Source organism: Amycolatopsis pittospori (genome assembly GCF_013870525.1).
Taxonomy (GTDB): Bacteria; Actinomycetota; Actinomycetes; order Mycobacteriales; family Pseudonocardiaceae; genus Amycolatopsis; species Amycolatopsis pittospori.
In genome coordinates, this window is the sequence record NZ_JACBXD010000012.1 from 1 (window position 1) to 57671 (window position 57671).

The 57671-nt window shown below is 69.7% G+C and carries 43 protein-coding genes and 1 pseudogene (1 of these 44 running past the window's edge); 24 read left to right on the forward strand and 20 right to left on the reverse strand.

Annotation, left to right across the window (positions count from 1 at the left end; all coding sequences use genetic code 11):
• Positions 1-949: MFS transporter (locus tag H5J31_RS39820; protein WP_181772041.1), on the forward strand; the 949-nt coding region annotated here is incomplete at its 5' end.
• Here the strand turns inward: H5J31_RS39820 and H5J31_RS09125 are convergent.
• From H5J31_RS09125 to H5J31_RS09140, 4 genes and pseudogenes are all read right to left on the reverse strand, one after another.
• Complete coding sequence (locus H5J31_RS09125; RefSeq protein WP_181772042.1) at positions 859-1506, reverse strand: class I SAM-dependent methyltransferase; 648 nt, start codon at positions 1504-1506, stop codon at positions 859-861. The two genes, H5J31_RS39820 and H5J31_RS09125, sit on opposite strands and share 91 nt — an antisense overlap.
• Positions 1507-1706: 200 nt before the next feature.
• On the reverse strand, positions 1707-4670 hold the full coding sequence (locus H5J31_RS09130; RefSeq protein WP_181772043.1) for a family 16 glycoside hydrolase: 2964 nt from the start codon (positions 4668-4670) through the stop codon (positions 1707-1709).
• Positions 4671-5182: 512 nt separating this feature from the next.
• Positions 5183-10903 (reverse strand): annotated as a pseudogene (locus H5J31_RS09135) (SDR family NAD(P)-dependent oxidoreductase); the annotation flags it as partial.
• A gap of 91 nt (positions 10904-10994) precedes the next feature.
• The gene (locus tag H5J31_RS09140) at positions 10995-17789 is read right to left on the reverse strand and encodes a type I polyketide synthase (protein WP_181772045.1); all 6795 of its coding nucleotides are present in this window, start codon (positions 17787-17789) and stop codon (positions 10995-10997) included.
• 274 nt (positions 17790-18063) lie between these two features.
• On the opposite strand from H5J31_RS09140, the gene H5J31_RS09145 reads away from it, so the two are divergent.
• From H5J31_RS09145 to H5J31_RS09185, 9 genes are all read left to right on the forward strand, one after another.
• A complete protein-coding gene (locus H5J31_RS09145; protein ID WP_207897757.1) occupies positions 18064-19764 on the forward strand; it encodes an AMP-binding protein in 1701 nt (566 codons plus the stop codon).
• On the forward strand, positions 19761-20630 hold the full coding sequence (locus H5J31_RS09150) for a ferritin-like domain-containing protein (RefSeq protein WP_181772046.1): 870 nt from the start codon (positions 19761-19763) through the stop codon (positions 20628-20630). Before H5J31_RS09145 ends, H5J31_RS09150 begins: the two co-directional genes overlap by 4 nt.
• Complete coding sequence (locus tag H5J31_RS09155) at positions 20627-21157, forward strand: PaaI family thioesterase (protein ID WP_181772047.1); 531 nt, start codon at positions 20627-20629, stop codon at positions 21155-21157. Before H5J31_RS09150 ends, H5J31_RS09155 begins: the two co-directional genes overlap by 4 nt.
• On the forward strand, positions 21154-21429 hold the full coding sequence (locus tag H5J31_RS09160; protein WP_181772048.1) for an acyl carrier protein: 276 nt from the start codon (positions 21154-21156) through the stop codon (positions 21427-21429). The genes H5J31_RS09155 and H5J31_RS09160 overlap by 4 nt, the downstream gene beginning before the upstream one ends.
• Complete coding sequence (locus H5J31_RS09165) at positions 21426-22295, forward strand: SAM-dependent methyltransferase (RefSeq protein ID WP_181772049.1); 870 nt, start codon at positions 21426-21428, stop codon at positions 22293-22295. The genes H5J31_RS09160 and H5J31_RS09165 overlap by 4 nt, the downstream gene beginning before the upstream one ends.
• Positions 22292-23161: an acyl-ACP desaturase gene (locus H5J31_RS09170; protein ID WP_207897758.1), complete on the forward strand. Its 870-nt coding sequence runs from the start codon at positions 22292-22294 to the stop codon at positions 23159-23161. The genes H5J31_RS09165 and H5J31_RS09170 overlap by 4 nt, the downstream gene beginning before the upstream one ends.
• 34 nt (positions 23162-23195) lie before the next feature.
• Entirely contained in the window at positions 23196-24479 is a 1284-nt protein-coding gene (locus H5J31_RS09175; protein WP_181772050.1) for a cytochrome P450 family protein, read from the forward strand.
• Positions 24480-24518: 39 nt separating this feature from the next.
• Positions 24519-25715 (forward strand): cytochrome P450, encoded by a 1197-nt coding sequence (locus tag H5J31_RS09180; RefSeq protein WP_181772051.1) that lies wholly within the window; start codon positions 24519-24521, stop codon positions 25713-25715.
• Between the two features lie 62 nt (positions 25716-25777).
• On the forward strand, positions 25778-27016 hold the full coding sequence (locus H5J31_RS09185; RefSeq protein WP_181772052.1) for an epoxide hydrolase family protein: 1239 nt from the start codon (positions 25778-25780) through the stop codon (positions 27014-27016).
• A 36-nt stretch (positions 27017-27052) separates the two neighbouring features.
• Here the strand turns inward: H5J31_RS09185 and H5J31_RS09190 are convergent, their stop codons facing one another.
• Positions 27053-27832: an SDR family NAD(P)-dependent oxidoreductase gene (locus H5J31_RS09190; protein ID WP_181772053.1), complete on the reverse strand. Its 780-nt coding sequence runs from the start codon at positions 27830-27832 to the stop codon at positions 27053-27055.
• Between the two features lie 85 nt (positions 27833-27917).
• On the opposite strand from H5J31_RS09190, the gene H5J31_RS09195 reads away from it, so the two are divergent.
• Positions 27918-28769, forward strand: a complete 852-nt coding sequence (locus H5J31_RS09195) for a helix-turn-helix transcriptional regulator (RefSeq protein WP_181772054.1) — start codon at positions 27918-27920, stop codon at positions 28767-28769.
• On the opposite strand, the gene H5J31_RS09200 is transcribed toward H5J31_RS09195, so the two are convergent.
• The gene (locus tag H5J31_RS09200; protein WP_181772055.1) at positions 28719-29972 is read right to left on the reverse strand and encodes a helix-turn-helix domain-containing protein; all 1254 of its coding nucleotides are present in this window, start codon (positions 29970-29972) and stop codon (positions 28719-28721) included. The two genes, H5J31_RS09195 and H5J31_RS09200, sit on opposite strands and share 51 nt — an antisense overlap.
• Positions 29973-30137: 165 nt before the next feature.
• On the opposite strand from H5J31_RS09200, the gene H5J31_RS09205 reads away from it, so the two are divergent.
• The gene (locus H5J31_RS09205) at positions 30138-30965 is read left to right on the forward strand and encodes an SGNH/GDSL hydrolase family protein (RefSeq protein WP_181772056.1); all 828 of its coding nucleotides are present in this window, start codon (positions 30138-30140) and stop codon (positions 30963-30965) included.
• Between the two features lie 444 nt (positions 30966-31409).
• Here the strand turns inward: H5J31_RS09205 and H5J31_RS09210 are convergent, their stop codons facing one another.
• Positions 31410-32591, reverse strand: a complete 1182-nt coding sequence (locus H5J31_RS09210; RefSeq protein ID WP_181772057.1) for a S8 family peptidase — start codon at positions 32589-32591, stop codon at positions 31410-31412.
• Between the two features lie 270 nt (positions 32592-32861).
• On the opposite strand from H5J31_RS09210, the gene H5J31_RS09215 reads away from it, so the two are divergent.
• Positions 32862-33665: a pentapeptide repeat-containing protein gene (locus tag H5J31_RS09215; protein ID WP_181772058.1), complete on the forward strand. Its 804-nt coding sequence runs from the start codon at positions 32862-32864 to the stop codon at positions 33663-33665.
• 5 nt (positions 33666-33670) lie between these two features.
• Here the strand turns inward: H5J31_RS09215 and H5J31_RS09220 are convergent, their stop codons facing one another.
• Positions 33671-34309: an SDR family NAD(P)-dependent oxidoreductase gene (locus H5J31_RS09220; protein ID WP_181772059.1), complete on the reverse strand. Its 639-nt coding sequence runs from the start codon at positions 34307-34309 to the stop codon at positions 33671-33673.
• A gap of 180 nt (positions 34310-34489) precedes the next feature.
• Here H5J31_RS09220 and H5J31_RS09225 point away from each other — a divergent pair, with 180 nt between their 5' ends.
• Positions 34490-35443 (forward strand): helix-turn-helix transcriptional regulator, encoded by a 954-nt coding sequence (locus H5J31_RS09225; RefSeq protein ID WP_181772060.1) that lies wholly within the window; start codon positions 34490-34492, stop codon positions 35441-35443.
• A gap of 9 nt (positions 35444-35452) precedes the next feature.
• On the opposite strand, the gene H5J31_RS09230 is transcribed toward H5J31_RS09225, so the two are convergent.
• On the reverse strand, positions 35453-36055 hold the full coding sequence (locus H5J31_RS09230; protein ID WP_181772061.1) for a TetR/AcrR family transcriptional regulator: 603 nt from the start codon (positions 36053-36055) through the stop codon (positions 35453-35455).
• 92 nt (positions 36056-36147) lie between these two features.
• Between H5J31_RS09230 and H5J31_RS09235 the strand changes: the two genes are divergently transcribed.
• Complete coding sequence (locus H5J31_RS09235; RefSeq protein WP_181772062.1) at positions 36148-36957, forward strand: MBL fold metallo-hydrolase; 810 nt, start codon at positions 36148-36150, stop codon at positions 36955-36957.
• On the opposite strand, the gene H5J31_RS09240 is transcribed toward H5J31_RS09235, so the two are convergent.
• Entirely contained in the window at positions 36936-37874 is a 939-nt protein-coding gene (locus tag H5J31_RS09240) for an AraC family transcriptional regulator (protein ID WP_181772063.1), read from the reverse strand. The genes H5J31_RS09235 and H5J31_RS09240 overlap by 22 nt on opposite strands.
• Positions 37875-37955: 81 nt before the next feature.
• Here H5J31_RS09240 and H5J31_RS09245 point away from each other — a divergent pair, with 81 nt between their 5' ends.
• Entirely contained in the window at positions 37956-38783 is an 828-nt protein-coding gene (locus H5J31_RS09245; RefSeq protein WP_181772064.1) for a Rossmann-fold NAD(P)-binding domain-containing protein, read from the forward strand.
• A 32-nt stretch (positions 38784-38815) separates the two neighbouring features.
• Positions 38816-39307 (forward strand): anthrone oxygenase family protein, encoded by a 492-nt coding sequence (locus tag H5J31_RS09250; RefSeq protein ID WP_181772065.1) that lies wholly within the window; start codon positions 38816-38818, stop codon positions 39305-39307.
• Positions 39308-39381: 74 nt separating this feature from the next.
• Here the strand turns inward: H5J31_RS09250 and H5J31_RS09255 are convergent, their stop codons facing one another.
• From H5J31_RS09255 to H5J31_RS09265, 3 genes are all read right to left on the reverse strand, one after another.
• A complete protein-coding gene (locus tag H5J31_RS09255) occupies positions 39382-40155 on the reverse strand; it encodes an alpha/beta fold hydrolase (RefSeq protein ID WP_181772066.1) in 774 nt (257 codons plus the stop codon).
• A 70-nt stretch (positions 40156-40225) separates the two neighbouring features.
• A complete protein-coding gene (locus tag H5J31_RS09260) occupies positions 40226-41458 on the reverse strand; it encodes an RNA polymerase sigma factor (RefSeq protein ID WP_181772067.1) in 1233 nt (410 codons plus the stop codon).
• Positions 41455-42588: a glycosyltransferase gene (locus H5J31_RS09265; RefSeq protein WP_181772068.1), complete on the reverse strand. Its 1134-nt coding sequence runs from the start codon at positions 42586-42588 to the stop codon at positions 41455-41457. The genes H5J31_RS09260 and H5J31_RS09265 overlap by 4 nt, the downstream gene beginning before the upstream one ends.
• A gap of 83 nt (positions 42589-42671) precedes the next feature.
• On the opposite strand from H5J31_RS09265, the gene H5J31_RS09270 reads away from it, so the two are divergent.
• On the forward strand, positions 42672-43712 hold the full coding sequence (locus tag H5J31_RS09270) for a coiled-coil domain-containing protein (RefSeq protein WP_181772069.1): 1041 nt from the start codon (positions 42672-42674) through the stop codon (positions 43710-43712).
• 407 nt (positions 43713-44119) lie between these two features.
• Here H5J31_RS09270 and lanKC read toward each other — a convergent pair whose 3' ends face one another.
• Entirely contained in the window at positions 44120-46654 is a 2535-nt protein-coding gene (lanKC, locus tag H5J31_RS09275) for a class III lanthionine synthetase LanKC (protein WP_181772070.1), read from the reverse strand.
• Positions 46655-47800 carry a cytochrome P450 gene (locus H5J31_RS40400; RefSeq protein WP_181772071.1) on the reverse strand — a complete coding sequence of 382 codons (1146 nt, stop codon included), beginning with the start codon at positions 47798-47800 and terminating at the stop codon, positions 46655-46657.
• Between the two features lie 298 nt (positions 47801-48098).
• On the opposite strand from H5J31_RS40400, the gene H5J31_RS09285 reads away from it, so the two are divergent.
• Complete coding sequence (locus H5J31_RS09285) at positions 48099-48770, forward strand: response regulator transcription factor (RefSeq protein WP_181772072.1); 672 nt, start codon at positions 48099-48101, stop codon at positions 48768-48770.
• Here the strand turns inward: H5J31_RS09285 and H5J31_RS09290 are convergent.
• From H5J31_RS09290 to H5J31_RS09305, 4 genes are all read right to left on the reverse strand, one after another.
• The gene (locus tag H5J31_RS09290; RefSeq protein ID WP_181772073.1) at positions 48753-51245 is read right to left on the reverse strand and encodes an FtsX-like permease family protein; all 2493 of its coding nucleotides are present in this window, start codon (positions 51243-51245) and stop codon (positions 48753-48755) included. The two genes, H5J31_RS09285 and H5J31_RS09290, sit on opposite strands and share 18 nt — an antisense overlap.
• A gap of 1 nt (position 51246) precedes the next feature.
• Entirely contained in the window at positions 51247-51894 is a 648-nt protein-coding gene (locus tag H5J31_RS09295) for an ABC transporter ATP-binding protein (protein ID WP_328701440.1), read from the reverse strand.
• A gap of 269 nt (positions 51895-52163) precedes the next feature.
• Positions 52164-52889, reverse strand: coding sequence for a response regulator (locus H5J31_RS09300; RefSeq protein WP_181772075.1), 726 nt, complete (start codon positions 52887-52889; stop codon positions 52164-52166).
• Positions 52886-54022, reverse strand: coding sequence for a sensor histidine kinase (locus tag H5J31_RS09305; RefSeq protein WP_181772076.1), 1137 nt, complete (start codon positions 54020-54022; stop codon positions 52886-52888). Before H5J31_RS09305 ends, H5J31_RS09300 begins: the two co-directional genes overlap by 4 nt.
• Before the next feature lie 237 nt (positions 54023-54259).
• Here H5J31_RS09305 and H5J31_RS09310 point away from each other — a divergent pair, with 237 nt between their 5' ends.
• The 4 genes from H5J31_RS09310 to H5J31_RS09325 are packed head-to-tail and all read left to right on the forward strand — an operon-like array spanning position 54260 to position 56745.
• Entirely contained in the window at positions 54260-54547 is a 288-nt protein-coding gene (locus H5J31_RS09310) for a hypothetical protein (protein WP_181772077.1), read from the forward strand.
• Positions 54544-55944, forward strand: a complete 1401-nt coding sequence (locus H5J31_RS09315; RefSeq protein WP_181772078.1) for a hypothetical protein — start codon at positions 54544-54546, stop codon at positions 55942-55944. The genes H5J31_RS09310 and H5J31_RS09315 overlap by 4 nt, the downstream gene beginning before the upstream one ends.
• A complete protein-coding gene (locus H5J31_RS09320; RefSeq protein ID WP_181772079.1) occupies positions 55928-56485 on the forward strand; it encodes a hypothetical protein in 558 nt (185 codons plus the stop codon). The genes H5J31_RS09315 and H5J31_RS09320 overlap by 17 nt, the downstream gene beginning before the upstream one ends.
• 23 nt (positions 56486-56508) lie before the next feature.
• The gene (locus H5J31_RS09325; protein WP_181772080.1) at positions 56509-56745 is read left to right on the forward strand and encodes a hypothetical protein; all 237 of its coding nucleotides are present in this window, start codon (positions 56509-56511) and stop codon (positions 56743-56745) included.
• A gap of 11 nt (positions 56746-56756) precedes the next feature.
• Here the strand turns inward: H5J31_RS09325 and H5J31_RS09330 are convergent, their stop codons facing one another.
• Positions 56757-57551 carry a TetR/AcrR family transcriptional regulator gene (locus tag H5J31_RS09330; RefSeq protein ID WP_181772081.1) on the reverse strand — a complete coding sequence of 265 codons (795 nt, stop codon included), beginning with the start codon at positions 57549-57551 and terminating at the stop codon, positions 56757-56759.
• A gap of 68 nt (positions 57552-57619) precedes the next feature.
• On the opposite strand from H5J31_RS09330, the gene H5J31_RS09335 reads away from it, so the two are divergent.
• Positions 57620-57671 carry the beginning of an SNF2-related protein gene (locus H5J31_RS09335; protein WP_181772082.1) on the forward strand. 2663 nt of this gene lie beyond the right edge of the window, so only the first 52 of its 2715 coding nucleotides appear in the window; its start codon is at positions 57620-57622; the stop codon falls past the right edge of the window.

Sequence of the window (57671 nt, forward strand, 5' to 3'; positions counted from 1 at the left end):
CGCCGGGATCATCGCCGGCGCCGTCCTGGACAACACGGTCCTCACGGTCGTCGCGCTGATCCTGTACGGCGCCGGAGCCGCGGCCAACCTTCAAGCCCGCTACGCCGGGGCGGACCTCGCCACCCCGGCACGTCGCGCCCGCGCGGTGTCCACCGTCCTGGTCGCCACGACACTCGGCGGCGTGGCCGGAGCCAACCTCACCGCCCCGACCGGAGTCCTCGCCGCGGCACTGGGACTTCCGCCCCTGACCGGACTCTTCCTCGTCTCCGGAGCCGCCTACGCCCTGGCCGCCGTCGTCCTCGTCGTCTGGCTGCGCCCCGACCCGTTCCTGCTCGCCCGCACCCTCCCGCCGGACGGGCAGGCGCGCCCCGTCGCAGCAGGGTCCGAGCACGGTCTCGGTGTGCCGCAAGGGATCCTGGTCATGCTCCTGACTCAGATCGTGATGATCGCGATCATGACCATGACCCCGATCCACATGCTCGGGCACGGTCACGGCACCGGTGCGGCCGGGCTGGTCATCGCGCTCCACGTCGGCGCGATGTTCCTGCCGTCGCCACTGTCCGGAATCCTCGTGGACCGCTACGGCCGCCGGGCGATCGCCGTCGCGGCCGCCGTCACCCTGGCCGTGGCGGCCGTCCTCGCCGCTTCGGCACCGGAGGACTCGGTCGTACTCCTCGCGCTGGCGCTCATCCTGCTCGGACTGGGCTGGAACTTCGGCATGGTCAGCGGCACCGCGATCATCACCGACGCCGCACCCGTCGCCACCCGCGCGAAGACCCAGGGGACGGCCGACGTCGCCATCGCGATCGGCGGCGCGGTCGGCGGAATGTCGTCGGGCTTCATCGTGGTGGGCATCGGCTACCCAGCGCTCGCGCTGCTCGGCGGGCTCATCGCGCTCGCGATCGTTCCCGCGGTCCTCCGGCGGGTCGCGCGAACGACGACGTCATGAAGGGGACGACCGGACAGGGTCCGGTGCTGCTCCTCGGCGGTGACGACCTCCCAGGCCGCCCCGTCCAACCGCGCCGTGACGGCCGCCGCGGTCGCCGACGCCTCGTCCGGCGGCTGATGCCCGTGACCGTGACCATGGAGATGACCCACGATCAGCAATGTTCCGCCCGGCGCCACCCAGCCGGCAAGGCGGTCGTAGAACTCCAGCTGCGGCATCGCCGGATGGGCGTAGTGGGTCGTGACCAGGTCGAACCGGGCGTCCGGGGTCCAGCTGCCCAAATCCGCCTCGACCCACTCCACCTTCCCGGGTACCTCGATCGCCGCCGCCCGCTCGGCCGCACGCGACAGAACCGCGGACGAGATGTCGGCGGCGGTCACCCGCCACCCGCGTGAGGCGAGCCAGATCGCCTCGGCGCCCTCGCCGCATCCCGCGTCCAACGCGCTACCCGGCGCGAGCTCGCCGATCTCGCGGGCGAGGTACGGATTCGGCGGGCTGCCTCCAGCCTCGGTCCGCAGCCAATGCTCTTCCCAGTACTGCTTGTCGAAACCGTGCGTCATCGGTCGTTCTCTCCGTTCGTCCCCCGCGATGGTGACGACGAAAAGGCAGGATGGCAAAGTATCTTGCCAAAACAGCACACGCTGGAGCGTGAGCAGTGGGCTAGTGGCAAGTCCGTGAAGGCCTCCTTGAGGGACCCAGGGTCCCTCAAGGAGGCCTTCACGGACTCGGAACAAGCGCCGGAAGCCAGGGCGTCGGGCCGCTAGATCCGCTCGACCCAGACGTTGCGGAACCTCGGGTTGGCCCCGGGATCACCGTGGTCCTGCAACCGGATCTGCCCCGGTGACGGGTCCTCCGCTCGGCCGTTCCCGGTCTTGCCGTCGATCGCCACGTCGTCGTGCACCAGCTTCCCGTTCCACCACAGGCTCACGCGCGCGTTCGCGATCTTGGTGCCGTTGCCGTCGAACCGCGCCGCCCGGAACACGATGTCGTAGGTCTGCCACTGGCCGGAAGCGCGCGCCGCGTTCACGTCCGGGGCCTTCTTCGTGTAGATCGCGCCGGCGTCGTCCGTCTTCGGCGCGGTGACGCCGAAGGACTCCAGGACCTGGATCTCGTAGCGCTCCTGGAGATAGACCCCGCTGTTCCCGCGAGTCTGTCCGGTCTGCTCCGGCGGATATCGCGGCTGGTACCACTCAGCGTGCAGCCGGAAATCGCCGAACTTCTCCTTCGTGCGGATGTCCCCGCCCAGCGACTCCATCGAACCGCCGGCCACCGGCCAGGTCGCCGGACCGCCGTTGGCCGACTCCCAAGCGTCGAGGTTCTTCCCGTCGAACAGGACCGTGCGCCGGGACGGGGTGACGGTGAGCTTGTCGAGGTTCACATGCCCGGTGTCCGCGGCCTCGTAGACGAACGCGATCGTGTTCGCGCCGGGGCGCAGCATCGCGGTCTCGACCTGGTTCGCCCACTGGTTCCAAGCACCGGTGGCGGCGAGCCAGATCTGCTTCTGCTTCGTCCCGTTGACGTACAGGCTCATCGACTTCGACACGGGTTCCGGACTGGGATTCGGCCCGTTCGCGTACCGCAGGGCGATGTCGTGCCTGCCTCCCTTCGCGACGTCGATCGCGAAGGTGGTGCTGGAGCCAGGCTCCCAGTTGCGGTCGACGAACCCGGAACCCGAGAAACCAGTGTGGTCGGTGTTGAACCCGGTCCCGCCCGCCAGTTTGGCGGATTCCGCCTCGTACTCCGGCGGCCGCACCGAACCGTTCGGCAGCGTGTTCATCGTGTACCACGCCTCCGTGCTCCACAGCTCCGCGCCGGACGCCGCGGCGAACGGGCGAGGGGAGTGCAGGTGCACCACGCGGCCCGGCTTCAGGCCGTCCACCTTCAGCGTCACCTTCTTGCGGTCCGGGGACAACGCCGCCGAAGACACCTTCAAGGTCTCCTCGTCCACCTTCGGGCCCCCGTACTGCGGCGTCGCCACATACCGCCACTGCGCGGCCTTATACTTCGACGCCAGATTCCGCGCCGTCTCGTCGGACAGCGGCTGGGTGTACTCGACCTCGAATCCACCGTCGATCGCCCGCATCGCGAACATGTCGAACGCGTCCTTGCCGGTGGCGGACAGCTTCTGCAGGCCGTACTTGAGCTTGCCCTCCTGGCCCCAGTTGCCCTGCCAGCCGATGCCGCCGGTGTAGATCGAACCGTCCGGGCCCAAGCTGATCCGGCTCACACCGGACTCCAGGCCCTGCGTCATCCTGAACACCGCGCCCTGGTATTCGCCGCCGACCTTCTCCAGGTACGCGCGCTGCAGCCCGCCGTAGGTCACGTCGCCGAAGACCATCTGCCCGGCGAACACACCGTTCGGCAGGATCAGGGGATTGCTCGGCGAGTTCGAGATCTCGCCGTGCGGCAGCCACAGCACGGGTTCGGTCACCGGCCGGTCGTCATACGGGCCGTCGGGATTGGTGTGGTGGTTGAAGAACCGGCCCTGCTTGATACGCACCAGCTTCGACGTCGGCACGTAGGCGCCCTGGTTGTCGGTGACGAACACGTCGCCGTCCGGACCCCAGCCGAGGCCGTTCGGCGTCCGCAGCCCACCGGCCATATAGGACACCGTGCCGGTCGCCTTGTGGATCTTGAGGGTCGAGCCCCGGTTGGCCACGGGCTGCGGATCGGCGGTCGCGCCGCCGGGGATCATCGCGATACCCGTGGTGACGTAGAAATACCCGTCCCGGTAAAGCAGTCCGAACGCGAACTCGTGGTAGTTGCCGCCGAACGGCCAGGTCGCGATCCGGCGATGCTCGTCCGCGACCTCGTCACCGGTCTTGTCGACGAGCGCGGTCAGCTGATGCTTCTCCGAGACGTAGATGGTGCCGTCGACGTACTTGAGACCCATCGGTTCCTGGAGACCACTGGCGATCTTCTTGGTGGTCACCCGGGACGGATCGGTCGCGCCCGTGACGCCGTCGATCAGATACACCTCGCCGAGCACGGTCTCCCGGCCGCCGCCCCACGTCGAGACGGCGAGCCTGCCGTCGGGCAACCAGTCCATCCCGGTCACCTGCGGCTCGAAACCCTTGGGGCGCAAGTCGGTCAGCGTGTAGTTCGGGTGCACACCGGTCAACGGCAGGCCGTCGCCGGGGGACTCGTCGACGCCCTCGCACAGCTTGCGGCCGGGGGAGGTGACCCGGGTGACGTCGGCGTCCGTGCTCAACGCGGAGGTCGGCACGAGGACGAATTCGCTCGCACCCGGCGGTTTCCACTCGAGTTTGAGCCGCTGGTCGAAGTCCGCGTCGAAATGGTCGATGCGCAGCGTGTGATCGCCCGCGCCCAACTGGATCGAGCCGTCCTTCGGTGTCGCCCCGTGCTTGCCGCCATGGTCGATGACCTGAGTACCGCCGACGAGCAGCCTCGCGCCGTCGTCGCTGGTGAGCCGGAAGTCGTACGTGCCGGCGGCACCGATCTTGAGATAGCCGGTGACCTCGGTGACGAACCGGTCGGCGAACCCGAAATGCTCACTGGTGGACCAGTCGATCGCCGGCATGAGCTTGTCGACGTTGGGAGTCTGGCTGGGCTTGAGCGTGCAGTACCTGTCCAAGGGGACCTGCACGTCGAACACGCGCATCGTGACCCCCGGTTCCTGCGGGGGAATGTCGGGCCGCGCGAAGGCCGGGGCGGGGAACCCGACGGCCAGGACAAGGGTGAGCAGGGCGACGGGCAGCCGCATGGGCTTCCTCCTCGGCAGGGACACGGTTCCACGCTCCGCTGCGCGACCACCGCGTCACATCAAGCTACCGAGACCTTTTGCACGAGGTCAACGAAAGTTGGTTGGAATTTTGCGAAAGTGTTCGGTTTTGGTCGATTGAGGGAGTGCTCGCACGAGCCTCCTTCTTTTCACTCCGGATCCGACCAGGCAAAACGCTCTCAGATCGCCGCTGAGCGACGATCTCGATCCTCCCGGTCTCTCCGGACCCCGGCGATCACCCCTCAAGGTGCCCATTTTCGGCATGCTCAGTCATAAGGGGCATTATCACGGTGCCTCGCTCTGACTTAAGTTACGCGTTGGCAAGACGCGAAACAGGTATCGCGTATCGCGTTTGGCGTCGAAAATGGGATAATTCGCGAAGATGGAGGAGCAAACCGGGAAGTTGCAGCGCAAGAGAACACCCGGTGGGGTTGGCGAGATCGCCTATCCGCACACCGGGGAGGGCTGGTTGCAGCGGCCGCCCGAACCCGGCGTCAGCCGAAGGTGCCGCGCATCCAGTCGCTCATCAGCGACGCCGTATGCGGGGCGTGCTCCTCCATCATGGTGAAGTGGTTGCCCCGGGTGACGGCGGCGGTGTGCTCGAAGGGCCACACCGGTTCCCAGTCAGGAGGCCAGTCCTGCACCGGGTCGCCCGCGCGCACGAACAGCACCGGGATCGGCAGGTAGGCCGGTGTCCAGTCGAAGGTCCCGTAGTGCAGCATCGCGGTGATCCAGCCGTCGTCGGCGGGCACCGCATGGTTCGGGTCGGCCAGCCGGAGCTGCATTTCGTCACCGAGACCCGGCAGCAGACGGACCAGCCGCTCGTACTCGCTGGGGAAATAACTGTCCAGCACCACCACCCCGGCCGGCGGTGTGCCCTGTTCGTGCAGGTGCTGTGCGAGCAGGTGGGCGACGAGCCCACCGGAGGACAAACCGGTCAGGACGAAAGGCCGGTCTCCCAGCTCGGCACGCAGGCTGGCGGCGTGTGCCGCCAGCACCAGATCCCGGGTCCTGGGCAGTGCCTCGTCGCCGCGGTATCCCGGGTGCCGGAGCGACCAGACCTCCCGTTCGCCTTGGAAGGCCCTGGCCAGCCGCGAATACTGCACCGGATCGGCCTGGCCGGTGACGGAGGGGACGCACACCAGCACCGGTTGCCCGGAGCCACTGGCCAGCCGGACCGGCCGAGGCGGGTGCGGCAACTGCTCCAACGAGCCGAAAAAGGTGCGTGTCCTCTCCCAGCCCGAGGCCCTGGTGCGCACGAGCCGCTGCCGGAAGTCTTCCCGGTCCTTCTCCAGGACCACATCGTCCTCGTCCTTGTCCAGCAGCTCCGCCAGGAACCTGGCCAGCGCCGCCGGGGTCGGGTGGTCGAAGGTGACGGTCGCCCGCAGCCGACGTCCCAGCGCCTCGGCCAGGTGGTTGCGGATGCGGACCGCGGCCAGCGAGTCCACCCCCATCTCCAGAAACCCGGCGTGCCGGTCGAGTTCCGCGGTATCGGCGTGACCGAGGGCCAGCGCGACCTTGGCCAGCACCAGGTCGAGGAGCGCCTGCTCCCGGTCCGGTCCGCTGAGCAGGTCGAGCAGCGGACGCGGCCGGTCCGGGGTGTCCGGCCGGTCCTTGAGTTCCCGTAGCAGGGGCCGGTCCTCGGCGTCGTCCAGCGTGAGGCGGGCGGGCACCAGCACCGGGTCGGTGAGGGACACCGCGGCGTCGAACAGCGCGAGCGCCTCCTTGGTGGAGAGCATGTCGGCCGACGCACCGAGGTGGCTGGTCAGTTCGCTGCGCTCGGCCCACAGGCCCCACGCGAGCGAGATCGCCGGCAGGCCCCGGCTTCGGCGGTGGTGCGCCAGCCCGTCGAGTACGGCGTTGGCCGCGGCGTAGTTCGACTGGCCCGCGCTGCCCGCGGTAGCGGCGGCGGAGGAGAACAGCACGAACGCCTTGAGTGGCAGCTCTTTCGTCAGCTCGTGCAGGGCGATGGCCGCCTCCGCTTTCGGCCGCATGACGGCGTCCAGTCGGTCCCCGGTCATGGTCAGCACCACGCCGTCGTCCAGTGCCCCGGCCGCGTGCACCACGATCGTCGGCCGGTGGTCGGCGACCACGCGGGCCAGTCGCGCCCGGTCGGTCACGTCGCAGGCGACCGCGGTCGCGGTGGCACCGAGCTCGGCGAGTTCGGCCACCAGTTCCGGTGCGCGCCCACCACGGCTGAGCAGGACGAGCCGCCGCACCCCGTGCGCGGTGACCAGATGCCGGGCGAGCAGCCCGCCGAGGGTGCCGGTGCCGCCGGTGATCAGCACCACGTCCTCGGCACCGGCGAACCGTGCCGGGGCGGGTGGGACGACCCGCACCAGCCTGCGCGCCAGCACCCGGCCGCCGCGCAGGGCGAGCTCGGGCTCATCGGTGGCCAACGCGGCCGAGACCGTCAACGGGGTGATCTCGTCGGCGTCCAGCAGCACGAACCGGCCGGGCTCCTCGGTCTGGGCGGAGCGCACCAGACCGGTGACGCCCGCGGCCGCCAGGTCGCTGACGTCGTCGCCGGCCCCGGCCGCAACGGCGCCCGAGGTGAGGAACACCAGCCTGGACGCGGCGAACTCCGGACGCATCGCCCACCATTGAGCCAGCGTCAGCGCGCGATGCGCCGACTCCCGAATCGAACCACCGGTACCGGCGATGAGCACCGCTCCCGGCACGGGCAGGCCGCCGTGGACCGCGCTTTCGAGCGCGTCCAGGTCAGGGAAGTCCGGGAACTGTCCGGTCTCGGATCCGACGGTGACGACGTGGTCCGACGCCGTGCTGACCGCGGCGCTCACCTCGACCCACTTGCTCCGGAACAGTGCGTCCCGTGGGGCGTCACGGTGTGAGGTGGCCGGGCGCAGCACCAGCGAATCCACCGACAGCACCGGTGCGCCCGCTCCATCGGTCACGCTCAACCGGACCGAGTCGTCCGCCGAACCCTGGAGCCGTACGCGCAGAATCGCCGGCTCGGTGGCGTGCGCGCTCACCCCGGCCCAGACGAACGGCAACACCGGTCCGTCCGTCGCCGGTGCCGAACCGGCGAACCCGAGGGCGTGCAGGGCGGAGTCCAGCGTCGCCGGGTGGATCACGACCCCTCGCTCGTCCACCGGGCAGTCCACTTCGGCGAAGACTTCCTTGTCACGCCGCCAAACCGCGCGCAACCCTTGGAACGTGGGGCCGTAGCGCAGCCCTCGCTCGACCATGGCAGGGTAAACACCTTGGTGCGCAACCGGTTCCGCGCCCGCGGGTGGCCACTGGCCGATCGCGGCCGGTTCGATCCGTTCAGGGCTCAGCGTCCCGCCGCCGTGGTGCACCCAACCGCCACCGTCCACTTTGGCGTGCAGCCCCAGGCCGCGCCGTCCGGTGCCGTCGGGCGCGCCTACCCGCAGCTGGACGGTGACCGTCGCGTCGTCCGGCACCACCAGCGGCCGTTCCAGGGTCAATTCCTCGACCGTGGGGCAGTGCGCGGCCGCCCCGGCACGCAAGGCGAACTCCAGCCAGGCGGTGCCGGGCAGGACCACCTCGTCCAGTACGCGGTGATCGGCCAGCCATGGCGACGAAGTCACCGACAGGCGGCCGGTCAGCACCAGTTCGTCGGTGCCTGCCAGCTCGACCGGTGTGTCCAGGACAGGGTGCCCACCCTCGCGCGTCTCTCCCGGCGTGACCCAGAACCGTTTGCGCTCGAACGGATAGGTCGGCAGCTCGGTGAAACCGGGAGCCTCCTGGCCCGCCAACGCGGTCCACTTCGGGCGAAGACCGCGGACGTGGAGTTCGGCGAGTGCGGCGGGGAAGGTGTCGCGGCCGTTCTCGCCGCGGCGCAGCGTCCCGGTGACCACGGCCCGGTCGCCGACGGCCGCCAGCACCGAGTGGACGAGTACGGGGTGCGGGCTGACCTCGACGAAGAAAGTGTGCTCCGGTACCGGAAGCCCGGCGACGGCCTCCTCGAAGCGCACCGGCATCCGCAGGTTGCGGTACCAGTACCCGGCGTCCAGTTCAGGGCCGGCGAGCACGGTCGCGGTCACGGCGGAGTGGAACGGGATGCCGGTGGGCCGGGGTGAGATCGGGGCCAGCTCGGTGAGAACCCGGTCGCGGACAGACTCGACCTGAGGGGAGTGGGACGCGTAGTCGACCGCGAGCCGCCGCACCTGGACCCCGGAGCCGGCCAGGTCCGACAGCAGCCGGTCGAGTGCCTCGACGTCCCCGGCGACCACCGAGGACTCCGGTCCGTTCACCGTGGCGATCGCCAGCCGCTCGTCCAACCCGGGCCGCAGCCGATCGGCGGGCAGCTCCACCGAGGCCATACCGCCGCGGCCGGACAGCGTGGTCAGCGCTTTCGCCCGCCGCGCCACCACCAGCGCGGCGTCCTCCAGCGACAGCGCACCCGCGACGTGCGCGGCGGCGATCTCGCCCTGACTGTGCCCCACCACCGCGTCCGGTTCGATTCCGGCGGAGCGCCAGAGCGCGGTCAGGGAGACCATCACCGCGAACAACGCGGGCTGCACCACGTCCACCCGGTCCAGTGACGGCGCGTCCGGCTGCTGCCGCAGCACCGCCGACAGGTCCCAGTCGAGGTGCGGTGCCAGCGCGCGAGCGCAGCGCTCGACGTGCTCCCTGAACACCGGCGAGGTGTCCAGCAGGTCCCCGGCCATACCTGCCCACTGGCCGCCTTGGCCGGGGAAGACGAACACCACCTTCCCGGTCAGGTCGGCCGTGCCCGTCACCAGGCCCGGTACCGCGGTGCCCCGGTTCAACGCGGTCAGCGCCGTTCGCGGATCGGCGTCGAGCACCACGGCACGCCGGTCGAACGTGCTGCGCGAGGTGACCAGCGCGTGTGACACCGCCACCGGGTCTCTGCCGTCCACATGCGACCGCAGCTGCCCGGCCCTTGCCCGCAAAGCGGATTCGGTGCGCGCCGAAAGCACCCATGGCAACTGCTCCGCGGCGGAGGTTCCGGCCGCTGCCCGCGGCGGAGCCTCTTCGATGATCACGTGCGCGTTGGTGCCGCTGATACCGAAGGAGGACACGGCCGCGCGCCGGGGACGGCCGTCGGCCGTCGGCCAGGGGCGGCTCTCGGTGAGCAGCTCGACCCCGCCCCCGCGCCAGTCCACTTGGGTCGTCGCGCGGTCCACATGCAGCGTCTTGGGCAGGGTCCGGTTGCGCAGTGCGAGCACGACCTTGAGCACCCCGGCGACCCCGGCGGCGGCCTGGGTGTGCCCGATGTTGGACTTGATCGAGCCGAGGGTCAGCGGGGTGTCCCGGTCGCGGCCGTACGCGGCCTGCAGAGCGGATGCCTCGATCGGATCGCCGAGCCGGGTACCCGTTCCGTGCGCTTCGACGGTGTCCACGTCCTGGCCGCGCAGCCCCGCGTCGGCCAGGGCGTCGCGGATCACCCGCTGCTGTGCGAGTCCGTTGGGCGCGGTCAACCCGTTGGAGGCGCCGTCGGAGTTGACCGCGCTGCCCCGCACCACGGCGAGCACCGGGTGGCCGTGTGCGAGGGCGTCGGTGAGCCGTTCCACGACCACCACGCCCGCGCCCTCACCCCAGCCGACCCCGTCGGCGGTGTCGGCGAACGCCTTGCACCGGCCGTCCGCCGCGAGCGCGCCCTGATGCTGGAAGGCACTGAACACGCCGGGCGTGGACATCACCACCACGCCGCCTGCCAGTGCGAGGTCGCATTCCCTGGCGCGCAGTGACCGCACCGCCTGGTGCAGGGCCACCAGCGAAGACGAGCACGCGGTGTCGATCGAGACCGACGGCCCTTCCAGCCCGAGCAGGTAGGCGACGCGCCCGGACAGCACGCTCGCCGCGGTGGCGGTCGCCAGGTGGTCGGCGTATTCGTCGGCGTTCGCCCCGATCAGCCGTCGGTAGTCCTGGTCGCTGGTCCCGGTGAACACCCCGGTCCGGGAGCCACGCAGGGTGGCCGGGTCGATCCCGGCCCGTTCCAGCGATTCCCAGGAGATCTCCAGCATCAGCCGCTGCTGCGGGTCCATGGACAGTGCCTCGTGCGGGCCGATACCGAAGAACCCGGCGTCGAACCAGGCCGCGTCGGCCAGGAACCCGCCGGCGCCGGTGAGCCCGCGCGGCCAGCCACGGTCGGCGGGAAACGAGGTGGTGGCGTCTCGTCCGCCGTCGATCAGCCGCCAGAGCGCGTCCGGATCGTTCGCCCCGCCGGGAAACCGGCAACCCAGCCCCACGATGGCGATCGGTTCACGGGTACCGGCCTCGGCCGACCGCAGGCGTTCCCTGGTGTCCCGCAGCGCCGTGGTCAGGCGGTGCAGGGTGTCGAGAACCTTGCTGTCGTCAGCCATCGAGGAGACCCTCCGCCGCCAAGGAGATTTCCCGTTCGGCCCGGCCGAGCACGTCGTCGAGGTCGGTGGCCGCGGGCTCGGCCACCGGTTCGGGCCGGGATGGTGCCGGTGGCGCGCTCGGCGTGAGCTCGGTGTTCAGATACCCGGCCAGTGCGGTGGGCGTCGAATGGTCGAATACGGCGGTGGCGGGCACCCGTAACCCCGTTCGCGTGCTCAGCTGGTTGCGCAGCTCGATCACACCCAAGGAGCTGAGCCCCTGCTCGTGGAAGGGTTTGCTCGGCAGAACCTGGGTAGCCGAGTCGTGCCCGAGGATCGTGGCGACCTGCCGGCTCACCAGTTCGCGCAGTACCCGGACGCGCTCGGACTGGGACATCCCGGCCAAGCGCTCCACGAGTGTGGACGCCTCCGGTTGCCGCTCGACGGCTTTGCTCTGGCGCGCTTCCGGCAGCTCCGCGAGCAGTGGGCTGTGCCGGGTGGTGGCGAAGACCGAGAGGAACCGGTCCCAGTCCACATCGGCGATCACCAGGCCTGACTCCTCGCGACCGAACGCCGTGGCCAGTGCGGCGATGCCGAGGTCCGGGTCGAGTACGGTCATGCCGTTGCGCCGCAGCCTGGTGCCCACGGCCCGCGCGTCCGCCCCCTCCACGGCCATCCCGCCGGCGCCCCACGGTCCCCAGGCGAGCGAGGTGGCGGTGAGCCCGTCGGCACGCCGTTGGTCGGCCAGCGCGTCGAGATAGGTGTTGGCCGCGGCGTAGTTGGCCTGGCCGGCGTTGCCTACCGCGCCCGTGGCGGAGGAGAACAGCACGAACGCCTCCAGCCCGCTGGTCAGCTCGTGGAGGTTGCGGGCACCTTCGACCTTGGCGTGCAGGGCCACGGCCAGTCGCCGCGGGTCCAGCGCGTCGAGCACACCGTCGTCGAGGACCCCGGCCGTATGCGCGACTCCCGTCAGGGGCCGGTCCGCCGGGATCGCCGCGAGCAGCCCGGCCATGGCCTGGCGGTCGGCCACGTCGCACGCGACCGCCACGACCTCGGCACCGAGCACGCTCAGCTCGGCGAGGAACTCGGGATCGTCGACATGCCTGCCGGTCAGCAGCAGCCGTTCCACGCCCTCGGCGGCGAGCCAGCGCGCCAGTTTCCTTCCCAGCGCGCCGAAAGCGCCGGTGATCAGGGTGGTGCCGTGACGTGGCCAGCGGCGCGGTGTCGCCTTCGCGCGGGGGCCGGCGGGTGCGTGCAGCAGGCGCCGGGCGAAGACGCCCGAGGAGCGTACGGCGACCTGATCCTCCGTCGCCGAGAGCACTCCGGCCAGCTGTTCGACCGTGGCAGGGTCCACTGTGGACGGAAGATCCACCAGTCCGCCCCACCGCCCCGGGTGTTCCAGGGCCGCGACCCGGCCGAGGCCCCACACCATCGCCTGTACCGGGGAGCCGAGGCGATCACCGTGCCCGGTGGAGACCGCCGACTGGGTCACGCACCACAACGGCACGTCGAATTCGAGGTCCCCCATGGCCTGGATGAGTGCCGTGGTCGAGGCGAGCCCGGCGGGCACCCCGGCGACGACAGGATGCGGTCGTTCGTCCAGTGCCAGCAGCGACAGCACTCCGTCGACCGGTTCGCCGTCCCGGACGGGTGCGAGCAGCTCGGCGATCTCCGCACGGCCGGCATCGGCGCTGACGCCGCGCACCACGGCCCCGAGCGCCGCGCGGACGGGTTCCGGGACGGGCAGGTCCGCGGCGTGCACCACGACCCAGTTCCGCTTGCGGGCGACTTGGCTCGCCACAGGCTGCCAGGAGATGCGGTACCGCAACCGGTCCAACTCGGCGGACCGGTCGTGGTCACGCCGCCACCGCGCCATCGCGGGCAGCAGTTCGGTGACCTTCGGCTCGGCGCCGGTGCCCAGCAGGTCGCCGAGACGCTGAAGGTCTTCGCTCGCCACGGCTTCCCAGAACGCCGAATCCGGCTGTGGCGAGCGGGATTCCGACGGTGCCTCCGGCAGCAGCCAGAACCTCTTACGCTGGAAGGTGTACGTCGGCAGGTCCACCCGCCGCGCCCCGCTGCCCGCGTACCACCTCGACCAGTCCGGCCCGTGTCCCCGCACGTGCAGCGCCGCCACGGCGGCGAGTACGTCCTCGTCCCGCAGACCGGGGAACACGGCCGTGTCCACGGCTTCACCGAGGCAGTCCGTGGCCATCTCGGTCAGTGTGGTCCCCGGCCCCAGCTCCAGGAACGTGCTCATCCCTCGGTCGTGGAGGGTCCGCACCCCGTCGGCGAACCTGACCGTGCGACGCACGTGGTCCGCCCAGTACTCCGGAGAGCGCAGCTGTTCTTCGGTGGCCATCTGGCCGGTCAAGCCGGACACGATCGGGATCCGGGGCGGTCGATAGCTCAGATCCCTCGCCACGGAGAGGAATTCGTCGAGCATCGGGACCATCAGCTCGGAGTGGAACGCGTGACTGACACGCAGGCGTGTGGTCCTGCGCCCTCGTGCGCGGAAGGTCTGGGCCACCGCGGTGACGGCGTCGTCGGCTCCCGAGAGCACCACTGAACGCGGGCCGTTGACCGCCGCCAGCGAAACCTCCGGTGGCAGGTGCTCGATCTCGTCCGCCGAGGCCGCCACCGCGTACATCGCACCGTGCGGTGGCAACGCCTGCATGAGCGAACCTCGCGCCGCGACCAGCAGGCAGGCGTCCGGCAGCGACAGCACCCCGGCCACGTGGGCCGCGGCCAGTTCACCGACGGAGTGCCCCAGCAGCAGGTCCGGACGGATGCCCCAGCTCTCCAGCAAGCGGAACAGCGCGACCTCGAACGCGAACAACCCGCTCTGCGCGAACTCCGTCCGGTTCAGGGTCTCCTGGTCCGTACCGAATACGGCGGCCCGTACTCGCGGCCGCAACGCCGCGCAAACCTCGTCGAAGGCCGTGGCGAACACCGGGTACCGCTCATGCAGCAGACGGCCCATGCCCGCGCGCTGACTGCCCTGCCCGGCGAACAGGAAGGCCAGACCGCCCTCGGCCACCACCCCCGTGGTGAGACCGGGATCGGTTCTGTCGGCGGCCAGCGCGACCAGCGCGCGGCCGAGCTGTTCGCGGTCGCCGCCGGTGAGCACGGCCCGGTGGGCCAGCGCGGAACGGGTCGTGGCCAAGGAGAAGCCCAGATCGTGCGCATCGGACCCGGGGTCGGTGTCGCAGTGCTCGGCCAGCCGGGCCGCCTGCGCGCGCAGCGCGGTCTCCGAACCGCCCGATACGGTCCACAGCAGCGGAAGCTCGCTCGGCGGGGCCGCCGGTCCGTCCGGTTCGGCCGGGGGCTGTTGCAGGATCACGTGGGCGTTCGTGCCGCCGATGCCGAAGGAGGAGACACCGGCCCGCCGGATCGGTCCCTGGTCCGGCCACGGAGTGGGTTCGGTGACCAGGTGCAGCCCCTCCGCCCAGTCCACCTGCGAGCTGGGCGCTGCGACGTTGATGGTGGCCGGGACCGTGCGATGCCGCATGGCCAGCACCATCTTGATCATTCCGGCGGCCCCGGCGGCGGCCTGGGTGTGGCCCAGGTTGGACTTCACCGAGCCCACCAGCAGCGGCCGGTCCGGCGGCCGGTGCGCGCCGTAGGCCGCCAGCAGCGCGCCCGCCTCGATCGGGTCGCCCAGTTTCGTCCCGGTGCCGTGTGCCTCCACGACGTCCACATCGGACGGTCGCAGCCCGGCGTCCGCGAGCGCGGCGGACAGCAGTTGCTGCTGAGCGGCACCGTTGGGCGCGGTGAGCCCGTTGCTGGCGCCGTCGGAGTTGACCGCGGACCCGGTGATCAGCGCCAGCACCGGATGGCCGTTCCGGCGCGCGTCGGAGTACCGCTCCAGTGCGAACATGCCGCCGCCTTCGGCCCAGGCCGTGCCGTCGGCGTGTTCGGCGAACGGCTTCGCCCGCGCGTCCGGCGCCAGCCCGCCCTGCCTGCTGAACTCCACGAACACCAAGGGCGACGACAGCACGGTCACCGCTCCGGCCAGCGCGAGCGAGCACTCACCCCGGCGCAGCGCCGCGGCGGCCAGATGCACGCCGACCAGGGAAGAGGAGCACGCCGTGTCGATCGACACGTTGGGGCCCTGCAGACCGAAGGTGAACGAGATCCGGCCGGAGGCCACGCTGGACACGGTCCCGATCGCCAGGCTCGGCCGCTCGGCGGCCCCGGCGTGCCCGGGACCGACGCCGTACTCGCTGTGGGACAGACCCGCGTAGACCCCGGTGTCGCTGCCTCGCAACGTGGCCGGGTCGATGCCCGCCCGCTCGAAGGCCTCCCAGGACAGTTCGAGCAGCAATCGCTGTTGAGGGTCCATTTCCAGGGCCTCGTGGCCGCCGATGCCGAAGAACGCGGCGTCGAACTCGGCGGCCTCGTGCAGGAACCCGCCTTCGCGCACATAGCTGGTGCCTGGCCGCTGCCGCTGCGGGTCGTAGAGCGTCTCCAGGTCCCAGCCGCGGTCGGTGGGCATCGGCGTGATGACGTCGCGGCCCGCGGTGAGCAGCTGCCACAGGTCCTCGGGGGACCGCACACCACCGGGGAAGCGGCAGCTCATCCCGACGATGGCGATCGGCTCGTCCGAACCCGCCCGGCGGCGCACGACGGCCGGTGGCCTCGACGCGCCGCCGTTCAGGTGCGCGCTCAGCTCGTTCGGGGTGGGGTGGTCGAACAGAGCGGTCGTGGCGATCTTCAGCCCGGTCCGCTTGCGCAGCCGGTTGACCAGTTCGACAGCGCTCACCGAGTCCATGCCCAGGTCGAAAAAGGTCCGGTCCGGCCGGTAACCGCCGCCGATCAGCGACTCGGTCTCGGCCCGGATCAGCCGGGACAGGTCCGTGGCGCCGTCACGGGTGGGTTCGGCCACCTCGGTGGGCAGGTGCACCCGGCGGCCACCCCATCCGCCGAGCACCTCCGGCCAGGCCACCGGAACCCCATGCCCATGCAGTTCGCCAAGGGTGCCCAGCACCGCGCGCAGGTCGGACCGGCCGCCGCGCAGCGCGGCGGTGACGAGCAGGTCGCCGGTGGCCGCGCCGGGCAGGGTCTCTTCGACCAGCGCCGCGAGCACCCCGTTGGCGCTCATGTCGACGTAGGTGTCCACGCCGGCGGCGGCCAGGCTGGTCACGCAGTTGAGGAAGTGCCCGGTGCCGCGCACCTGGGCGCCCCAGTACTCGGGCAGGCACACCACACCGGGATCGGCCCCGAGCCCGGTGTGCACCGGGACGATCGGGATACGGGGCGGGTGTGCGGTCAGGCCACGGGCGAACTGCTCGAATTCGCCTGCCATCGCGGCCATATGCGGGGAGTGGAAGGCCCGGTCCACCGGCAGCTGCTTGACCTTGCGCCCACGGTCGGCCCAGAGCCCGGCCAAGCGCAGCACGGTGTCGCGGTCGCCGGAGACGACGACCGAGCCGGGTGAGTTGACCGCGGAGATCGCGGCCAGCGACTCCAGCCCGATCAGCGACTCCTGTGCTTCGGCCTCGGTGATCCGCAGGGCCACCATGACGCCACCGACCGGTGTCCTGTCCCGGAACAACCGGACCCGCTCGGCCAGCAGCGCGGACACGTCCGGGAGTGAGTACACCCCGGCCGCGGTGGCCGCGGCCAGTTCCCCGACCGAATGGCCGACCACGAAGTCCGGGTGAACGCCCCAGTGCTCGAACTGCCGGAACAGCGCCACCTGCAGGGCGAACAGGGCGTCCTGGGTGTACATCGCCTCGTCGGCGGGCGCCACCTCGGTGCCGTGGTCACCCAGCAGCAGCTCGCGCACCGACCAGGTGGACGCCGCGTCCAGGTGGGCGCACACCTCGTCGAGCGCGTCGGCGAACACGTCGAACATCGGATACAGCTCGCGGCCCATCCCCGGCCGCTGTCCGCCTTCGCCGGGGAACATGAACGCCACTTTGCGCCCGGTCCCGGCCTCGGTCGCACCGGCCCGGCCGTCGGCCAGTTCGGCCAGGCCCGAGACGAGTTCCGCCCGGTCCTCGCCCAGCACGACGCCCCGGTGCGACCGGTGTGACCGCGCCAGTGCCAGCGTGTGTGCGGTGTCGAGCAGGTCCGGCGCCGTGGGCCCGTCCAGGTGGGCGCGCAGGGTCTCCGCCTTACCGCGCAGTTCCTCGGCGCTGTCGGCCGACAGCATCAGCGGCAAGACCGGCACCGCGCGGCGCTCGGGCGGCCGCGTCCGGAGGGGCGGTGCGGACAGCACCAGCGCGCAGGCGGTCCCGGCGGCGTCGGCGGAGCCGAGCACCAGAGGCATCCGGCGTTCCTGTCCGCGACCGAGCAAGGCGGACAGCTCGAACAGGGTTGACACCGCGTCGTCTTCATTGGCCGGCTCGACCTCGCCCGGGTCCACCCCGGCTCGCTCGCACGCCAGCCGCACGACGGGGCCCCTGCCCAGGGCACTACCGTCGAACACACAATGGATCGGATCCTCGTCCGCAATTGCGGAGGTAATCGGTTTCAGCACCAGAAACGCGGACTCGCCCGGCGAAACCACCCCGGCTATGGCGAGCTCCGATTCACCTATGTGAATACTCTGGAGGCAAAGGTGCAGTATGGCCGCGGGCTGGATTTCCGCCGTCACCACGGGGCCCAGTAAGCCGAGCTCGGACGCGACCGCTTCGGCCTGCGTCGTGGCGAACACGCCCGCCGCCACCTCCGTCAGCGATTCCGGGGCGATACCGGCATTCTCCAGTGCCTGTCGCGCCACCATGGCGGGCGGGACGGACAACGGACCGCGCGACAAACCGATCAACGCGACCGAGGAGGGATTCGTGGTGTCGTCGAACTGCATGAAACCGCCCGTCCAAAAGAATACCGGCACATGCTCAAGAGGCGCCTTTTACGGAATGCGGGGTTCGCTGACCGTAGTCATCTTGCGTAAATCCTGTCAAGATCATCCTTTTGCGATAGGGGGCGGTTATCGAGATTAGGGGTCTTATTCAGTGGACCCCTAATCTCGCGGGTCGACTCTATGAATCGCCGCTGAGCGGGGTTACGGTGTGGCATTGGTAAACGGAATCCGAGCCGAACTTGCGAATCCATCAATTGCCACTGAGGGAAATCCCATGCGACCTGCTCTGCTGGACGGGAGCACCCTGGAGGAAAGCCTCACGCGGCTGGCTGAAGCCACCCCGGGCTCCCGCGCGAGATTCCCCACCGCCGGCGACGAGATAACCGCTGCCGAGCTGGACCTGGCCGCCACCGCCGCCGCGCACGAGTTCCTGCGCTCCGGAGTACGGCCCGGGGACGTGGTGGGCGTGCTGGTGCCCGCCGCCGCACGGTTCCTCACCACGATCTACGGGCTCTGGCGCGCGGGTGCCGCCATCAGCGTGCTGCCGGTCCAGGCCGGGTTCGGGGACGTGCACGGCACCGCTCGCCGGCTGGCCCGTATCACCGCGGCCGCGGGGATGCGCCACATCGTGCTCGACGCCGACCACGCGGACCTCGGCAGCGCGCTCGGCGCACTGGGCACCGAGGTGAACCTGGTGCTTCCGCCCGCGCCCGGCGGCACCGGCGAGAAACGTGCCCTGCCCACCGTCGACCCTGACGCGCTGGCGATCGTGCAGTTCACATCGGGCAGCACGAGCCTGCCCAAAGGAGTGATGCTGCCGCACCGCACGACCATGGCCGGGCTGCGGGCCTGCGTGGTCTCCGGTGCTTTCAGCCCCGACGACGTGTTCGTGCAGTGGGTGCCGACCTTCCACGACATGGGCTTGATCGGCCTTCAGTCGCACTTGCTCAACGGTGCCGACGTGCACGTCTTCGCCCCGACCACGTTCCTGCGGCGGCCGGGCAAGGTGCTGGAGCACTTCGCCACGCACGGCGGCACGGTGTTGACCGGCCCCAATTTCTCCTACGACTACCTGCTGGACAACGTGTCGGCCGAGCAGCTGGCCGCAGTGGACCTGTCCCGCTGGCGCCTGGCGTTCAACGGCGCCGAACCGGTCAGCGCCGCCACCGTGCGGCGGTTCACCGAGGCACTGGCGCCCAGCGGGGTGGACGCCTCGGTGATGTACCCGGTGTACGGCATGGCCGAGGCCACCCTGTCGATCAGCTTCCCCGATCCCGGTGCCACCGCGAACCTCCGCGCGGTGGACCGCAACGAGCTGGCCAGGACCGGCGTCGTGCGCCCGGTGGCGGAAACCGCGCCGGCGGCCAAGCCGGTGGTGTCGGTGGGCCGGCCGGTGCACGGCGTCGACCTGCGCGTCGTACGCGAGGACGGCTCGGTGGTCGCGGACGGCGGACTCGGGGAGATCCAGATCCGCGGCGAGTCGGTGACCACCGGCTACTTCCGCAACCCTGACGCGACCGCCGCCGTGTTCGACCGCGGCTGGTTGCGCACCGGGGACCTCGGCTTCCAGCTCGACGGCGAGCTGTACGTCACCGGGCGGCGCAAGGAGATGGTCGTGGTGCACGGCCAGAACTTCTTCCCGGACGACGTCGAGACCGTCGCCCGCGAGGTACCCGGGGTCTACCGCCGTCGCTGCGTCGCCTTCTCCGACACGGGCGCCGACGGCGGCGAGCGGATCGGGGTGATCGTGGAAACGGGGGAGGACCCCGCCGCGGTGCGCGAGGAGGTACGCAGGCGGGTCGCCGCCGAACTCGACCTGGCCCAAGTGGAGGTCTACGCGGTCAAGCCGAGGTGGATCCCCCGAACCACCAGCGGCAAATGGCAACGGGTGCTGGCCGCACAGCGCGTCACCTCGGGCGAGACCGAAGGCATGTTCCCGGCCCCCGCCGGCGCCGACCAAGGAGAACGGGTGTGAACAGCAAGACGACGACCTCGCCTGCCGGGGTTCCGCTGCTCGCCGACGAGCAGATGCACAGCGCCCGGATCTTCGCGGGCTACCAGCACGCGACCTGGGAACTGCACCACATCCCGTGGGACGAGTTCCGGCCGGACCTGGTGCTGCCGGAGCACATCGTGTTCGCCAAGGGCGCGATCGTCGGGGAGTCCAATGTGGTCGCCGCGACCCACGGCCTGCTCAACGAGTTCGGCACGGATTACGACTTCTCCCAGTTCACCTGTATCTGGGGTTACCAGGAGATCCAGCACCACCTGGCCTTCTCGACCTGGCTGCAGCTGGCCGGGCACAGCATCGAACACCGCACGATCGCCTCGATGCGCGAGGCGTACCCGCCCGGCGTGACCAAGGCGGCCACCCTGGCCACCAACGTCATCTGCGAGGTGCTCGCCACCCACGCCTACAAATGCGTCGCCCGCAGCATGAAGGAGCCGGTGCTCGCCGCGATCCTGCGCAAGGCCAGTGGCGACGAAGCGCGGCACGCGCGCGAGTTCGTGCACTACACCGCCCAGCAACTGGCCGCCCGGCCCGAGGAGTGCGCGTCGGTGGTGGAGACCTTGTACATCTACATGGGCACCACCCGCGACCTCTACCGCCACCCGGTCAGCCGGTTCAAGGGCAACCTGCCCGAGCTGGCGAACCACGAGACCATCGACGAGATGTTCGCCTACTTCGCCGAGGTCGACGAGGACGGCAGCGAATGGGCCAAGTGCTGCGAGCAGTTGTTCAAGTACTTCTCCGTGCTCACCGGCTACAAGCTGACCAAGATGGCCGACGTCCGGCGCGCCATCGCCGAGGAGTCGATCAAGGCCGAGGCCGCGGTATGAGCACTGCCGCGCACACCACCGGTGAGGAGGTGGAGTTCCCCTGGCACGCCGAACCGTCGTTCAACTGCTTCGGCTGCTCCCCGCGTAACCCGGTCGGGCTCAAGCTGAAGATGCGGCGGCTGCCCGATGGGGACTACGTGACCGAAACGGTGTTCTCCGCGGACTACGCCTCCTACCCGGGGATCGTGCACGGCGGCATCGTGCACGTGCTGCTCGACGAGGTGATGGGCGACACCTTGGCGCTGGTGCACGGGATGCTCGCGTTCTCGGTGACCCTGCGCAGCAGGATGCTGCTGCCGCTGCGGGTCGGTCTGCCGTACCTGACCACGGCACGGATCACCGGGCAGGGCAACGGGGTGCTGCACACCGAGGCCGAGATCGCCGGGCCCGACGGCGAGCTGCACGTCATGGCCAGCGGCACTTTCCAGCCGATCCGCTCGGAGCAGGCCAGGAACCTGATGGGACTGGACGAGGCCGCGTTCGGCCGCGTCCAGCACTACTTCGACCACGAAACCGGAGAGTCATGACCAGCGAGTCCCTCACCCGCGAGCAGATCGTCTCGGTCACCACCGAGTACCTCGCCACCGAGCTGAAGATCCCCGCCACCGAGATCGGCGGCACCGACGTGCTCAGGGAGCTGCCCGGCGCCGACTCCATGAAGATGCTGCGCGTGGTGTCCAAATTGGAGCGTCGCTGGGACGTGGAGTTCGAAGACGAGGCCATCTTCGCGGTGAAGACCGTCGACGAGCTGGTATTGCTGGTGGAGAAGAGCATCAACGGGGACCTGGCGGCGTCATGACCGCACTGACCCCGCAGGAGGCCTACCAGGCGACCAACAAGCACTACGAGTTGCCGGCCGAGCTGTTCGAGATCTACCTCGACCGCCGGTTGAAGTACAGCGCGGGGCTCTACTCCGACGCCGGCACCGACCTGGACCAGGCGCAGACGGACAAGCTGCACTTCGTGGCGAGGCGGCTGGGACTGCGCGGCGGCGAGCGGCTGCTCGACATCGGCTGCGGCTGGGGCAGCCTGATCCTGTTCATGGCAAAGGAATACGGCTGCCACGCCACCGGGGTGACCCCGTCCCGGCCGCAGGCCGAGTACATCAGGCAGCGGGCGGAGGAGGCCGGTGTCGCCGGCCTGGTCACCCTGCGGTCCGGCTCGTTCAGCGAGCTCGAGGTGGCCGGGAAGTTCGACGCGGTCACCATGCTCGGTTCGATCGTGCACATGCCGGACCGGACGCAGGTGCTGCGCAAGGTGCACGGTCTGTTGCGGCGCAACGGATCGCTTTACCTGTCCGAGAGCTGCTTCCGCGACGACGCGACCTATCAGGAGTTCTCCCGGCGACCGGGCACGGTGCACGTCACCGAGTCCATCTTCGGGTTCGCCGACATGGTGCCGGTCTCCGCGCTCGTGGCGGCGATCGAGTCGGCCGGGTTCAGCCTCACCGGGCTCACCGACCTCACCGCGCACTACCACCGCACCATCGAGCAGTGGGAGGAACGTGCGCAGGCCGCCTTGGATCGTGTCGAGGAGGTGGCGCCCGGAATGGGTGAACCGCTGATCCGGTACCTGCAGACGGCCAACGCGGGCTGGGGTTACACCACCAAGCACTACGCGCTCACCGCGCTGAAATCCCGGATGGGGCCGGCGGAGGCACCGTGAACGACCCTTTCGCCGGGCCGGCGGCACCACCGGAACACCTGACCATCGAAGCCGCGCGGATGCGCGAGCTGACGAACAAGGCCGTCAGCCGGGCGGGAACCAGGCAGTGGTCCGTCGACGATCTGCCGTGGACCTCGTTGCGGCCGGAGGAACTCACCGACACCGACCGCTCGGTGGTCAGGTTCATCACCTTCATCGAGGACCACATACCCGGCTACCTGACCTACTTTCTCCAGGCGTTCCCGGTGTCCGGCGGGGACCAGGCCATCGAGGAGTTCTGTTTCAACCGGGAGTACTTCCGGTTCCTGATCTCCTGGGCCAACGACGAGGAGCGGCACGCCTCGGTGCTGACCAGGTACCAGATCGAAGCCGGTATCAACGATCCGGACACGCTGATGTGGGAGCTGGCGGAGGAGGGGCGCAAGAAGTTCGCGCTGCCCTACGAGACACCGGTGCAGGCCTTCACCTACACCCTGGTGCAGGAGAAGGCCACGCAGCTGTTCTATCAGCGGTTCAAGTCCGTCGCCCAAGAGCCGGTGCTGCGCGACCTTCTGCACCGGCTGGCCAGGGACGAGGCACGCCACTTCGCGTTCTACAGCGAACTGGTCAGCGCCTACGTCCGCCGGCACGGACTGGAGTCGACGGTGCACGACCTCAAGGACGTGCTGGCCACCTTCCGGATGCCGTTGGCCGACACCCTCAACGGGTACTGGCGGTGGTCGATGAAGGTCACCGACGCCACCTCGTACGACCACACCGAGGCGTACGAGTCGTTGGTGCGCCTGGTCACCGACTTCGCGACGGCCGGCGGCCGGGCCGCGGCGGTGGACCTGACCGAGTTCGTGCACCGGATCCGCGCGATCTGAGTCCTGCACCCACCACGCGAGGGAGAGCCGTGTCATGCCAACACCTTCATGCCCAGCGGGGAAGCCAGGACCGGCCGGTGCGGTGCTCGACGTCGATCACGACGACGTCGTCGTGCTCGACGAGAGCTTCACCGACAACCCGTACCCGACGTACGAGCTGCTGCGGGCGCGACGCCCGGTGACCAAAGTGCGGATGGGAATGAATTCGCCGGTCTGGCTGGTCACCGGGTACGACGACGTTCGCGCCGGGCTGGCTGATTCCCGGCTGGCGAAGGACGCCACGAAACTGGCCCGAATCCTTCGTCGCGCCGCCGGCATCCCCGAAGACGCCGAAGGCTTCGACATGGGCCTGCACAACCACATGCTCCACTCCGACGGGGCCGAGCACACCCGGCTGCGGAAGCTGGTCAGCAAGGCGTTCACCGGACGGGCCGCCGCTCTGCTGCGCCCGCGGATCGAGGCGCTGGCCGCCGAGCTGGCCGACACGATGGCGGCCAGGCTCGCGGCCGGGGAACGATCCGTCGACCTGATCGAGGACTACGCCTTCCCGCTGCCGACGACCGTGATCTGCGAGATCCTCGGTGTTCCCGACGATCGGCGTGCGGAGTTCGGCGGCTGGTCGCGCACCATGCTGTCCACCGCGCCACCGCACGAGCAGCTGGCGGCGACGGAGGCGATGGGGGAGTACCTCGACAGGTTGGTCGCAGGCAAAGTGGCCGATCCCGGCGCGGACATCCTCTCCGAGATCCTTGCCCCGGACGAGAACGCGGACCGCCTCACCCACGCCGAGGGCACCGCGATGGCCTCGCTGCTGCTGGTCGCCGGGCATGAGACCACGGTGAACCTGATCGGCAGCGGAGCGCTCGCGCTGCTGCGCAATCCGGAACAGTTGCGGCGGCTGCGGGCGAACCCGGAATCGCTGCCCGGTGCGGTGGAGGAGTTCCTCCGGCTCGAGAGCCCGGTCAACACGGCCACCATGCGGTTCACCGACGAGGAGGTGATCATCGGCGGCACGACGATCCCGGCCGGGGAGATCGTGCTGCTGGCGATCGGTTCGGCGAACCGGGATCCCGGCCGGTTCGAGCGGCCGGACGAGCTCGACATCGAACGGTCGACACGCGGCAGCATCGCCTTCGGCCACGGCGTCCACTACTGCCTCGGCGCGGCACTGGGCCGGATCGAGGGGGAAGTCGCCTTCCGCGTGCTGCTCGACCGGTTCCCCAGCCTCACCCTCGCGGTGGATCCCGGCGAACTGCGCTGGCACAACAGCATCCTCCTCCGTGGACTCGTCGCCCTTCCGGTCAGCACGGACGGATGAGCGGAGCGCACGGCCACACCGACACAGGACAGGACGGATATGACCGCGCTCTTCGACCCCCGCGATCCCGCGGTGCGGACAGACCCGTACCCCATCTACCGTCGCCTGCGGGAGGCCGATCCCGTGCACCAGTCCCATTTCGGCTACTGGGTGCTCTCTCGCTACGCCGACGTGGACGCTGTGCTGCGCGCTCCGGGGGTGTCCAGCGAGTTCTACCGGAACCAGGTCTGGGCCGAGCGCCGGGGCGGACTGGACAGCCCGCTCGTCCGCAGCGTGCGGAGCTGGATGCTGATGCTGGACGGGCCGGCGCACCGGCGGATCCGCGGTGTACTCGGCAAAGTGTTCACCCGTGGCGCCGTCGAGCGGTTGCGGCCACGTGTGACCGCGGAGGCCGACCGCTTGCTCGACGCCATGGGCGAGGGCGAGATCGACTTGATCGAAAGCCTCGCCCTGCCGCTGCCGGTCACCGTGACCTGTGAACTGCTCGGCCTGCCCACCGACAACCGGGTCCAGTGCCGGAACTGGACCGAACAGATCAGCCGCGTGATCGACCCGTCGATCACGGCGGACGACGTCGCCGAGATGAACCGGGCGGAGACCGAGTTCCGCGAGTACGTCACCGGCGAGCTCGACCGGCGCAGGGCCTCGCCGACCGACGACATCCTGTCCCTGCTCGTGCACACCGAGACCGACGGCGTCCGCCTGACCGACCACGAGATCATCGCCAACGTGCTGTTCCTGTTCGTCGCGGGCCACGAGACCACGGTGAACCTGATCGGCAACGGGATGCTGGCGCTACTGCGCCACCCTGATCAGTTCCAGTCGCTGCGCGAGGACCCCGAGCTGATACCAGGCGCCGTCGAGGAGATCGCCCGGTACGACTCACCCGTGCAGATCGCCTCGAGGCTCTTGGACGACGAGGTCGTGCTCGACGACGCAGTACTGCCCGCGGGTGCCAAAGTGATGCTGTTGTTCGGGGCGGCGAACCGGGACCCGGCACGGTACAGCACCCCTGAGAGCCTGGACGTGACTCGCACCGGGATCAAGACGCTGGCCTTCAGCGGCGGCCCGCATTACTGCCTGGGCGCCGCCCTCGGCAAGATGGAAACCGCCGTGGTGCTGACGAAACTGCTGCGGCGCTACAGCAAGATGGAGCTGTCCAGCGAGGCACTCGACTGGCGGTCCAACGTGAGCTTCCGAGGTCTCCAGCGGCTCCCACTGCGGCTCCTCCGCTGACTCACATTCCGGGGACCGCGCCCTCGGAGTGTCTTCCCGAGCCGGTAAGGAACGACTACGACGTGAGTACCCCGCACGCCTTCCCCCTGGAACCCACGCTGATCCACGTGTCCGACGAGGTCCTCGACGACCTGCGCGTCCGTCTCGCGCTGACGCGGCCACCGCTGGACGAGGGGAACGAGGACTGGTCCTACGGCGTCCCCGCCGGCTATCTCGGTGAGCTGGTCGCCTACTGGCGGGACGGCTACGACTGGCGCAAGGCCGAGGCCGCCATCAACGCCTACGAGCACTACGAGGCCGACGTCGCCGGTGTCCCGGTGCACTTCCTGCGCAAGCCGGGCCGCGGCCCTCGCCCGATCCCGCTGATCCTCACCCACGGCTGGCCGTGGACGTTCTGGCATTGGTCGAAGGTGATCGACCCGCTCGCCGACCCGGCCGCCTTCGGTGGTGACCCCGCCGACGCGTTCGACGTGATCGTGCCGTCGCTGCCCGGTTTCGGGTTCCCCGGACCGCTCACCGGCTTCCCGGACGTCAACTTCTGGAAGGTCTCCGACCTCTGGCACACCCTGATGACCGAGACCCTGGGCTACGAGAAGTACGCCGCCGGCGGTTGCGACATCGGCGGGATCGTCTCCAGCCAGCTCGGCCACAAGTACGCCGACGAGCTGTACGGCATCCACATCGGATCCGGGCTGCCGCTCGACTTCTTCACCGGTCCCCGCGCCTGGGACTTCGCCCGGAACCGGCCCCTCACCGAGGACCAGCCCGCCGAGGTCCGCGCCCGCATCATCGAGCTGGACCACCGCATGGCCACCCACCTCACGGTGCACATGCTCGACGGCGCCACCCTGGCCCACGGGCTGAGCGATTCACCCGCCGGACTGCTCGGCTGGCTGCTGGAACGCTGGAACGCGTGGAGCGACAGCGGTGAAGACGTCGAGTCCGTCTTCACCAAGGACGACCTGCTCACCCACGCGACGATCTACTGGGTGAACAACTCCATCGCCACGTCGATGCGGTACTACGCCAACGCCAACCGCTACCCCTGGACTCCCGCTCACGACCGCACCCCGGTCGTGGAGGCCCCGGTCGGCCTCACCTTCGTCACCTACGAGAACCCACCCGGCGTCCACTCCGCCGACGAGCGAGTCCAGACGTTCAAGGCCGGCCCGCAAGCCGCCTGGTTCAACCACGTCAACGTCAACGCCCATGATCACGGCGGGCACTTCATCCCCTGGGAGAACCCCGACGCCTGGGTGAGCGACCTGCGCCGCACCTTTCACGGGCGGAGGCCCGCCTGAGCGCACCTGGGTGCCGGCGTCCCCTCGGGGTTCGGCTCACGACACCATGCCGCCGTCGACCCGCAGGACCGTGCCGGTCACGTAGGAGGACCGGTCGCTCAGCAGCCACGCGGCGGCCTCCGCGACCTCCTCGGGTTCGGCGACGCGACCCAGCGGGGTCTGGGCGTTGAGCCGTTCCAGGATGCCCGGCGAGCTTTCGACCCATTCGCTGAACATCTCGGTCAGCGTGGTGCCGGGCGCGACGGCGTTGATGCGGATCCCTTCCGGGCCATAGGTGACGGCGGCCGAGGCGGTGAGGCTGTTGACGCCTCGTTTCATCGCGCCGTACGCGGGGAGTTCGGGGTTGGCCATCAGACTGCCGACGCTGGTGTTGTTGACGATCGCCCCGCTCCCGGCGGTGGCCCGGATCGCGGCGATCTCGGCGAGCATCGCCAGCCACGGGCCTTTGAGGTTGACCGCGTAGATGTGGTCGAAATCGGCCTCGGTCACCTGATCCATCGGGCCGGGCGGCACGTTGGTCGCACCGTTGTTGAACGCGACGTCGAGCCTGCCGTGCAATTCCACGGCGTAGCCGACGGCGGCGCGCACGCTCGCGGCGTCACCCAGGTCGCACACCACGTGGTCCGCGACGCCACCTTCCGCGCGAATCTCCTCGGCGACGGCTTTCAGCTGGGACTCGGTCCGGGCGGCGAGTACCACCCGGGCGCCTTCCCGGGCGAACAACCGGGCGGCGGCGGCACCGATACCGCGCCCGGCACCGGTGATGAAGGCGACCTTGTCGTCCAGCAGGCCCGAAACAGTCGTTGTGTTGGTCATGCCACCGAGAGTTCACCGGCGCCGGCGGCCTATCCAGGCATCGGCGGTACCTGGCTGACGCGCCGCCATCGCGCACACTGGATGGGTGGACAAAGGACAACTGGCGGGTTTCCTGCGCAGCAGGCGCGAGCGGATCACCCCTGCCGACGTGGGCCTGCCCGCCGGGCCACGCCGCCGCACCCCGGGGCTGCGCCGCGAGGAGGTGGCGCAGCTGGCGTTCATCTCGACCGAGTACTACACGCGGCTGGAGCAGGCTCGCGGTCCCCGGCCCTCGCGCGAGGTGCTGGCCGGGCTGACCAGGGCGTTGCGCCTGTCGGACGCGGAACGCGATCACCTGCACCACCTCGCCGGCGCCCCGCCGGGACCGCCGCCCGGCCCGTCCCGGGAGGTCCGGCCGAGCATTCTCGCGCTGCTGCAGCGTCTTCCGCAGGCCGCGGCGATCGTGCTGTCCGCGACGTACGAGGTGATCGCCTGGAACGACCTCGCGGCGGCCCTGATGGAGGATTTCTCCGCACTGCCGCGACGCGACCGCAACCTCGTCCGCCGGACGTTCCTCGGGCCCCGCCCGGAAGGACGGCGGCTGTACGGGGTGTCCGACGTCGACGAGTTCTCCGCGAGCGCGGTCCGGAACCTGCGGGCCACCGCGGGCCGCTACCCCGACGATCCCGAGGTCACCGGGCTGATCCGCGAACTCGTCGACGGCAGCGAGGAGTTCGCCCGGCTGTGGTCCTCGCACGACGTCTGCGCCGTACCGACACTGTGCAAGACCTTCCAGCATCCCGTCGTCGGCCCGGTTTCGGTGAACTGCGACGTCCTCGACATCAGCGACCGGGATCAGCAGGTCGTGATCTACACCGCCGAACCCGGCAGCCGCTCCGAGGAGGCGCTACGGCTGCTCTCGGTCGTCGGGACGCAGCGAATGGACGTCCCGCTCTGAGCCGACCGGCGGGTTTGTAGGTTCCCTCGATCCCAGCGAGGAGACGTGGGGGTCGATCCGGAGTGCGGTCGCCAGTGCGAACCGGCCCGCCGGATCGTCGATCGTGCCGCCGAACAGCGTCCGCAACTGCCTGATCCGGTAGCGGACGGTCTGGACGTGGACGTGCAGTTCGCCCCCGATGGCCTGCGGCTGGTCAGGCCGCGCGAGCCACGCCGCGAGGGTCGCGGTGAGCCGTCGCCTCGCCGGTTCGGGCAGACCGGCCAGGGGAGCGAGGAGGTCCTTCGCGAACTCGGCGGCGAGTTCGGGGTCGGCGGTCAGCAGCAGGTCGATCCGGTGCTCGGTGGTGTGCACGATCGCGCCGTCGCCGAGTGCGCCGGTGCTGGTGAGGCGCCACAACGCACTCGCGCGGCGGGCGCTGAGCGCGGCCGAACGCAACGGCACGACCGGCCCGACCCCGGCCTGGTCGGTGCCGAGCAGATCCCGCAGGCGGCCGAGGTACCACTCGAACCGGTCGGCGGGCATGACCACGGCGGTGAGTTCGTCGTGACGGCCGATCAGTACGCGGCCCGGCATCCGGTCCAGCAACCGCGAGGCGACCTCGGCGCTGGTGACGGCGACCGCGAGCCGTCCGGGCAGCTCCCAAGCTGCCTGGCTCGCGGCGTCGTCGAGCACGTCGCGGGCGGCATCGGGTTCGGTGAGCAGGAGGCCGAGGAGCCGGTCCCGTCGTGCCTGTCCGGCCCGTGCCGCCTGTGATCGTGCTTCGGCGTAGCCGTCGGCGGCCGCGGCGGAGAGTTCCGCGATGAAGGCGAACAGCGCCTCGCCGAGTTCGACGATCGCCTGGGTCGGCAGGTCGACGGCCGGTGCCGCCGAGGTGAGCTGCCGCCAGACACCCAGCGCGGCCGACTGGTAGAAGCCGAGCATCTCCTCCAGGCTGCGGCCCGCGGTGTGCTGGGCGCGGCCCTGCGCCCGGTAGACCTCGCGGTCGGCGGTCGTGTCGGGATGGCCGATCTCGCTGAAGAAGGCGGCGAGGGCCACATCGAGGGTGATGTGGAGGTTCGCGGCGGTCCGGTCGTCCAGCGGGTTCCGGAGTCCGGCGTGGACCTGTTCCATGGCGGCGGACGCGATCGCGGCGATGTCCGGCTCCAGCCGGGTGAGCACCGAGGCGTCCAGCCGGCGCCATGGCTGTGCCGACGCCTTCGTCATAGAGGAAACCTACAAAACTCCCGACGAGAACGCGCGGCTGCGTTCTAGTGAATCACCCACCATCCGGCGGACGCTTTCCTCAGCATTCGACGACGCATGCAGGAGGCGGCAGTGACACGTTCTCGGACACGTTCTCGCTGGGGAAGATTCGCTCGTATCGCCGCGGTGGCGGGCACCGCATTGACCCTCGTCGGAATCGGGACGCCGGCCCTGGCGACGGAGCGCCAGGTGTACGTCGCGATGGGCGACTCGTTCTCGGCCGGATCCGTCGTCCTGCCGCAGTCCGATCTGCTCACCTGCGCCCGGTCCGCGATCAACTACGCGGGCCTGCTGGCGAAACAGCTCAAGGTCGACGTCCTGCGTGACGTCACCTGCGGGGCCGCGACCACGGCGAACTTCCCGAACCCGCAGAAGGGCATCATCTCCGGCACCAACCCACCGCAGTACGACGCGCTCTCCGCCGACACGACGCTGGTGACGGTGGGGATCGGCGGCAACGACATCGGACTGGTCGGGCTCGCCACGTCATGCGTGAACCTGCTGCCTGTGGGAGCGTCGTGCAAGGCGGCCAACACCGCGGGCGGCGTGGACAAGTACGCCACCAAGATCGACGCGTTCGCCGCCACCTACGGAACGGTCATCGAGCAGATCCGGCAGCGTGCCCCGCAGGCGAAGATCGTCATGGTCGGCTACCCGACGGGGATCAAGCCGGGCGGTTGCTGGCCGGTGGTCCCGGTGCTGCCGCAGGACGCCGACTACATCCAGGGCAACATCGACCGCCTCAACGCCCGGATGGCCGAACAGTCCGCCGCGCACGGCGCCTCCTACGTCGACATCCGGACACCGAGCATCGGCCACGACGCCTGTCAGCCGATCGGCGTCAAATGGATCGAGGGCCTGATCCCGTCGGTGGTGAACAACAGCTTCGCGCCGCTGCACCCGAACGCCGCCGGCCTCGCGGCCGTGGTGCCGAGCATCCGCAAGGTCCTGTAGCGAACGGTCTCGTGAGTGGTAAGGACGGTTAGGGCCAACCGCGTCTTAGGTACCTACGGTCGGGCGGGTTGGCGTGACTGGACGGACGTCACCTGGTGTCGTCCGTCTGATCACGGGCGTCGTCCGTCGGATCACATGTGCCGTCCACCCAGTCACGCGAAAGCACCGACCCGGCCCGGCTTGGTCGTGTGGTGAAGGCGGTGAGAGCCAACCGGGTCTGAGGTACCCATTGGGTTCTGGCTGCGGTGGGTCGTAGGTCCGGTCCGTGAAGGCCTCCTTCCCTACCCTGAAAGTAGGCAAGGAGGCCTTCACGGACTTCTGGGTCGTCAACGTGCACCAGCAGCGCGGGTGGCCAGGGCGCCGCGCCGTAGTCGGTCAGGGGTCTCGTGAGTGGTAAGGACGGTTAGAACCGTCCTTACCACTCACGAGACCCGAAGCGGTCCGTCAGGCGGTCGGCGACCAGTACAGAAGCCGGTTCGGGGAACCGGAGCCCGGGTTGGTCACCTTGTTCGGGGTGGCCGCGTTGATGAGCGCGGTGGCCACCTGGGCGGGCGTGGCGGTCTTGTTGTTCTGCAGGTAGCGGGCCGCGACGCCGACGACGTGCGGGGTCGCCATCGAGGTACCGCTGATGGTGTTGGTCGCGGTGTCACTGGTGCTCCACGACGACGTGATGCTCGTGCCCGGCGCGAAGATGTCCACCAGGTTGCCGTAGTTGGAGAAGCTGGAGCGCGCGTCGGTGTTGGTGGTCGAGCCGACGGTGATCGCCTGGGTCACGCGGGCGGGGGAGAAGCCCGAGGCGTTCGCGTTGGAATTCCCGGCGGCCACGCCGTAGGTGACGCCCGCGGCGATCGACCGGCGGACGGCGTCGTCGAGGGTGGTGGAGGCGCCGCCACCGAGGCTCATGTTGGCCGCGGCGGGCTTGACGTGATTCTTCGTGACCCAGTCGATGCCCGCGATGACGCCGGCGGTCGTGCCGGAGCCGGAGTTGTTGAGCACGCGGACGCCGTAGACGGTGGCGCCCTTGGCGATGCCGTACTGCGAACCGGCGATCGTTCCCGCGACGTGGGTGCCGTGGCCGTTGCCGTCCTGGGCGACGGCGTCGTTGTCGACGAAGTCGTAGCCGTTACGGGCGCGCCCGCCGAAGGTCTGGTGGCTGATCCGCACGCCGGTGTCGATGACGTAGACGTTCACGCCGGCGCCGGTCGAGGTGTAGCTGTAGCGCTGGTCCAGCGGAAGGTTGCGCTGGTCGACGCGGTCGAGACCCCAGGACGGCGGGTTGACCTGCGTCGCGTCGGCGCGCACGACCTGGTTCTGTTCGACGGATACGACCGACGGGTCGGCGGCGAGCCGCTTGGCCTGCTTCTCCGACAGCGACGCGGAGAAGCCCTTGAGCGAGGTGCTGTAGACCTGCTCCACCTTCGCACCGAAACGGTTCGCCAGCGCGCCCACGACGCCGGAGTCCTTCAGCGTGACGATGTAGCTGTTCGGAATCGCTTCGGGTGATCCCGCGGCGAGGATCGTGCCCTCGGCGGCTTGCGCGGGAGCGGCGGTCACGGTGATCGCCACAGCGAACGCGCTCGCCAGACCGGCTCCGGTCAGCCAACGCGGTTGTCTCATCTCTCGCATGCGTTCGTCCTGTCATTCGCAGGGGACCGGCCGGTCAAGACCACAGCGGCGGAAAGACGGTCCAGCTCGACCGCATGGGACGGCACCTGCCGGATCCCACGAAGATCGAGGTTATTGAGCGTTTGACATGTCCGATATCGGCTGAATGGGGCAGGGTCCGACCTTCGTCTGGCGGCCATTGGCGGCGGGTGCCCTGCACGGAAAGTGCACTCCGGCCCCTCCGTACCCTGTCGGTGGAACACCTCTCGACCGTCTGGAGCCCGAATCCCCGTGCCAGCCCTTTCGAGCCTGCGAGCCGACTGCGAAAACTGCTTCGGCCTGTGCTGTGTCGTCCCGGCCTTCGCGGCGTCGGCCGATTTCGCGATCACCAAACCGGCGGGTCAGGCGTGCCCGAACCTGGGTGAGGACTCGCGGTGCGGCATCCACGACAAGCTCCGCAAGAAGGGCTTCACCGGCTGCACGGTCTACGACTGCTTCGGCGCCGGTCAGAAGGTCTCGCAGATCACCTTCGAGGGCGAGGACTGGCGAAAGACCCCGAAGACCGCGAAGTCGATGTTCGCGGTCTTCCCGGTGATGCGGGATCTGCAGGAACTGCTCTACTACCTCACCGAGGCGGCCGCGCTGCCGACGTCCGCGCCGATCCGCGACGACCTGGCCGAGATGGTCGACCGGACCGAGCGGATGACCCTCGACAAACCCGAAGTGCTCCGGAAACTGGACGTCCACGCACATCGGGGCGCGGTCAACGGCCTGCTGCTGCGGTCCAGCGAACTCGCCCGCGCCGAGGTGCCGGGCAAGAAGAAGGACCGGCGCGGTGCCGACCTCATCGGCGCGAAGCTCAAGGGCTCGAATCTGAAGGGTGCGCTCCTGCGCGGGGCCTACCTGATCGGCGCGGACCTGCGAGGCGCCGATCTGCGGCGAGCGGACGTCATCGGGGCCGACCTGCGCAACGCCGACATCCGGGGCGCGGACCTGCGCGACGCCCTCTTCCTCATCCAGTCGCAGCTGGACGCGGCGAAGGGCGACGCGACGACGAAGCTCCCGGAAACGGTGTCCCGCTCCGCACACTGGTAGTCCGTCTATCCCTTGTGGACGATCTCCTGCTGCCAGCCGGCCCGCGGCTGGGTGTGCAGCCGCCAGTAGTGCTCGGCGATGTCGTCGGGGTCGAACGGCGTGCCTTTCGCGACCGGTCCGGCGACGGTCACCGTGGCGACGTGCACCCCTGATGGGCCGAATTCCGTGTCCAGCAAGGAAACCAGCGCCCGCACCCCGGCTTTGCCGAGCGAAAGGCTCGTGTAGGCCGGTACCGCGTCGGGCATCCCGCCGGTGACGATGACCGTGCCCGAACCGCGTTCGGCCATTCCCGGCGCGACATGCGCCGCGGTGGTGATCGCGCCGACGACGTTGACCGACCACGCCGCGAGATGCCGCTCCACGGACAGCTCGCCGGGGGTGTCGGCCTGGATGATCGCGGCGTTGTAGACCACGACGTCGGGCTCGCCGTGCTCGCGCGCGGCGGTGTCGAGGGCGGCCTTGAGGGCTTTCTCGTCGGTGACGTCGGCGGTGAGCGCCAGGGCGGTCCCGATCTCGGCGGCCAGCGGGTCGAGGGTCGCCGCGCCGCGGGCGATCAGGGTGATCGGCAGCCCTTCCCGGGCGAACCGGAGTGCGACCGAGCGGCCGATGCCCGGACCCGCGCCGATGATCACTGCGCCTGCCATGTCTGCTCCTTCGAAGTCGGTTGCGGCCGACCGTAAGCCCTGACATCGATGTGAGGGTCAAGTCGCGTTTCGTCCTCTGAATGCGGTCCTTGCACACGCAAGTACCGCATTCAGAGGACGAAACGCGGGTGTGCCGAAAGTGTTCACGAGGTGAGCGGTTTGGCTGCCAGACTGGGGCTTATGCGTGCCGATCGCCTGGTGGCCACCCTCCTGCTGATGCAGGCCCGTGGCCGCGTCACGGCCTCCGAACTGGCCGAGGAGCTCGAGATCTCGGTCGCCACGGCCCGCCGCGACCTCGAAGCGCTGTCCGCGGCGGGTGTGCCGGTGTATCCACAGCCGGGACGCGGCGGAGGATGGTCGCTGGTCGGCGGCGCCCGGACCGACCTCAGCGGCCTGTCGGCGACCGAGGCCCAGGCGTTGTTCCTGCTCGCGGGCCCGGCGGCGTCGATCTCACCCGAGGTCAAATCGGCGCTGCGGAAACTGGTGCGAGCCCTTCCGGACACCTTCCGTGCCGACGCCCAGGCCGCGGCGGACGCGGTCGTCATCGATCCGTCCCGCTGGGGCGAGCGGGAGAAGGAACGGCCCGAACTGCTCACCGTGCTGCAGGCCGGCATCGTCCGCCGCCGCAAAGTCCGCTTCGGCTACGCGAAGAAGGGTGCCGAACCGGTCGAGCGGGTCGTGGATCCGTGGGGGCTCGTGGACAAGGACGACATCTGGTACCTCATCGCGGGTACCGAGAAGGGCCAGCGCACCTTCCGGGTGGACCGCATGTCCGACGCCGAGGTGAGTGACCTGCCCGCCGCCCGGCCGGACGACTTCGAGTTGTCGCAGGCGTGGGAGCAGGTCGTCGACCAGGTCGAGCGGCGCCGCTCGGGACTCGACGCGACGGTGCTCATCGCCGAACGGCACCTCCCGATCCTGCAGGACCACTTCGGACGGCAGTCCGTGGTCGAGGAGACGCTCGACGACGGGCGCGTGCGGGTGACGGTGTCGGCGCCGGTGGCGTGGATGATCGCCCAACAGCTGGCCGGCTGGGGTTCGATGATCGAGGTGCTGGGACCGCCGTCGGTCCAGCGGGAACTCGCGCGGATCGGCGCGGAACTGGTCGAGCGTTACGCGACCCCGGTGGGATGACCCACGCGGTCAGGACTGGTCCAGGGCCCGTTCGATCGCGCGGCGGGCCCGGTCCGCGGCCGCCCGGTCGTGCTGGAGTTGCAGGGCCGCGTTCAGCGCCAGACCGGCGGCGACGATCTCGAACAATGCCTGGTCGACGTCGAACCCTGCGGGTAGCTCGCCGCTCTCCACCGCCGCGGTCAGATCCTCACGCAGCCGCTCCCGCCAGCGGGACCACACCTCGGCCACCGCGTCGCGGACCCGGCCGGGGCGCCCGTCGTACTCGGTGAGTGCGGCGGTCATCAGGCAGCCGCCGGGCAGCAGCGGGTTTTCCAAGTAGTTCACGGAGTTGGCGCACACCGCGCGCAGCCGCCGCAGACCAGGCGGCTCGTTCAGCGCGGGCTCGACCACCCGGTGCCAGAAGTCCACGAACGCCTTGTCCAATGTGGAGATCTGCAGTGTCTCCTTGGTGCCGAAGTGCTTGTGCACCCCGGATTTGCTCATCTCCAGCTCTTCGGCGAGCCGGCCGATGGTGATGCCGTCGAGTCCTTCTTCGGAGGCGATCTCGGCGGCACGGTCGAGGATCCGCCCTTTGGTGGCCTGTGCTTCGGCCGCTGACCGTCGAGGTGACATGTGACGAGGATAGCGTACGCACGTTCGCTATTGATTTATCGAACGGTCGTACGCTAACTTTCGCGGCAGTCACGAGGACGAAGGAGTGCGAGATGCGGGTGCGACGACTGGGCTGGGCCGGACTGGAGATCGAGGCGCTCGGCGAGCGACTGGTGATCGACTACGTACGAGACCTCTCGCCACTGTTCACGGGTTGGAAGCCCGGCGAGAGCCTGGCGGTGCCGGGCGAGAAGGTCGCCGTCGCCCTGGTCACCCACCTCCACCGGGACCACGCCGACGCGTCCGCGCTCGCGGACGTGCTGATGCCGGGGGCACCGGTGCTGCGGCCCGCACCCGGCCACGGCGATGACGTGGACAACGTGACGACCCTGCCGGCCGAGCGCGAACTGATCGAGTATCGGCTGGCCGTCGAAGTCGTGGACACGTGGTCGACCCGCGAGGTCGGACCGTTCCGCATCACCGCGGTCCCCGCCGTCGACGGGCTGGGCGACCCGCAGCTGAACTGGGTGGTGCAGGCCGACGGGCAGCGGGTCTTCCACGGCGGCGACACGATGTTCCACGGCTATTGGTGGCTCGTCGCGCGCCGATTCAGTCCGTTCGACGCGGTGTTCCTGCCCGCCAATGGCGCGGTGGTCGACGCGCCGCATCTGCGGCCGCCGAGTCCGTTGCCCGCCGCGATGGACCCGAGGCAGGCGGCCGCGGCCGCGGAGATCCTCGACGCCCGGTACGCGGTGCCGATGCACTACGAGGCGGAGCAGCCGGACAAGATCGCGGGCTACGTCGAGGTCGTCGACCCGGAGAACGAGTTCCGTGCGCACGCTGGACGGCGCGCGCAAGTCCTGCCCGTCGGGGAATGGCTCGACCTGACCGAATCCGAGCTTTACGCCACCCCGGTCCGGTAGCCCTGCGGGCTCACCCCGTGCTCGCGTTTGAACGCGGTGCTCAGCGCGAACGAACTGCCGTAGCCGACCTGCCGTGCGACCGCGCCGATCGTGACGTCCGGTTGCTGGCGCAGCAGATCCGCGGCGAGCGCGATACGCCAGCTCGCGAGGTAGGCCATCGGCGGCTCGCCCACCGCCGAGGTGAACCGCCGCGCGAAGGCGGCCCGGGAGACGCCGGTGTCGGCCGCGAGACTCGCCACCGTCCACGGTTCGGAAGGCCTGTGCTGCAACAGTTTCAGCGCGCGCCCGACGACGGGGTCGCTATGCGCGCGGTACCAGGCGGGTGCCGCGGCGTCGGGCCTGTCGAACCACGTGCGCAGCGCGGCGACCAGGAGCAGGTCCAGTAGCCGGTCCAGGACGGCTTCCTGCCCGGGTGAGTCCTTGACGATCTCGCCGGCGAGCAGCGGAACGAGCGGGTTCTCCCAGTCCTCGTCCCGCACGACCAGCAGTGACGGCAGCGCGTTGAGGAGCCGTTTGCTGATCTCGCCTTCCAGCGGGTAGGTGCCGGTGAGCAGTACGACGGGACCGTCCGGGTCGTCGCCCCAGGTGCGGACGCCGAGGTCGGACAGCTCGGTGAGGTGTTGCCCGTCCGGTGTCAGGCATTCCTGTCCGGGAAGGATCATCGCCTGCGGCGGCGTGGCCGGGTCGTCGGCGACGAGATACGGGTCCGGTCCGCGCGCGATGGCGATGTCGCCGGTGCCGAGGTGGACGGCGTCACCGTGATCGGGCACGACCCAGGACTCGCCGCGCACCTGCGCCATCACCGTCAGCGGCGCCTCGTCCTCGATGCGCAGGGACCACGGCGGGGTCATGACCGATTTCAGCAGGAACGCTCCGCGGGCGCGGGGTCCGTCGAGCAGTCCGGCAAGGGGATCCATACCGTCGAGTGTAGACGATGAAACATGGAACAGAGCCTTTCAACTATGTTCCGTCTCATTCCGAGGCGCTTGACTAAGGCCATGACGAACACGAAGAACAACGAGACGGTGCTGGTTCTGGGCGCGACGGGCAAGACCGGTCGCAGGGTGGCGCAGCGGCTGACCGACCAGGGGATCGAGGTCCGGAAGGCCTCGCGGCCCGGCTTCGACTGGGACGACCGGTCGACCTGGACGGCCGCGGTCACCGGGATCAGCTCGGCGTACCTGACCTACTACCCCGACCTCGCCTTCCCCGGAGCGGCCGAAGCGATCCGGGACTTCTCGAAGCTCGCCGTGGAGCACGGGGTACGGCGACTGGTCCTGCTTTCCGGTCGCGGCGAGGAGGAGGCCGTGGTCAGCGAGCAGGGTGTGCGGGACTCCGGTGCCGAGTGGACGGTCGTGCGGGCCAGCTGGTTCGCACAGAACTTCAGCGAGCACTTCCTGCTGGAACCGGTCCTCGCCGGTGAGATCGTGCTTCCCGCGGGGCAGGTGACCGAGCCGTTCATCGACGTCGAGGACATCGTCGACGTCGTCGTGACGGCACTGACCACCGACGGCCACGGCGGCCGGGTCTACGAGCTGACCGGACCGCGGTTGCTGAGTTTCACCGACGTGGCCGCGGAAATCAGTAAGGCTTCGGGGCGGGATGTCCAGTATGTTCCGGTTTCCGCGGCGGAGTTCGCGGCGGGCGCGGCCGAACAGGGCGTGCCCGAGGAGGAGATCGAGGGCCTGACCGACCTGTTCACCCGCATCCTCGACGGCCGGAACGAATCGCTGACCGGTGACGTCGAGAAGGTGCTGGGCAGGCCCGCGAGGGACTTCTCCGAGTACGCCACGAAGGCCGCGGCGTCCGGGGTCTGGAATCGATGAAACGAACGGGAATCGGAAGGGAGGCGACAGGGATGTCGACGCTGAGCGAGATCGTCCTGATCGCGGCCGTCATCGCGGCGGGGTTGATCGCGGGGCTGTTCTACGCCTACACCTGCTCGGTCATGCCGGGGCTGGCACGGGCCGACGCCCGGACCTATGTGACCGGGATGCGGGAGATCAACGTCGCGATCCTCAATGGCTGGTTCGCGTTGAGCTTCGGCGGCGCGCCGCTGCTGGCCGCGGTGGCGGCGGCACTGCACTTCCGGTCGGAGCTGCGGTCCGCGCTGCCGTGGATCATCGCGGGATTCGTCCTGCTGCTGGTGATGCTGATCGTGACGATGGCGGTGAACGTGCCGCTGAACAACGCGCTCGAAGCCGGATTCGACGGCGACAACACCGACTTCGAGGCCTTGCGGGCGAAGTTCGAGGGTGTCTGGGAGCGCTGGAACCTGGTGCGGACACTGGCGGGGATCGGTGGCTTCGGCGCTCTGGTGGGCGGGCTGATCGCGCACGTCCGCGCCTGATCCCGCGAGTGTCATGAAAGGGTCTTTCAGGACGAGAACGTCTTGAGAGACCCTTTCATGACATCCCGGGAGCCTCAGACGCCGAAGGCCTCGCGAAGCCGCGTGACGAAAGCTTCGGCGTCGGAGGCGAAACCGCCGTGGTCGCCCGGGAAGTAGGTCAGTTTCACTCCGAGCTTCCCGGCGGCGAGGACGGCGGCCTCATGCGCGGGCTGCCCGGCCGAGGTCTCGCCGACGCCGACGACGATCCGGGTCCCGGACGCCCGCAGGCTCTCGTAGTCCGGTGTGAAGTCCCCGATCGCCTTCATCAGGTGGACGATGAAGAACTCGAAGTTGCTGGTCGCCTCGGGAGGAAAACCGCCTTCGGGCGCCTCGAAGCCGGCGTCGGCCATGAACTTCCCGATCGCCGCCTCGATGCCGTGTTCGCGGTGGAGGTGCAGTAGTTCGTCCGGGTCGACGTCGGGCTGTTCGGGCAGCAGCGTCGTCAACGGCGGTTCGTGCGCGACGAGCGTCCGCACCCGGCCGGGATGGCGGGCGACGAGGTCGAAGGCCTGCATGCAGCCGCCGCTGGAGGCGAAGATCAGCGCGGGTTCGGTGCCCACGCTGTCGAGCAGGCGCAGCGCGTCGCCGGCGTGGACCTCGATCCGTTGCTCTTCGCCCGCGTCGTCGAGGGGGCTGCGGGAGATACCGCGTGGGTCGTAGGTGACCACGGTGTAGTGCTCCGCGAGCGGCCCCGCGATCTGGGCGAACATGCCGGAATCGGCCGCACCGCCGGGAACGCACAGCAGGACGGGACCGCTGCCGGTGACGGTGTGGTGCAACCGGGCGCCGGGGACGACGAGGGTGGCCATGATGACCCCTTTCTTCGCGGACTTGTCGCCCACCCGACGAACGGCGTCTTCAGGGACAGACATCCCGTTCTCAGGAGATTTCGGCGAGCTTTCCCGACAGGTAGGCGCGCTCGGCGTCGGTGCCGGTGAGCGTGAGCGCCTCGCGGTAGGCCTCGGCCGCCTCGCTGAACCGGTCGAGGCGTCGCAGCAGGTCGGCGCGGGTCGCGGGCAGCAGGTGGTAACCGGGAAGACTGCCGTCCGCGGTGAGCTTGTCGACCAGTTCGAGTCCGGCTTCGGGGCCCTCGGACATCGCGACGGCGACAGCGCGGTTGAGCTCGACGACCGGTGAGGGCACGAAGCGCAGCAGTTCCCCGTAGAGGGCCGCGATCTGTGCCCAGTCGGTGTCGGAGGCGTGCGCCGCCGTCGCGTGACAGGCGGCGATGGCGGCCTGGATCTGATACTGCCCCGGGACACCTTGGCGGAGCGCGGTTTCCAGCAGTTCGGTGCCTTGGGCGATCTCGGTGGCGTTCCAGCCGCCGCGGTCCTGGGCTTCGAGCGAGACAAGCGTGCCGTCGCCGTCGACCCGGGTCGCGCGGCGGGCATCGTGCAGGAGCAGCAGCGCCAGCAGCCCGAGGACCTCCGGCTCGCCGGGCATGAGTTCGGCGAGGACGCGGGTGAGGCGGATGGCCTCGGCGGACAGGTCCGGGCGCAACAGGTCGGTGCCGGCACTGGCCGAGTAGCCCTCGTTGAACAGCAGGTACAGCATGCCGAGCACGGCGGCCGTGCGTTCGGGCAGCAGATCGGCGGGCGGGACGCGGTACGGGATGCCCGCGGTGCGGATCTTCCGTTTCACCCGGACCAGGCGTTGCGACATGGTCGCTTCGGACACCAGGAACGCGCGGGCGATCTCGGCGGTGGTGAGCCCGGCCAGCGTCCGCAGCGCGAGCGCGACCTGGCCTTCCATCGGCAGGGCGGGGTGGCAGCAGGTGAAGATCAGCCGGAGCCTGTCGTCGTGGACACCGCTCTCGTCCCATTCCGGTTCCGCGGCCGCGGTGAGTTCCGCGGCCTCCCGCAGTTTCTCCGCGCCGACGGCCTCCCGCCGGATGCGGTCGGTGGCACGGTTGCGGGCGGTGGTGGTGAGCCAGGCGCCGGGTTTCGCGGGGATGCCGTCGCGCGGCCAGGTGCGCAGCGCGAGGGCGAACGCCTCCTGGAGGCATTCCTCGGCCAGGTCCCAGTCGCCGGTGACCCGGATCAGGGTCGCGATCACCTGTCCCGACTCCTCACGGAAGGCCCGGGTGATCGCGGCGTCGAGGTCGGTGGTCACCGGAGGAGTCCTTCGAGCAGCGGAACCGTCTTCTCCGGTGACGGATACGAGGCGACCTCGTCCCGCAACCGGCCGGCCGAGGCCCGGTAGGACGGGTCCCGCAGCACCGCGGACACGGCGTCGCGGACGTCGGCCGGGGTCGCTTCGATGACGTCGAGGACCGTGCCGAGCCCGAGTTCGGTGACACGGTCGCCGTTGTGCGGCTGGTCGGCGCCCATCGGCAGCAGCACCATCGGCAGCCCGTGCGTGATCGCGCCGAGCACGCTGCCCGAGCCGCCGTGGGTGAGGACGGCGTCGCAGTAGGGCAGGACGTCGTCCTGGGGCAGGTAGTTCGCGAGGTGGATGTGCTCCGGCTGCGGGCCGAATTCGGCGGGGTCGATGAGGTTCCCGACGGTCACCACACAGGTCGCGTCGACCTCCCGCAGGCCGGCCAGCACCCGCGTGAACAGGTCGCCGGACTCGGTGTTGAAGATCGTGCCGAGGGTGAAGTAGACGGCCGGGCGCCCTTCGACGTACCAGCCCGGCACAGGTCCGCGGCCGGGGACGGGCGTATGGAAGGACTGTGTCGTGGGCGGCAGCGGGAACCGGGGATCGCGGAAGCTCTCGGGGAACGGTGACAGCACGAGATGGCGGTAGGCCGTTTCGAGATTTCGTTGCGGGGGAAGGGCGTAGGCCGCCCGGACCTCGTTGAGCGCGTCGTCGACCAGGTCGGGACGGATGAGCGCGCCGGCGGCGATGACCAGGACGGTGGCGTGGGGGAGACCGAGCTTTTCCGCGACGATCATCGGCCCGTGATCGGCCTCGTCGCACACCAGGAGATCCGGCGCCCAGGTCTCGCACAGGGCCAGGACGTCCTCGGCGCGCCGAGGTGCGGTGCGGCGAACGAAACCGTCGCGGAAGTCGGCGTCCTCGCGGTCCCTGTCGACGGGAAGCAGCGGACGCCGTTCGCCGTCGCTGCCGAGGTCGGGACCCGAGGGGAACGCGGTGAATCCGGCCGCCGTGATGAGCGGGACCATCATCGGCTCGCCGGTGAACGCGATCGTGTGGCCCGCGGCGGCGAGCGCCTGGGCGATCGGGAGGAGCGGGCGGAAATGGCCGTTGCCGCCGGCGAAGGTGAACAAGACACGCACGGAAACGACCCTATCGGCGGGACCAACCGTTTTCCCGGCGTTGCCCCGCTTCCCACCCCAACGCGCAGCGCTACCCTGCTGCGGTGATCGATACGGACGCCGACGAGGTCCGGCTGTGCGCGCTGGAAGGCTGCGAGAATCCCTTGCCCCCGCCCGCCGTGGACGCCGACGGGAAACGCAAGGGCGGGCGGCCCTCGGCCTACTGCAGTAAGACGCATGCCGACGCCGCGTCGCGGGCCCGGCGGGCCGCCGCCGTGGCCAGCGTGGCGGATCCGCTGCTCGAGGTCCGCCGGATCGCCGACGAGTTCACGCCCACGGCGGCGTCGCTGGTGGAATTGCTGGACGCGATGCGGGCGAGGTTCGACGACGCCGCGGAAGCCGCGCTGGGCCGGGTCACCGAAGCCGAGAACGAGGCCGCGACCGCACGGCGTGAGGCCGAGGACGCCCAGCAGGCGGCGGCGAAGGCCGACACCGCGCGCGCGACCGCGCTGGCCGCGTCCCGGGACGACAAGATGGCCAAGGCCAAGGCGGAACGCACCGCCGAACAGGCCTTGAAGGACGCCGAAGAGACCAGGCAGCGCTCCTGGACCGAAGTCGCCGCGCACGAACGGGCCCGGGGTGCCGCGGAAGCCGCGACCGTCGCGGCGGAACGCGCCCGCGACGCACTGGTCGCCGATCTCCGGACACTGCGCGAGGATTTCGCGACCCTGCGGGCGGAGAAGACGAAGCTGACAGCGGACCTGGGCGAGCGCGACACGGCACTGGCCCGCGCGGTCGCGGAACTCGAAGCGCTGCTGGACCGGCTGGACGAGGCGAAGGCCCGCGTCACGGTGTCCGAAAAGGACTGTGCCGCCGCACGGGAGGAATCCGCCGGGCTGCGCGGCGAGCTGGACCGTGTCCGGGCGTCGTTCGCGGAAGAGCGCACGGCCCGGAGCCTCGCCGAGGCACGAGCGACGGCGCTGGGCGAGGAGGTCGAGCGGGCGCAGGCCCGCGCGGCCGCCGATCAGGCGCGGTACGACGACGTCGTCCGGCAGTTGGCCGAACTCGCCCGTCCCCCCGCTGCCGAGGACAAGCCCGCGGACTGGGATTCATCGGCTCAAGACGCCGATACGAGCGTGTCGTAGTAAACTTGTTTCACCGCGTGACGACGGGGTGGTACCTGGATACCGGCCAGGTACCACCCCGTCGGTTCACTGCCGTCAGTGGCAGTAGGCGAGAATCGTCAGCGAGCTCCACATCGCCATGGTGTTCGACGTCTGCAGGCTCTGCAGCTTGAGAACCGCGGCCATTTCCTTCACCTCCTCCGGATTCCTCGTAGGGTCAAGCGTTGGTCAGTGGCAGTAGCCGAAGACGCTCGCCGAGCTCCACATCGGGGTGTCGCTCTGCATCTCCAGCGCCTGCAGCTTGAGAACTGCGGTCATGATGTTCACGTCCTCTCAGTGGCAGTAGGCGAGAATCGTCAGCGAGCTCCACAGCGCGATCGTGTTCGACGTCTGCAGGCTCTGCAGCTTGAGAACCGCGGCCATCTCCTTCACCTCCTTCTTCGATCAACGGACAGGGCGGCACCGGCCGCCGCCGGTTTCTCACGCCGGCGGCCGGGCAGACCAGGGAACACGGATCCGCCGTGGCGGACCGTGTGCACGGCGGTCAGCACACCGGCGGCGCCGGTGGCGAGGTCCATGGACAGTCGCAGAAGCTGGTCGCCGGCCACGCCGGTGCCACCGGGCGCGGGTACGGCGTGACGCAGGAGCGTCGGCAGGTCGCCGGCCGTGCCTGCCACCGTGATCAGCCCGGCCCGGCCGGTGAACAGCCCGGCGTGGACATTCCAAGGCGGAACCCGGCAGCCTGCCAGGAGTCCTTCGCGGGCCAAGGCCAGCATGGCGTCCGCCCGGTGCTCGAGCAGTGCCTCGACGGCCAGGGCCACCCCGGCGCTGCCGTCGGCCAGATAGGGCAGCAGCCTGCTGCCGTCGTTGACATGCAGTGCTCCTTGGGCATCCGGCTCGCAGCGGGCGAGGTCGCCTTGCAGGGCGACCGCCGCGGCGTCGAGCCAGGACGTGTCACCGGTCGCTTCGTAGAGCCGGGTGAACGCGAGGCTGATTCCGGAGAAACCTCTGAGCAGACCCGGAATCTGTGGTGCGAACGGGCTGTCGAGCGCGTCCCGGAGCCGGAGTCCGTCTCGTATCGCGCTTTCCGTCTGCTCGGAATCGCCCGTCCAGTCCGCGAAATCGAGCTTGCCCAGCACCAGACCGGCGAGGCCGCCGGCGAGATGGCAAACGGTCAACGGCCGGTCCGGCTTCCGGCTCAGCAGGTCCAGCGCCGCGTCCCGCGCACCCAGCCGGTACAGCGCCCACGCGACACCGAGCCGCCCGTTCAGGAAGCCAGGGCCCTGGTGATGCCCGGTCAGCGCGTGATCCACCAGCCAGCCGACATGCTCGTCGGGTACCGGCTGCCCGGTCAGGTGCAACGCGTACAGCACACCCGCCGCGCCGTGTGCCAAGCCAAGGCCGGCACCGGGAAGCTGCATCGCGTCCCCCGGGTACAACCGATCGTCGCGTTCGAGGGTGGCGCTAGCGGTGATGGCGGAGCCGATCGAGCGGCAGACCGACTCCCACGAGCGTCCGTCCATCGTGGTTTCGGCCGGGGTGACCTCGGGGATCGCGTCCTGGAAGCGCAACGCGCTCGCGATCCGGGCCACGAGTCCGTTCGGCAACGAGAATTCACGCCGGGCGTGGACGAGCAAGTCTTGGAAGCAGCCGGGATCGAGTTCACCCATCGCGGTCAGCGGCAGGAAGCCGAACAGCGCCACGCAGGCGAACGCGTACTCGTCGGCGGCGACCGGCGCGAGCCCCGGCGGGGGACGGAACCCCGGCGCCGCCATCGCCGCGCGCGTCCCCGACTCGACGGTCGACGCCGCTTCGAAGTCGATCAGGCACAGCCGCCCATCCGGCCGGATGAGCACATTCTGCGGATGGACGTCACCGAACGCGAAACCGCGGGTGTGCAGCGTGGCGAGGATGCCCGCGAGCTCGTCGAGCACGGGCAGCGCCCAGCGCACGAACGCGGCACGGTCGTCGTCGTCGCCATCGGCACGCAGCAGCGGGTTCCGGCGGGTCAGCTCCTGGTACAGCGTGGGTCCCTCGACCAGCTCCATCGCCAGGAAGTGGTGTTCCCACGAGGTGAAGTACTCGTGGACTCGCGGCACGAACCCGGTGTCGGCCAGTTCGGTGAGCAGTTCGTGCTCGTGGATCAGCCGGGTGACGGCGTCGCGGCCGAGCGCGTCGAGTCCGGCGTGCGGGCGCGCTTCCTTGACCACCACGGCCAAGCCGTCGCCGCGCCGGGTTCCTTTGTACACACCGCCGCCGTTGGAGAAATGCAGGGCCTCGGTGATCTCGTAGGGCAGCTCGGCGGAGGCTTGTTCGTCGAGCGCGGCCATCCGCTTCGCCAGGAACTCCGGCACGACCGCCCACGGCGGTGGCGCGAACACCGGCAGCCGGAGATCCGGTACCGGCGTGCCGTCCGGCGCCTCGATGGACGGGACAGGCACCCCGTCGTCGTCGAGGGTGAACGTGCCGATGAAGCCGCCGTAGCGGACGAAGACCGGGGAATCACCCCAGCGCAGGTCGCTGAGCACGTACGGGCCTTCACGATCGGCGAGCAGCGTGGCCAAGTCGGCGAGAATCCGCTCGGTCGCCGAGTCGTCGGCGGGGTAGAGCGTGAGGACCTTTCCGCTCGACGCGCGAGGGGCGTACTTCGCGTTCGTCAGCCGGACCGCGAACTCACTTCGGAGGAACTTCAGGGCCACTCCGTGGCGCAGGCAGTAGGCGAGGACGTCCTCGATCGTCTTCTCCGCCTCGTCCAGCCGGGCGGTGACGTGGATTTTCCAGCCCTGCCGCGGAATCTTCGTCTCCGGGGCGAACGAGACCCACAGTCCTTCCTCGGCACGGCGCCAGCCTTCCGGCGGCGGCACGGCGGCGACGGTGTAGAGCTCGTCCTCGGTGCGGCTGGGGTCGTCGTAGAACATCGGGTTCGCCACACTCGCCAACGCGTAGCGTTCGAGGGAGGTCATTCAGGGCTCCAGGTGGACGAGGACCGTGTTCGGGCAGCGGACGACGGCCTGATCGGTGTAGCCGGGAGTGCCGGCGAGCGCGACGTTCGGGAAGAGCCGCTCGAGACGGCCGATCGCTGTGCGGATCACCACTTTGGCCAGCAGCGCGCCGAGGCAGGAGTGCACGCCCCAGCCGAACGCGACGTGCGGGTTCGGTCGTCTGCCGAGCAGGAGCTGGTCCGGGTCGGTGAACCGGTCCTCGTCCCGGTTGGCCGACCCGAGCATGGCGAGGACCAGATCACCGCGGCGCAGGCTGAACCCGTGGAAATCGAGGTCGTCCCGGCACATCCTGCCGAGTGCCTGCACGGGACCGCTGAACCGCAGCAGCTCTTCGACCGCGATGTCCTCGTCCCAATCGATCAGCCTGCTCGCGTGTGCCTGAAGGGTGACGAACGCGTTGGCCGCGGCGCTCGCCACGGACATGTAGCCGGGGGAGAGCAGCAGCCGGAAGCTGTGCACGGCGACGTCGCGCTCCACCCCCGCCTCGCGGTAGTGCCTGGCGACGTGGGCGATGATGCCGTGCTTGCCGGGGGCCCGCATGCAGCGGTCGACGATCCCGCTGAGCGCGGCCCGCGAGCTGATCGCGGCCGCCTGGCGCGCCTTGTCGAAGACGCCGTCCATGCTGGCCGCCATCGCCTCGGCGGCCAGCGCGACGGCGGTGCGGTGCGTTTCGGGAATACCGACGAGTTCCGTTATCGCGTGCAACGCGAGGGGTTTGAAGTAGTCGGCCAGCAGGTCGACCGGGCGGCGTCCGGCCAGACCGGTCAGCCTCGACGCGGCGAAGGCGTTCAGACCCGCGGTGAGGGAATCGAGATCTCGCGCACGGTACGCGGCGGTGAACAGACCACGCAGCGCGTGGTGTTCCGGCGGATCCATCGTCTGCAGGGTGTAGCTGGTGGCGGGCACCGGCACGCCGGCGTGTGCCGGGTCGGAGGTGAACCTCGTGCTGTCGCGCAGCACTTCCACGCAGTCACCGTAGCGGGTCACCAGCCAGGCACCGCTGGCCTCGTCCCAGTACACCGGCGCGTCGCGGCGCAGGTGTGCGTAGGCCGGGTACGGGTCCGCGAGCGCGGATTCGGAAAGAAAGTCGACTTCGACCGCTGACACGCCATCGCCTGCCATGGAATTCCCCCGGTTTCGTTCCGCGATTAGCCGTGTTGACAAGCGCCAAAGCTAGGTTGATCGCCGTTCTGATGTCAACGCATTCGGTTCACTTTCGGGAAATATGCGCACCATGACCCGGGTCGACCGAGGACGAAGGATGTACACCTTTTGATCATTTCGACGATTAATGTTCGTCCAAGGATTCGCTGTGGGGGCGCTTGAGTACGCGCGGTGATGACACTTAATAGTCGACTTCGCGAGGATCGGCCGATATACTGTCGCGGTCGTCGCGATATCCTGGGTGTTGGTCAAGGTCGAGGTGGGGGTCACGACCATGAGAATTGTTGAAAGATGTATTGATCTGGTCCTGATGGGCGGAAACGATCTCTTCCACAATGGATTGCGTGCGTTGCTGGACAGGGATCCGTCATTCCGGCTGGTGGCAGACGTCGAAGACGCTGTCCAGGTCGATGTGATCATCGTGGATCTGGATTCGATCGATGTCGACGAGTCGCTTCGGATAATAGATCGGTGGCACTCCTGCGGAATCGTCCTCATTGGTGGCGAGAGGGAGCATGGGCGAGTCGGTGAATTACTCACCAGAGGCGCATCCGCGTATTTACGGAGAACTGTGCTCTTCGATCAGCTCGCGGCTACCATAAAGTCCGCCTCGGCGGGGTCGGACGATATCGTGATAACAATTTCGCGAGAGGATCTTCCGTTATTCGCCTCCGCCGCGTCGGTGCGCCTTTCGGCGCGCGAGACGGCCGTGCTCGAGCTTGTTTGCCGGGCCTTGAAGAACGACGAGATCGCAAGGCAGCTCTTCATTTCGCAAGGCACGGTGAAACGTCATCTGGCGAACATTTACACGAAGCTCGGCGCGGTGTCACGGATCGATGCGCTGAACAAGGCGGTGGCGGCGGGGCTGCTGTCCACCCGGCAGGCAGGCCCCGACTCAGTCCGCGCCACGTAGCACCTCGGCCGCCCTGCCGCGCAGGGACAGCGCCGCCGGGACGAGCGCGGAGAGCAGCACGATCCCGAACACCACACCGAGAATCGTCAGGTACTGGCTCGGCGGCAGCACGGGGATCCAGCTGCCGTCGAGCGTCCTGGCCGTGGCGATCAGGCCGGCCAGCGCGGCGACTGTCCCGCCCGCCATGCCGAACACGGCCACGACACAGGCTTCGCCGCACACCATGGTCAGCACCTGCCTGCCGTTCGCGCCGAGCAGCCGGAGTCCGGCGAGCTCACCTCGCCTTTGCAGGGTCGACGTGACCAGTGTGTTCGCCACGGACAGGCCCGCGTACAGCGCGACCAACCCGATGATCAGGTATCCGGCGTACCTGGCTTCGTCCCGGTCGCCGGGCAGGCCGGCCAGGTAATCCGATTCGGACTGTGCGCGAAGGCCGAGCATGCCCAGATCGCCTTCGCTCAGGTATTCGGCGGTGGCGCGTGGATCGGACGAACGCAGATGGACCGCACGCGCCGGGGTCCCGGACGACTCCGGGAGATCCGGTGAGAGGACGAAATCCCCGAACCCCAGTGAATGCCGGTAGACGGCGGCGATCCGGACGGGGCGGGTCTCACCGGCGGCGGTCCAGGTGCGGATCTCGTCGCCCACGTGCCAGCCGTTCGGGCCGGCCACCGTCGTGCTCACCGCGACCGCCGCTCCGCGCAATCCGGTGAGCGTTCCCTCGGTGAGGCCGAGATCGAGTACGGGCCCGGCGTCACCGGTGTCGAGCGCGACGGCGCCATGCGCCAGGGGGCGGCGTTCGCCCAGCTCGGTGACCTCCGCGATGAGGGAAACACCATGGATCGCGGTGGCCTCGGTGACGCCGGGTGCGGATCTGATCGCGGCCACGGCCCCTGGGGTCAGGCCGCCGGATCGGCTCGCGATCAGATCCGCGGTGGTGCGTTGCTCCTCCTGCTTCGCCGTCGCGTGCTGTTCGGTCGCTCCGGTGAACAGGAGGCCACAAGTGAGCCCGACGGCGAGGATCACCGGCACCGCGGCCGTCGCCACCAATCGGGGACGGAGCGCGGTATTGGCGCGGGCGAGCAGGCCGGCGGCGCCGGAGAGTCCGCTGACCGCGCGTCCGGCGACAGCGATCACCGGACGGCTGATGGCGGGGCCGAGCAGGACGAGCGCCGTGATCAGCACGATCAGCACCATCGAGGAGGCGGCGAGCCCGCCCGCTCCGCCGAGTTCGGGGGAGAGCGCCGCCAGCGCGAGCCCGCCGAGGAGGAGAAGCAAGCCGGAAACGGTCCGGAGCAGGGGAATCCGGCGGTCCGGTACCGAGGCCTCACGCAACGCGTCGGTCGGCCGGACGCGGCTCGCCTGCCGGGCGGCCGACAGTGAGGCGATCTGGACGACGCAGACGGTCAGCGTCACCGCGATCACCAGCGGCAGCGGTCCGCGGATCAGGGTGAAGCCCTCGTCGGTGAAGCCGAAGCGGACGAACAAGGCGCGGATGCCGCCGGCGACCGGCGCGGCCAGCACGCAGCCGACCCCGCCCGCCAGCAGTGAGATGCCCAGGGCCTGCACCGCGACCAGCCGCCGGATCTGGCGTCGGCTCGCGCCGATCGCCCTGATCACGGCGATTTCACGGTGGCGCCTGGCGAATACCAGGCCCAGTGTCGAGCTGACCACGAACACGGCGGCCACGAGTGCGAACCCGCCGATGTTGCTGATCAGGCTGACCAGCCCTTCGACAGCGCCCCGGTCCGAACCCGCCAGCGCTTCGTCCTTCGCGGCACCGGAGAGCACCTCGACCCCGTCGAGCCCGGCGAGCCGGTCGGCCACCGCCTGCTGTGCCGCGGGGTCCGCGAGCCGCACCCCGACGAGGTCGATCCAGCGATCGGAACCGGTGAGCCGCCCGACGTCGACGGGCACGAAGTACACCGCCTGCTCCGGTCCTTCGCTCAACCCGGTCACCCGGAAGTCGGACGGGGTTTCGAGTGTCCGCACCACGGCACCGACGCTCACGCCGAGCCGTGCCGCGAGTGTCCGGTCGAACGCCACCTCGCCCGGCCGGTCCGGCGCGCGTCCTTCGGCCACCGGCGTCGGTGCTTCCCAAGCCCGGCCCAGCCGGGCGGCGGCGTGTCCGGTCAGGACGGTGACGTCGAACGTGGCCATGGGGACCGCTGAGGAAACCCCCGGCACAGCGGCGGCCGACCGGACGAGATCGCCGGTCGACCGAGGCGGAGTCGCGAGGGCAAGCCGCACGCTCTTCTCGTGGCCGCCGATCACCACCGGGATGTCCACAGTGGACTTTGCGCGGACGACGAGGTCGGCGGAGGAGCCGCGTGGCTGGCCGGGCGGCTGCCGCAGCGCCGACTCGAACAGGATCCCGCAGGCACCCACGAGGGTCGTCGCGAGCACGGCGGCGCAGATGGCACCGAGCGCACCGGCGAGATGATGGCGCAGGGAGCTGAACGCGAGCCTGAACACCTCAGGCCCCCAACTCGGCCAGCCAGGAACCGATGCGCTCCGCACTGGGCGACCTCAGCTCACCGGCGACCTTCCCGTCGGCGAAGAACACCACCCGGTCGGCCGTCGAGGCGGCCCGCGGATCGTGCGTGACCATCACGACCGTCTGGCCCAAGGTATCGACGGTTTCGCGGAGCAGTCCCAGCACCTCGGCGCCCGCGCGGGTGTCGAGCGCTCCGGTCGGCTCGTCGGCGAAGACCACGTCCGGTCTGGTGAACAGCGCGCGGGCGATCGCGACCCGTTGCTGCTGCCCGCCGGAGAGCCGGCTCGGCAGGTGGCGGGCCCGGTCGGCCAGGCCGACCCTGGCCAGCAGTTCGTGCACGGCTTCACGGCGCACCCGCTGCCCGGCCAGCCTGCCGGGCAGTGCGACGTTCTCCGCGGCGGTCAGGGAAGCGACGAGGTTGAACGACTGGAAGACGACCCCGATCCGCCGTCGGCGCACGTCCAGCAACTTCGACTCGCTGAGCCGGGTGAGCTCGGTGTCGCCGAGGTGGATACGGCCCTCGTCCGGCTTGTCGAGTCCTGCCGCGCAGTGCAACAACGTGCTCTTGCCCGAACCGGATGGACCCATCAGCGCGGTGAAGGTACCCGCGGCGAAGGTGAGTGACACTCCGTCCAGAGCGAGAACCCGTCCTTCGCCGCGTCCGTACCCCTTGCGCACCTGATCGAGCCGGACTTGCGCCGGCCCCGTTCCGGTCGCCGGCCGTACCCTCCGAGTTTCTTCTCCCCCAGATACCCGCATCGGCCGAGGATAACAAGATTCCCGACCGGGAAACTGGTTCTTTCGCCGCATTCCGATGGTTCACTCGGAGAGTTGAGTCTGATTACGCACAATTGAGACTAAAGATTCCAGGCGGCAGATCTTTCGATTCTTTTCGGCTATCCGGAGCTGAATGTCGCGACTCCGGTCTCGTAGGCGACGATCGCCGCCTGCACCCGGTTGCTCAGCCCCAGTTTGCTCAGCAGCCTGGCTACCCGGCTCTTCACCGCGGGTTCGCTGAGATCGAGTTCACCCGCGATCTCCAGGTTCGAGTACCCGAGTGCGATCAGGCGCAGGACGTCCAGTTCCCGCGCGGTCAGCTCGCCGAGCCGGTCGCGGGCGCAGGCCACCGCCGAGTCCGGCTTCGCGGTGCCGGGGTCCCGGCGGCGCGCCGTGATCGGCGGGCCGTCGGCGATGTACTGGCGAAGGATCCGGCGGGTGATACTCGGCGTCAGAATGGATTCACCGGCCGCGACGACACTGATTCCGGCGGCCAGTTCGTCGGGGGAGCTCGTTTTCAGCAGAAATCCGTTCGCGCCCGCGCGTAAAGCCGCGTAGACGTAGGAATCGAGATCGAACGCGGTCAGCACGAGCACCGCCGGGCATTCCCCGAAGTCGGCGGGCCAATGGCCGCGCAGTTCGGTTATCGCGTCGACGCCGTCGGTCTCCGGCATGCGGATGTCCATCACGATGACGTCCGGCCGGTGCCGCAGCGCGGTCTCCAGCACGCGGCGTCCGTCGGTGGCCTCGGCCACCACTTCGAGCTCGCCGCGGCCGTCCAGCAGCAGCCGGAGTCCCGCACGCACGACGTCCTGATCGTCGACGAGCATGATCCGTAACGTCACGGTTCCTCCACGACCAGTACTGCCTCGACCCGATAGCCGCCGTCGACCGGCCCCGCCTCGAAGCTGCCGCCGAACAGCGCCACTCGCTCCCGCATCCCGACCAGCCCGCGTCCCGAGCTCGGGTTCGGCGTCGTCTTGGCCGTGCTCCGGCCGTTCACCACTTCGACCCGCAGCGCGTGGGGAAACCGTTCCACCTCGGCCCGCACGGTGGTCGGGCCGGCGTGATTGACCACGTTCGTCAGCGCTTCCTGCAGGATCCGGTACGCGGCGGTCTGCACCGCCTCCGCCACCTGCAGCGCGGCGGGCGCGATCGTCACGGTGACCTCGTTGCCCGCCGCCCGTACCGGTTCGACCAGCCGGGCGACGTTCCGCAGCGACGGCTGGGTGCGCTGTTCGCCGTCGTCGCTGTCGAGCAGCCCGACGATCCAACGGGCCTCGGAGATCACCGCCTTGCTGGCGGCGCCCACGTGGCGGAGGCTCGTCTTGGCCGTGGCGGGGTTGACCTCCAGGGCCTCGCTCGCGGCGTAGGCGTGGACGCTGATCGCGCTGATGTGATGGGCGACCGCGTCGTGCAGGTCCCTGGCGATCCGGCTGCGTTCGGCGATCACCGCCCGTTGCGCGTTCTTCTCCTGCTCGCGCCGCAGTGCCTCGGTGAGCTGGCGCGTGCGCTGATGCTGCGCGCCGAGCAGCCATGCCGTCCCGAACAGCAGCAGCCCGCTCAGGTAAGGCGTCACCGAGGTCGTCTGTCCAAGGATCGCGGGGACGGCCTGGCTCCACACCACGCTCAGGACGCCCGAGACGACCTGCGCTTTGCCGGAGAGGAAGTTCCCCGCGCTGTAGACGGCCAGTAGCGCGGGGATGTCGCCGAGTGCGGTGGCGTAGCCGCCCCAGGCCACCACGAGAGCGACGCCCAGCACCGCGGCCCAGGCCGGGAGCGGCCATTTGTGGCGGATCGCCAGTGGCCAGGTGCCCGCGGCGGAGAGCACGAGTTCGACGGCGAGGCGTTGGCCGGACTCGGCGTGGGTGAGCAGCCACGTCCACCAGATGGCGCACAACACCGACGCCAGCACTATGTCTTGCACCAGCGGCGGCGGTGACCTGCGGGATCGCCACCAGGTCGATACCCAAGTCATAAGAGACCTCCCCCAGGTCATGATTGCCGGAAATCGCGTCGGCCGGGCAGGGCCGTGAACGAAGAAGACACGAACAGACGAATGGCCGCGAAAGTACCGCATCGGAGGTTTCCGCCCGCGAGAACATCGGCCCCTTCCGGGCGGCCGAACTCGCCCGCCTCTCGCCCGAATCGACTGTGGAGGCTTCCGAGCTCAAGTAGAGTCCGCTGACCTATCCAGGGTTGGGGGTCACGGGCGGTGAGCGGGTACGAGGTCGAGATCGGCCAGCTGCGGAGCGCGGCCAAGGCCGCGGGATCCGCCGCGGACCAGGCCAGGGGCGTGGAACCGGGTGCCGGCCTGGACGCGATCGCCACGGCGTTGCCGGGCGGGGACGCGGCGAAGAACGCACCCACCCTCGCGTCGGCGTTCAACGAGCGCGCCAAGGCGCGGGCCGACGAGATCGACCAGTGGAGCGATTCGATCACTTCCGCCGCCAAGGCCTACTCCGACAACGAGAACTCCGCGAAAGAGGCTTTCGGGGGATGACGGTCGGCTACGACGACGTCCGCAAATGGGACGCTGAAGCGATCAACGCGGCGGCCACCAACCTGAGTGGGCGCCGGGACAAACTCATCGGGCTGCAGGACGAACTCGACGATGCCCGGAAGCTGCCGGACTGGCACGGCCCCGCGGGCGAGCGCGCACGCGGTTCGCTGGGGGATACCCGGAACAAGGCCGAGATCCTGATCGCGGAGCTGTCCGCCGTCGAGCGCGCCCTGCAGAACGCGTCGGACGACGTGTCCGCCTTGACGACCCGGGTCGCGAACAACGATTCCCTCGCCGGCACCTACCAGTTCCGCATCGCCGCCGACGGCGCGATCGTGGACGACAAGCCCGCCGACCCTCCGCCGAAGTCGCGGTTCGAAGCCGAAGACCGCGCCGAGACCGCGCGGCACCGCGAAACCATCCGGAAACAGCTGGAACAGGAAACCGGGGCGATCCTCACCACGGCGAACAACATCGACGCCGCCCTCGCCCGGGTAATGCGTATGGCGCAGGACGGCAAGGTCAGCGACCACGGAGCGACCACCCTCGCCGGCGCCAAGAAGGGCGGGGAGATCGACGCCCAGGTGATCGACATGGAGCAGTCGCTGCGCGACGCCGGGCTGCTCAGCGGGCCGCCCGCGTCCGGCCACTACCGGCAGTGGCTCGAGAACGCCGTACGCCGGGGCGTTTCGATCGACACGATCAAGAAGATCGCGTCGGAACACGACATCACACCGGAGGACTTCGAGGTCCTCGACGGAATGGAAGAGATCCGCGAGGACGAGGACGGCGACGGGACCTTCAAGTCGTACTTCCTGATGCCGACCGACATCAGCGGGGACGACGCCGCCAAGGCGGTGCGGATGACCTACATCATGAACGCGGGCACCGACTACGGCACCGAGGGCGAAAAGACCGACTTCGCACCGACCCCGTACGGATCCGAGGAACTACGGCGGATCACCGACCGGCAACGGGAGAATTCCTGGAGCTACGACGACGATGTGGGCTTCGTGCACGACAACGGCGGGCGGCTGGTGACCACCCCGAACGGCATGATGATGGGCCTGGGCGGGAACCTCGTCCAGGACCAGTTCAGCCAACGCGGCGGAACGACCTGGGGCGACACGTTCATGCTGAACATCGACGACCCGAAGGATCCGGCGCAACAGCTTCGCGAGGTCGCGAAGTCCGGCCACGCCTGGTACGAGGAGGATGGCAGCGCGTCCCAGGGGTCGCTCGACATGGACCGGCTGCTGCATCACGAGGAGCGCCACTCCCAGCAATGGGGGCGCGAAGGCTACGCGGGCTTCCTCGCCTCCTACGCGTGGGAGCAGGTCACCGGCGGCAACGAGACCGAGGAAGACGCGGGACTGTCCGATGGCGGATATCACTAGGGGATCGCGCGTCGCCTGCGCCGCCTTACTCGTGGCGGCAGTGGCCGCGGCGTGCGACACCAAGGCGCAATTCGCGCCCTCATTGCCACCGGAGGCCGGGTTCCGCGTCGACGACGGTGTCCTGAAACTGTGGACGGGCACCCCGTGCGAGGGCGTCATCCGCGTGAGACTGACCTTCGATTCCGGCAGCAGGCAGAGCACGGAGCAGGTGTGGACCGCGCCGCAGCCGGGGGTGCGGGTGGAGCGCCTCGACCTGCTGAGTACCGACGGGGGATCCTCGCCGGACGCTGATGGGCCTCTCCAGGTCCAGACACCCTTGCCGGCCGGCTACGACTGGACGAAGGCGGGCTCGATCGCCATCACCGTCGACGGCCCGGAAGCGAACGGCGCCAAAGCCGACGTCGCCCAGGTGCTGCGCGAGTCGGCCCAGCACCCGCCTGGGAGCTACCTGTTCGGCCGGAGCGGCTGGTTGGACGCGGTGGCCGTCCACCGCGAGAACCGGAAGTCGTTCCTGACCGTCTGCACTCCCGACCCCGAGTGACGTTTCGACCAGCGGAGCCGAACATGGATACACCCAGCGCGTCGCGGACACTGCTCCGGCGTGTCGTGCTCGGCGCGTTCGCCTGCGTCGCCGCGGTGATCGTGCTGCTGGTCGGTACGGCAGTGCTCAGCGCCATCGGAGTGTCTTCCGATCCGCACGGCTACGGAATGTTCGCGGGAATCCTGTTCTCGGCGGTCCTGACACCGGTCGCGCTGGCGCTGTGGCTGCTGTACCGCTCGCTGCGACGGCGCGGCAAGTGAGCGCCGCGTGTTCAGGAGGGCAGTTCCCGCTCTGACCCGCGCGCCGCCCCACTCACCAGCTGCTCGACCCCGTCCAGGATGCGGGCCAGCCCGAACCGGAAGGTGTGCAGGGGCGCGCTCGCCGCGTTGTGCGCCTCCCCGGCCGCCTGGCCGATCCGCGCCGCCAACGGGAACAGTCCCGCGTCGGCCTCCGGGATCTCCGCGAGCACGGGGGCGCTGGCTGCCCACCACTGGGCGTCCGTCAGACCCGAGCGCCGGACGAGGCTCGCCGATTCGACCGAGCCGCGGGCCATGCCCTGGACGAAACCGTTGACCATCGCGACGACGGCGTCCATCTCCAGATCGGTCAGCCCGATCGCGTCGACGGCGCCCAGTTCGCGTTCGTGCTTGGCGAAGGTGTGCGGGCCGAGGGGGAGCCGGCCGGTGGTGAGCTGGAGCAGCCACGGATGCCGGTGGTACATCTCCCACGCGTCCTCGGCGAGGATCGTCACGGTGACCCGCCAGTCGTGGCTCGGCGGCGGGTCGGTCAGCTCACCGTGCACCCGGTCCATCATCAGGTCGAGCAGTTCGGCGCGGCTGGGGATGTAGGTGTAGAGCGACATGGGGGAGACGCCGAGCCGTTCCGCACCGCGTCGCACCGACAACGCCGCGATCCCCTCGGCGTCCGCGAGTGCGATCGCGGCGGTGACGATGCCCTCGACCGTGAGTTTCGGTTTGGGGCCGCGGCGCGGTTTCTCCCGCACGCCCCAGAGCAGTTCGATGGTGCGCCGTGGATCGCCCGTTCCGGTGTAGTCCGCGTACGTCATCCGCTTCTCTCTACGGTGTACAGAGTTGTGTTACCCTGAACTGTACACCGTACAGAGATTGGGGTTGAGTGACGTCTCACGACGGTTTCGACAGTGTCGTGTTCGAACCGAAGAATCCTC

What these genes read in the sequence shown, in the direction of transcription:
- H5J31_RS09125 (WP_181772042.1), bottom strand. Translation starts at nt 1,506, where the DNA reads ATGACGCACGGTTTCGACAAGCAGTACTGGGAAGAGCATTGGCTGCGG.
- H5J31_RS09130 (WP_181772043.1), bottom strand. Translation starts at nt 4,670, where the DNA reads ATGCGGCTGCCCGTCGCCCTGCTCACCCTTGTCCTGGCCGTCGGGTTC.
- H5J31_RS09140 (WP_181772045.1), bottom strand. Translation starts at nt 17,789, where the DNA reads ATGCAGTTCGACGACACCACGAATCCCTCCTCGGTCGCGTTGATCGGT.
- H5J31_RS09145 (WP_207897757.1), top strand. Translation starts at nt 18,064, where the DNA reads ATGCGACCTGCTCTGCTGGACGGGAGCACCCTGGAGGAAAGCCTCACG.
- H5J31_RS09155 (WP_181772047.1), top strand. Translation starts at nt 20,627, where the DNA reads ATGAGCACTGCCGCGCACACCACCGGTGAGGAGGTGGAGTTCCCCTGG.
- H5J31_RS09160 (WP_181772048.1), top strand. Translation starts at nt 21,154, where the DNA reads ATGACCAGCGAGTCCCTCACCCGCGAGCAGATCGTCTCGGTCACCACC.
- H5J31_RS09165 (WP_181772049.1), top strand. Translation starts at nt 21,426, where the DNA reads ATGACCGCACTGACCCCGCAGGAGGCCTACCAGGCGACCAACAAGCAC.
- H5J31_RS09175 (WP_181772050.1), top strand. Translation starts at nt 23,196, where the DNA reads ATGCCAACACCTTCATGCCCAGCGGGGAAGCCAGGACCGGCCGGTGCG.
- H5J31_RS09180 (WP_181772051.1), top strand. Translation starts at nt 24,519, where the DNA reads ATGACCGCGCTCTTCGACCCCCGCGATCCCGCGGTGCGGACAGACCCG.
- H5J31_RS09190 (WP_181772053.1), bottom strand. Translation starts at nt 27,832, where the DNA reads ATGACCAACACAACGACTGTTTCGGGCCTGCTGGACGACAAGGTCGCC.
- H5J31_RS09200 (WP_181772055.1), bottom strand. Translation starts at nt 29,972, where the DNA reads ATGACGAAGGCGTCGGCACAGCCATGGCGCCGGCTGGACGCCTCGGTG.
- H5J31_RS09210 (WP_181772057.1), bottom strand. Translation starts at nt 32,591, where the DNA reads ATGCGAGAGATGAGACAACCGCGTTGGCTGACCGGAGCCGGTCTGGCG.
- H5J31_RS09220 (WP_181772059.1), bottom strand. Translation starts at nt 34,309, where the DNA reads ATGGCAGGCGCAGTGATCATCGGCGCGGGTCCGGGCATCGGCCGCTCG.
- H5J31_RS09225 (WP_181772060.1), top strand. Translation starts at nt 34,490, where the DNA reads ATGCGTGCCGATCGCCTGGTGGCCACCCTCCTGCTGATGCAGGCCCGT.
- H5J31_RS09230 (WP_181772061.1), bottom strand. Translation starts at nt 36,055, where the DNA reads ATGTCACCTCGACGGTCAGCGGCCGAAGCACAGGCCACCAAAGGGCGG.
- H5J31_RS09235 (WP_181772062.1), top strand. Translation starts at nt 36,148, where the DNA reads ATGCGGGTGCGACGACTGGGCTGGGCCGGACTGGAGATCGAGGCGCTC.
- H5J31_RS09240 (WP_181772063.1), bottom strand. Translation starts at nt 37,874, where the DNA reads ATGGATCCCCTTGCCGGACTGCTCGACGGACCCCGCGCCCGCGGAGCG.
- H5J31_RS09245 (WP_181772064.1), top strand. Translation starts at nt 37,956, where the DNA reads ATGACGAACACGAAGAACAACGAGACGGTGCTGGTTCTGGGCGCGACG.
- H5J31_RS09250 (WP_181772065.1), top strand. Translation starts at nt 38,816, where the DNA reads ATGTCGACGCTGAGCGAGATCGTCCTGATCGCGGCCGTCATCGCGGCG.
- H5J31_RS09255 (WP_181772066.1), bottom strand. Translation starts at nt 40,155, where the DNA reads ATGGCCACCCTCGTCGTCCCCGGCGCCCGGTTGCACCACACCGTCACC.
- lanKC (WP_181772070.1), bottom strand. Translation starts at nt 46,654, where the DNA reads ATGACCTCCCTCGAACGCTACGCGTTGGCGAGTGTGGCGAACCCGATG.
- H5J31_RS09305 (WP_181772076.1), bottom strand. Translation starts at nt 54,022, where the DNA reads ATGACTTGGGTATCGACCTGGTGGCGATCCCGCAGGTCACCGCCGCCG.
- H5J31_RS09315 (WP_181772078.1), top strand. Translation starts at nt 54,544, where the DNA reads ATGACGGTCGGCTACGACGACGTCCGCAAATGGGACGCTGAAGCGATC.
- H5J31_RS09320 (WP_181772079.1), top strand. Translation starts at nt 55,928, where the DNA reads ATGGCGGATATCACTAGGGGATCGCGCGTCGCCTGCGCCGCCTTACTC.
- H5J31_RS09325 (WP_181772080.1), top strand. Translation starts at nt 56,509, where the DNA reads ATGGATACACCCAGCGCGTCGCGGACACTGCTCCGGCGTGTCGTGCTC.
- H5J31_RS09330 (WP_181772081.1), bottom strand. Translation starts at nt 57,551, where the DNA reads ATGACGTACGCGGACTACACCGGAACGGGCGATCCACGGCGCACCATC.